The 57,096-nt window shown below is 67.5% G+C and carries 57 protein-coding genes (2 of these 57 cut by a window edge); 24 read left to right on the top strand and 33 right to left on the bottom strand.

Going from position 1 to position 57,096, the window contains the following annotated elements; all coding sequences use genetic code 11:
* Window positions 1–1,177, bottom strand: partial view of an amidohydrolase family protein gene (locus tag NM203_RS13800; protein ID WP_255060545.1) — the 5' portion only. The gene continues 116 nt to the left of window position 1, outside the view; the window shows 1,177 of its 1,293 coding nt (coding positions 1–1,177); the start codon lies at window positions 1,175–1,177; the stop codon falls past the left edge of the window.
* Between the two features lie 297 nt (window positions 1,178–1,474).
* On the opposite strand from NM203_RS13800, the gene NM203_RS13795 reads away from it, so the two are divergent.
* From NM203_RS13795 to NM203_RS13750, 10 genes are read left to right on the top strand one after another with little or no spacing between them, the layout of a single operon-like run.
* Window positions 1,475–2,017, top strand: coding sequence for a carboxymuconolactone decarboxylase family protein (locus NM203_RS13795; protein ID WP_255060544.1), 543 nt, complete (start codon window positions 1,475–1,477; stop codon window positions 2,015–2,017).
* 6 nt (window positions 2,018–2,023) lie between these two features.
* Window positions 2,024–3,355 (top strand): aromatic ring-hydroxylating oxygenase subunit alpha, encoded by a 1,332-nt coding sequence (locus tag NM203_RS13790; RefSeq protein WP_255060543.1) that lies wholly within the window; start codon window positions 2,024–2,026, stop codon window positions 3,353–3,355.
* Complete coding sequence (locus NM203_RS13785; protein WP_255060542.1) at window positions 3,345–3,701, top strand: hypothetical protein; 357 nt, start codon at window positions 3,345–3,347, stop codon at window positions 3,699–3,701. Before NM203_RS13790 ends, NM203_RS13785 begins: the two co-directional genes overlap by 11 nt.
* Window positions 3,702–3,703: 2 nt before the next feature.
* Entirely contained in the window at window positions 3,704–4,921 is a 1,218-nt protein-coding gene (locus NM203_RS13780; protein WP_255060541.1) for a metal-dependent hydrolase family protein, read from the top strand.
* Window positions 4,908–5,366 carry a nuclear transport factor 2 family protein gene (locus NM203_RS13775; RefSeq protein WP_255060540.1) on the top strand — a complete coding sequence of 153 codons (459 nt, stop codon included), beginning with the start codon at window positions 4,908–4,910 and terminating at the stop codon, window positions 5,364–5,366. The genes NM203_RS13780 and NM203_RS13775 overlap by 14 nt, the downstream gene beginning before the upstream one ends.
* Window positions 5,363–6,487 carry an acyl-CoA dehydrogenase family protein gene (locus NM203_RS13770; RefSeq protein WP_255060539.1) on the top strand — a complete coding sequence of 375 codons (1,125 nt, stop codon included), beginning with the start codon at window positions 5,363–5,365 and terminating at the stop codon, window positions 6,485–6,487. Before NM203_RS13775 ends, NM203_RS13770 begins: the two co-directional genes overlap by 4 nt.
* Before the next feature lie 47 nt (window positions 6,488–6,534).
* Window positions 6,535–7,314: an acyl-CoA dehydrogenase family protein gene (locus NM203_RS13765; protein WP_255060847.1), complete on the top strand. Its 780-nt coding sequence runs from the start codon at window positions 6,535–6,537 to the stop codon at window positions 7,312–7,314.
* 20 nt (window positions 7,315–7,334) lie between these two features.
* Window positions 7,335–7,967 (top strand): TetR/AcrR family transcriptional regulator, encoded by a 633-nt coding sequence (locus NM203_RS13760; protein WP_255060538.1) that lies wholly within the window; start codon window positions 7,335–7,337, stop codon window positions 7,965–7,967.
* Window positions 7,968–8,013: 46 nt separating this feature from the next.
* Window positions 8,014–9,042, top strand: coding sequence for a zinc-binding dehydrogenase (locus tag NM203_RS13755; protein WP_255060537.1), 1,029 nt, complete (start codon window positions 8,014–8,016; stop codon window positions 9,040–9,042).
* Between the two features lie 3 nt (window positions 9,043–9,045).
* Window positions 9,046–10,188, top strand: a complete 1,143-nt coding sequence (locus NM203_RS13750) for a sulfotransferase family protein (RefSeq protein ID WP_255060536.1) — start codon at window positions 9,046–9,048, stop codon at window positions 10,186–10,188.
* A gap of 48 nt (window positions 10,189–10,236) precedes the next feature.
* Here NM203_RS13750 and NM203_RS13745 read toward each other — a convergent pair whose 3' ends face one another.
* Window positions 10,237–11,418, bottom strand: coding sequence for an acyl-CoA dehydrogenase family protein (locus NM203_RS13745; RefSeq protein ID WP_255060535.1), 1,182 nt, complete (start codon window positions 11,416–11,418; stop codon window positions 10,237–10,239).
* A 230-nt stretch (window positions 11,419–11,648) separates the two neighbouring features.
* Here NM203_RS13745 and NM203_RS13740 point away from each other — a divergent pair, with 230 nt between their 5' ends.
* From NM203_RS13740 to fadD12, 5 genes are all read left to right on the top strand, one after another.
* Complete coding sequence (locus NM203_RS13740; protein WP_255060534.1) at window positions 11,649–12,299, top strand: TetR/AcrR family transcriptional regulator; 651 nt, start codon at window positions 11,649–11,651, stop codon at window positions 12,297–12,299.
* A 50-nt stretch (window positions 12,300–12,349) separates the two neighbouring features.
* On the top strand, window positions 12,350–13,150 hold the full coding sequence (locus NM203_RS13735) for an acyl-CoA thioesterase (protein WP_255060533.1): 801 nt from the start codon (window positions 12,350–12,352) through the stop codon (window positions 13,148–13,150).
* A 111-nt stretch (window positions 13,151–13,261) separates the two neighbouring features.
* Window positions 13,262–14,095: a mycofactocin-coupled SDR family oxidoreductase gene (locus tag NM203_RS13730; protein ID WP_255060532.1), complete on the top strand. Its 834-nt coding sequence runs from the start codon at window positions 13,262–13,264 to the stop codon at window positions 14,093–14,095.
* Window positions 14,096–14,130: 35 nt separating this feature from the next.
* A complete protein-coding gene (locus NM203_RS13725) occupies window positions 14,131–14,946 on the top strand; it encodes a lysophospholipid acyltransferase family protein (RefSeq protein WP_255060531.1) in 816 nt (271 codons plus the stop codon).
* Window positions 14,947–14,948: 2 nt separating this feature from the next.
* The gene (gene fadD12, locus NM203_RS13720) at window positions 14,949–16,592 is read left to right on the top strand and encodes an acyl-CoA ligase FadD12 (RefSeq protein ID WP_408633347.1); all 1,644 of its coding nucleotides are present in this window, start codon (window positions 14,949–14,951) and stop codon (window positions 16,590–16,592) included.
* Here fadD12 and NM203_RS13715 read toward each other — a convergent pair.
* The gene (locus NM203_RS13715) at window positions 16,589–18,022 is read right to left on the bottom strand and encodes a WS/DGAT/MGAT family O-acyltransferase (protein WP_255060530.1); all 1,434 of its coding nucleotides are present in this window, start codon (window positions 18,020–18,022) and stop codon (window positions 16,589–16,591) included. The genes fadD12 and NM203_RS13715 overlap by 4 nt on opposite strands.
* Window positions 18,023–18,205: 183 nt before the next feature.
* On the opposite strand from NM203_RS13715, the gene NM203_RS13710 reads away from it, so the two are divergent.
* The 4 genes from NM203_RS13710 to NM203_RS13695 all read left to right on the top strand — a co-directional run bounded on the left by NM203_RS13710 (window position 18,206) and on the right by NM203_RS13695 (window position 21,559).
* Window positions 18,206–19,153 (top strand): enoyl-CoA hydratase/isomerase family protein, encoded by a 948-nt coding sequence (locus tag NM203_RS13710; protein ID WP_255060845.1) that lies wholly within the window; start codon window positions 18,206–18,208, stop codon window positions 19,151–19,153.
* A 6-nt stretch (window positions 19,154–19,159) separates the two neighbouring features.
* Window positions 19,160–19,918 (top strand): SDR family NAD(P)-dependent oxidoreductase, encoded by a 759-nt coding sequence (locus NM203_RS13705; RefSeq protein WP_255060529.1) that lies wholly within the window; start codon window positions 19,160–19,162, stop codon window positions 19,916–19,918.
* A 2-nt stretch (window positions 19,919–19,920) separates the two neighbouring features.
* Window positions 19,921–21,201 carry a hypothetical protein gene (locus tag NM203_RS13700; protein WP_408633359.1) on the top strand — a complete coding sequence of 427 codons (1,281 nt, stop codon included), beginning with the start codon at window positions 19,921–19,923 and terminating at the stop codon, window positions 21,199–21,201.
* A gap of 130 nt (window positions 21,202–21,331) precedes the next feature.
* Window positions 21,332–21,559, top strand: coding sequence for a hypothetical protein (locus NM203_RS13695; RefSeq protein WP_255060527.1), 228 nt, complete (start codon window positions 21,332–21,334; stop codon window positions 21,557–21,559).
* A 136-nt stretch (window positions 21,560–21,695) separates the two neighbouring features.
* On the opposite strand, the gene NM203_RS13690 is transcribed toward NM203_RS13695, so the two are convergent.
* The 18 genes from NM203_RS13690 to NM203_RS13605 all read right to left on the bottom strand — a co-directional run bounded on the left by NM203_RS13690 (window position 21,696) and on the right by NM203_RS13605 (window position 41,591).
* Window positions 21,696–24,122 (bottom strand): CaiB/BaiF CoA transferase family protein, encoded by a 2,427-nt coding sequence (locus NM203_RS13690; protein WP_255060526.1) that lies wholly within the window; start codon window positions 24,120–24,122, stop codon window positions 21,696–21,698.
* Window positions 24,119–25,066, bottom strand: a complete 948-nt coding sequence (locus tag NM203_RS13685) for an enoyl-CoA hydratase/isomerase family protein (RefSeq protein ID WP_255060525.1) — start codon at window positions 25,064–25,066, stop codon at window positions 24,119–24,121. The genes NM203_RS13690 and NM203_RS13685 overlap by 4 nt, the downstream gene beginning before the upstream one ends.
* Before the next feature lie 4 nt (window positions 25,067–25,070).
* Window positions 25,071–26,201, bottom strand: coding sequence for a M24 family metallopeptidase (locus NM203_RS13680; RefSeq protein ID WP_255060524.1), 1,131 nt, complete (start codon window positions 26,199–26,201; stop codon window positions 25,071–25,073).
* Window positions 26,191–27,390 carry a M24 family metallopeptidase gene (locus NM203_RS13675; RefSeq protein WP_408633358.1) on the bottom strand — a complete coding sequence of 400 codons (1,200 nt, stop codon included), beginning with the start codon at window positions 27,388–27,390 and terminating at the stop codon, window positions 26,191–26,193. The genes NM203_RS13680 and NM203_RS13675 overlap by 11 nt, the downstream gene beginning before the upstream one ends.
* A gap of 71 nt (window positions 27,391–27,461) precedes the next feature.
* Complete coding sequence (locus NM203_RS13670; protein WP_255060522.1) at window positions 27,462–28,643, bottom strand: amidohydrolase family protein; 1,182 nt, start codon at window positions 28,641–28,643, stop codon at window positions 27,462–27,464.
* A 50-nt stretch (window positions 28,644–28,693) separates the two neighbouring features.
* Window positions 28,694–29,929: a cytochrome P450 gene (locus tag NM203_RS13665; protein WP_255060521.1), complete on the bottom strand. Its 1,236-nt coding sequence runs from the start codon at window positions 29,927–29,929 to the stop codon at window positions 28,694–28,696.
* Between the two features lie 11 nt (window positions 29,930–29,940).
* Complete coding sequence (locus NM203_RS13660; RefSeq protein WP_255060519.1) at window positions 29,941–30,135, bottom strand: ferredoxin; 195 nt, start codon at window positions 30,133–30,135, stop codon at window positions 29,941–29,943.
* Window positions 30,132–30,800: a TetR/AcrR family transcriptional regulator gene (locus NM203_RS13655; protein ID WP_408633346.1), complete on the bottom strand. Its 669-nt coding sequence runs from the start codon at window positions 30,798–30,800 to the stop codon at window positions 30,132–30,134. The genes NM203_RS13660 and NM203_RS13655 overlap by 4 nt, the downstream gene beginning before the upstream one ends.
* A 67-nt stretch (window positions 30,801–30,867) precedes the next feature.
* Complete coding sequence (locus NM203_RS13650; RefSeq protein ID WP_255060518.1) at window positions 30,868–31,677, bottom strand: SDR family NAD(P)-dependent oxidoreductase; 810 nt, start codon at window positions 31,675–31,677, stop codon at window positions 30,868–30,870.
* Window positions 31,670–32,500, bottom strand: coding sequence for an alpha/beta fold hydrolase (locus NM203_RS13645; protein ID WP_255060517.1), 831 nt, complete (start codon window positions 32,498–32,500; stop codon window positions 31,670–31,672). Before NM203_RS13645 ends, NM203_RS13650 begins: the two co-directional genes overlap by 8 nt.
* A gap of 193 nt (window positions 32,501–32,693) precedes the next feature.
* The gene (locus tag NM203_RS13640) at window positions 32,694–33,257 is read right to left on the bottom strand and encodes an NADPH-dependent FMN reductase (protein ID WP_255060516.1); all 564 of its coding nucleotides are present in this window, start codon (window positions 33,255–33,257) and stop codon (window positions 32,694–32,696) included.
* An 8-nt stretch (window positions 33,258–33,265) separates the two neighbouring features.
* Window positions 33,266–34,258 (bottom strand): cyclase family protein, encoded by a 993-nt coding sequence (locus tag NM203_RS13635; RefSeq protein WP_255060515.1) that lies wholly within the window; start codon window positions 34,256–34,258, stop codon window positions 33,266–33,268.
* Window positions 34,242–35,096 (bottom strand): coniferyl-alcohol dehydrogenase, encoded by an 855-nt coding sequence (locus NM203_RS13630; protein WP_255060514.1) that lies wholly within the window; start codon window positions 35,094–35,096, stop codon window positions 34,242–34,244. Before NM203_RS13630 ends, NM203_RS13635 begins: the two co-directional genes overlap by 17 nt.
* 5 nt (window positions 35,097–35,101) lie before the next feature.
* Complete coding sequence (locus tag NM203_RS13625) at window positions 35,102–36,424, bottom strand: LLM class flavin-dependent oxidoreductase (RefSeq protein WP_255060513.1); 1,323 nt, start codon at window positions 36,422–36,424, stop codon at window positions 35,102–35,104.
* Window positions 36,421–38,166, bottom strand: coding sequence for an FAD-binding protein (locus tag NM203_RS13620; RefSeq protein ID WP_255060512.1), 1,746 nt, complete (start codon window positions 38,164–38,166; stop codon window positions 36,421–36,423). Before NM203_RS13620 ends, NM203_RS13625 begins: the two co-directional genes overlap by 4 nt.
* Window positions 38,163–39,083, bottom strand: coding sequence for a 3-carboxyethylcatechol 2,3-dioxygenase (locus tag NM203_RS13615; protein ID WP_255060842.1), 921 nt, complete (start codon window positions 39,081–39,083; stop codon window positions 38,163–38,165). The genes NM203_RS13620 and NM203_RS13615 overlap by 4 nt, the downstream gene beginning before the upstream one ends.
* Window positions 39,031–40,734: a bifunctional 3-(3-hydroxy-phenyl)propionate/3-hydroxycinnamic acid hydroxylase gene (locus NM203_RS13610; protein WP_255060511.1), complete on the bottom strand. Its 1,704-nt coding sequence runs from the start codon at window positions 40,732–40,734 to the stop codon at window positions 39,031–39,033. The genes NM203_RS13615 and NM203_RS13610 overlap by 53 nt, the downstream gene beginning before the upstream one ends.
* Window positions 40,731–41,591, bottom strand: coding sequence for an alpha/beta fold hydrolase (locus NM203_RS13605; protein ID WP_255060510.1), 861 nt, complete (start codon window positions 41,589–41,591; stop codon window positions 40,731–40,733). Before NM203_RS13605 ends, NM203_RS13610 begins: the two co-directional genes overlap by 4 nt.
* Before the next feature lie 113 nt (window positions 41,592–41,704).
* On the opposite strand from NM203_RS13605, the gene NM203_RS13600 reads away from it, so the two are divergent.
* Both NM203_RS13600 and NM203_RS13595 read left to right on the top strand, forming a co-directional pair.
* Entirely contained in the window at window positions 41,705–42,406 is a 702-nt protein-coding gene (locus tag NM203_RS13600) for an IclR family transcriptional regulator (RefSeq protein ID WP_255060509.1), read from the top strand.
* 17 nt (window positions 42,407–42,423) lie between these two features.
* Window positions 42,424–44,025 (top strand): FAD-dependent oxidoreductase, encoded by a 1,602-nt coding sequence (locus tag NM203_RS13595; RefSeq protein WP_255060508.1) that lies wholly within the window; start codon window positions 42,424–42,426, stop codon window positions 44,023–44,025.
* A 75-nt stretch (window positions 44,026–44,100) separates the two neighbouring features.
* Here the strand turns inward: NM203_RS13595 and NM203_RS13590 are convergent, their stop codons facing one another.
* From NM203_RS13590 to NM203_RS13570, 5 genes are all read right to left on the bottom strand, one after another.
* On the bottom strand, window positions 44,101–44,997 hold the full coding sequence (locus tag NM203_RS13590) for an enoyl-CoA hydratase (protein WP_255060507.1): 897 nt from the start codon (window positions 44,995–44,997) through the stop codon (window positions 44,101–44,103).
* A gap of 46 nt (window positions 44,998–45,043) precedes the next feature.
* The gene (locus tag NM203_RS13585) at window positions 45,044–46,189 is read right to left on the bottom strand and encodes a thiolase family protein (RefSeq protein ID WP_255060506.1); all 1,146 of its coding nucleotides are present in this window, start codon (window positions 46,187–46,189) and stop codon (window positions 45,044–45,046) included.
* Window positions 46,190–46,200: 11 nt separating this feature from the next.
* Window positions 46,201–46,647, bottom strand: a complete 447-nt coding sequence (locus NM203_RS13580) for a Zn-ribbon domain-containing OB-fold protein (protein WP_255060505.1) — start codon at window positions 46,645–46,647, stop codon at window positions 46,201–46,203.
* A 64-nt stretch (window positions 46,648–46,711) separates the two neighbouring features.
* A complete protein-coding gene (meaB, locus tag NM203_RS13575; RefSeq protein WP_255060504.1) occupies window positions 46,712–47,608 on the bottom strand; it encodes a methylmalonyl Co-A mutase-associated GTPase MeaB in 897 nt (298 codons plus the stop codon).
* Window positions 47,609–47,623: 15 nt separating this feature from the next.
* Window positions 47,624–48,760 carry a thiolase family protein gene (locus NM203_RS13570; protein ID WP_255060503.1) on the bottom strand — a complete coding sequence of 379 codons (1,137 nt, stop codon included), beginning with the start codon at window positions 48,758–48,760 and terminating at the stop codon, window positions 47,624–47,626.
* Between the two features lie 78 nt (window positions 48,761–48,838).
* Here NM203_RS13570 and NM203_RS13565 point away from each other — a divergent pair, with 78 nt between their 5' ends.
* Both NM203_RS13565 and NM203_RS13560 read left to right on the top strand, forming a co-directional pair.
* Complete coding sequence (locus NM203_RS13565) at window positions 48,839–49,603, top strand: SDR family NAD(P)-dependent oxidoreductase (RefSeq protein ID WP_255060502.1); 765 nt, start codon at window positions 48,839–48,841, stop codon at window positions 49,601–49,603.
* Entirely contained in the window at window positions 49,600–50,340 is a 741-nt protein-coding gene (locus NM203_RS13560) for an SDR family NAD(P)-dependent oxidoreductase (protein ID WP_255060501.1), read from the top strand. Before NM203_RS13565 ends, NM203_RS13560 begins: the two co-directional genes overlap by 4 nt.
* A 73-nt stretch (window positions 50,341–50,413) precedes the next feature.
* Here the strand turns inward: NM203_RS13560 and NM203_RS13555 are convergent, their stop codons facing one another.
* From NM203_RS13555 to NM203_RS13540, 4 genes are read right to left on the bottom strand one after another with little or no spacing between them, the layout of a single operon-like run.
* On the bottom strand, window positions 50,414–51,181 hold the full coding sequence (locus NM203_RS13555; RefSeq protein ID WP_255060500.1) for an enoyl-CoA hydratase/isomerase family protein: 768 nt from the start codon (window positions 51,179–51,181) through the stop codon (window positions 50,414–50,416).
* Between the two features lie 40 nt (window positions 51,182–51,221).
* Window positions 51,222–52,307, bottom strand: a complete 1,086-nt coding sequence (locus NM203_RS13550) for an acyl-CoA dehydrogenase family protein (protein WP_255060499.1) — start codon at window positions 52,305–52,307, stop codon at window positions 51,222–51,224.
* A complete protein-coding gene (locus tag NM203_RS13545) occupies window positions 52,294–53,109 on the bottom strand; it encodes an acyl-CoA dehydrogenase family protein (protein ID WP_255060497.1) in 816 nt (271 codons plus the stop codon). Before NM203_RS13545 ends, NM203_RS13550 begins: the two co-directional genes overlap by 14 nt.
* Before the next feature lie 31 nt (window positions 53,110–53,140).
* On the bottom strand, window positions 53,141–54,556 hold the full coding sequence (locus tag NM203_RS13540; RefSeq protein WP_255060496.1) for a class I adenylate-forming enzyme family protein: 1,416 nt from the start codon (window positions 54,554–54,556) through the stop codon (window positions 53,141–53,143).
* A 138-nt stretch (window positions 54,557–54,694) separates the two neighbouring features.
* Between NM203_RS13540 and NM203_RS13535 the strand changes: the two genes are divergently transcribed.
* Window positions 54,695–55,003, top strand: a complete 309-nt coding sequence (locus NM203_RS13535; protein ID WP_255060495.1) for a 2Fe-2S iron-sulfur cluster-binding protein — start codon at window positions 54,695–54,697, stop codon at window positions 55,001–55,003.
* Here the strand turns inward: NM203_RS13535 and NM203_RS13530 are convergent.
* The 3 genes in view from NM203_RS13530 to NM203_RS13520 are tightly spaced (each overlapping or abutting the next) and all read right to left on the bottom strand, a layout consistent with a single transcriptional unit that may run on beyond the window.
* The gene (locus NM203_RS13530; protein WP_255060494.1) at window positions 54,987–56,042 is read right to left on the bottom strand and encodes a CaiB/BaiF CoA transferase family protein; all 1,056 of its coding nucleotides are present in this window, start codon (window positions 56,040–56,042) and stop codon (window positions 54,987–54,989) included. The genes NM203_RS13535 and NM203_RS13530 overlap by 17 nt on opposite strands.
* Window positions 56,039–56,995: an LLM class F420-dependent oxidoreductase gene (locus NM203_RS13525; RefSeq protein WP_255060493.1), complete on the bottom strand. Its 957-nt coding sequence runs from the start codon at window positions 56,993–56,995 to the stop codon at window positions 56,039–56,041. The genes NM203_RS13530 and NM203_RS13525 overlap by 4 nt, the downstream gene beginning before the upstream one ends.
* A protein-coding gene (locus tag NM203_RS13520; RefSeq protein WP_255060841.1) for a cobalamin B12-binding domain-containing protein crosses the window boundary here: on the bottom strand, window positions 56,992–57,096 show its final stretch. Its footprint extends 303 nt past the window's final position; the window shows 105 of its 408 coding nt (coding positions 304–408); its start codon lies beyond the right edge, outside the window — the gene reads right to left on this strand; the stop codon is at window positions 56,992–56,994. Before NM203_RS13520 ends, NM203_RS13525 begins: the two co-directional genes overlap by 4 nt.

Raw genomic sequence — 57,096 nt, 5'->3', positions numbered from 1 at the left:
TGCGCAGCGCGCCGATCGTCGCCTGCTCCTTGGAGATGTGCGTGAACGGGTCCCAGTGGTACCAGCGCATCGCGTTCTCGTAGGTCATCTTGTTGATCTCGTCGTCCGGCACGTTGTTCGCCCTGAGCACCTCGTCGAGTTGCTCCGGTGCGCTCGGCCACATCGAGTCGCTGTGCGGGTAGTCCGCTTCCCAGCAGATGTTGTCGATGCCGATCTGATTGCGCAGTTCGACCCCGACCGGGTCGGAGATGAAGCACGTCAGGAAGTGATCGCGGAACACCTCGCTGGGCTTCTGCTTGCCGAAGTCCTGACCGGTCCACGTCGAGTGCATCTCGTAGGTGCGATCCGCGCGATCGAGGAAGTACGGGATCCAACCGGTGCCGCCCTCGGACAGCGCGATCTTCAGATCCTTGTACTTCTTGATCGGCTTGGACCACAGCAGATCCGCGGCAGCCTGCACGATGTTCATCGGCTGCAGCGTGATCATCACGTCCATGGGGGCGTCGGCCGCGGTGATCGCCAGCCGGCCCGACGACCCGATGTGCACGTTGAGCACGGTGTCGGTGTCCACCAGGGCCTGCCAGACCGGATCCCAGTAGTCGTCGTGGAACGACGGGTAACCCATCGCGGCCGGGTTCTCGCTGAACGTCAGCGAGTGCACGCCGCGCTTGGCGTTGCGGCGGATCTCCTTGGCGCAGGCCTCGGCGTCCCAGATCACCGGCAGCGTCATCGGGATGAAGCGGGCCGGGTAGGCGCCGCACCACTCCTCGACGTGCCAGTCGTTGTAGGCCTGCACGAGCGCCAGCGAGAACTCCGGATCCTCGGTGGCGAACAGGCGGCCCGCGAAACCGGGGAAGCTCGGGAAGCACATCGAGCCGAGGATGCCGCCGGCGTTCATGTCCTTGACGCGCTCATCGACGTCGTAGCAGCCCTTACGGATCTCGTCGAGACCCTGCGGCTCCAGGCCGTACTCCTCCTTGGGCCGACCGGCAACCGCGTTGAGTGCGACGTTCGGGATGACGATGTCGCGGAACTGCCAGGTGTCCGACCCGTCGGGGTTGTGCACGAGCCTCGGTGCGTCGTCGATGTACTTCTTGGCCAGGTGATTCTTGAACATGTCAGGCGGTTCAACGATGTGATCGTCGACGCTGATCAGGATCATGTCGTCCTTGTTCACAGGCGGTCCTTTCCTATCCGTGGATGACACCCTTGGGAACCAGCGTAGTTCCGACCTTGTTCTCTGCTAAGGGAAACTATCCTCTCACCTTACGAGAATCAACGTCCACAAGCCAGTCATATGCACTTGAACCTGCGCGTTTGATCGCTGTGGACCGTCACAGACAGGTCAGAAGGACCTGCGAAGTGCGGACCTCCGTTGACGTTTCACAGAACTAGTGGAAATCTGTTGGTCAAATATGAGAATATGATTCTCGCAACGGAGAGACACCCCCACGAAGCAGGAGAGGAGGACCTCGTGAGAGTCGCGCCCCTACCGGCCGATCAGTGGGATGACGCCGTCCACGGCGCGCTGCGGATGATGCCCGAGGAACGCCGGAATCCGGTGGACGCCGGCAACGCCGTGGCGACGTTCGTCAACCACCCCGACCTCACCCGGTCCTATCTCACGTTCAGCTTCTACCTGCTGACGCGGTCCACACTGCCCGCCCGGCTTCGCGAACTGGCCGTCCTGCGGATCGCGCACCTCACCGAGTGCGCCTACGAGTGGGACGAGCACGTGCGGATCGGCAAGGACGCGGGACTCACCGACGACGACATCGCAGCGCTCGTCCGCGGCGAAGCGCCGGACGCCTTCGACCGGACGGTGCTCACCGCGGTCGACGAACTCGTCGGCAGCACGCGGATCTCGGACCCGACGTGGTCCGCGCTCGGAGAGCGGATGGACACGCGGCAACTCATGGACTTCGTCTTCACCATCGGCGGTTACCACATGCTGGCGATGGCCCTGAACACCTTCGGCGTCGAACCGGCTTCGGCTCAAACACAAGAGGAGAACTGAGGAACCATGGCCTTCTTCAAGAAGCCCGATGCGGGCAGCTGGACCGAGAACTGGCCGGAACTGGGCACGGCGCCGGTCGATTACACGGACTCGGTCGACCCGGAGCAGTGGCTGCTCGAGCAGCAGGCCATCTTCAAGAAGACGTGGCTGCAGATGGGGCGGGTGGAACTGATCCCCAAGAAGGGCAACTACGTCACCCGCGAGATGCCGTCGGTCGGGCCGGGCGTGTCGATCATCATCGTCAACGACGGTGAGGAGATCCGGTCCTTCTACAACTTCTGCCGCCACCGTGGCAACAAGCTCGTCTGGGCCGACTACCCCGGCGAGGAGGTGTCGGGCACCTGCCGCCAGTTCACCTGCAAGTACCACGCGTGGCGCTACTCGCTCAAGGGCGACTTGACCTTCATCCAGCAGGAGGGTGAGTTCTTCGACGTCGACAAGGCCGACTACGGACTGGTGCCCGTGCGCTGCGAGGTGTGGGAGGGCTTCATCTTCGTCAACTTCGACGACGACGCCGTGCCGCTGCGCGAGTACCTCGGCGAATTCGCCGAGGGGCTCGAGGGCTACCCGTTCCACGAGATGACCGAGCACTACAGCTATCGCTCCGAGGTGAACGCCAACTGGAAGCTCTTCATCGACGCGTTCACCGAGTTCTACCACGCGCCGATCCTGCACATGAAGCAGGCGGAGAAGGAGGAGGCCGAGAAGCTGGCCAAGTTCGGCTTCGAGGCGTTGGCCTACGACATCAAGGGCGACCACTCGATGGTGTCGTCGTGGGGCGGGATGTCTCCGCCGAAGGACCTCAGCATGGTGAAGCCGATCGAGCAGATCCTGCACAGCGGGCTGTTCGGTCCGTGGGATCGGCCCGACATCAAGGGCATCCTGCCCGATGAGCTGCCGCCGGCCATCAACCCCGGCCGCCACAAGACCTGGGGCACGGACTCGTTCGAGTTCTTCCCCAACTTCACGCTGCTGTTCTGGGCACCGGGGTGGTACCTCACGTACAACTACTGGCCGACTGCCGTCGACAAGCACATCTTCGAGGCCGACCTGTACTTCGTGCCGCCGAAGAACCTGCGTGAGCGGCTGTCTCAGGAACTGGCCGCGGTGACGTTCAAGGAGTACGCGTTCCAGGACGCGAACACGTTGGAGGCCACCCAGACTCAGATCGGCACCCGGGTCGTCAAGGACTTCCCGCTGTGCGATCAGGAGATCCTGCTGCGCCACCTGCACATGACCGCCCACCAGTACGTGGATCGGTACAAGGCGAGCCTGAACGGCTCGCCGAACGGCAAGCACGCCGCAAGCGACGAGAAGGATCACGCGAATGTCACCTAGCCCGTCCGATTCGACTACGTCGAAGTTGCCAGAGGAATTCGCCGACCTGGAGCGTTTCAGCGACTGGTGCCTGCCCACCGAGGAGGAGCGCTACCAGAAGCGGCTCAACTCGACCATGGCCGAGATGCAGGAGTTCTACGATGCCGGCATGGCGCGGCTCGAGGACATCATGGTCTACGTCGACGCGCGATTCCCGCTCGCCAGCATGCCGGATGACGCCAAGGCGCTGGTGCACCTGGGCCAGTCGATCGTCATGGTGAGCTTCCCCATCGAGGTGTGGAAGCAGCCGCGCGTGCTCGACAGCGGCGCTGCCTACATCCAACTGATCAAGGAGCCGGTGGTCTGAGCGTGTTAACCCTCAAGGCTGCGGGTTACGTCGACGTCGACAAGGGCGAGCTCGTCCGGCCGGCGGTCATCAAGGTCGAGGACGGCGTCATCGTCGGCCTGGGCGGCGACCCCGAAGGGGACGTGATCGATCTCGGTGACTCGATCCTGCTGCCCGGCCTGATGGACATGGAGGTCAACCTGTTCATGGGCGGGCGCGGCGAGAGCCCAGGCCTATCCCAGGTTCAGGACGACCCGCCGACCAGGACGATTCGCTCCATCGGCAACGCGCGGCGCACGCTGCGTGCCGGCTTCACGACGGTGCGCAACCTCGGGTTGTTCGTCAAGACGGGTGGTTACCTGCTGGACGTCGCGCTGTCCAAGGCGATCGATGCGGGCCTGGTCGACGGCCCCCGTTTCGTGCCCGCAGGTCACGCGATCACCCCGACGGGTGGGCACCTCGACCCCACGATGTTCGCCGCCTTCATGCCGGGCGCACTGGAGCTCACCATCGAGGAGGGCATCGCCAACGGCGTCGACGAGATCCGCAAGGCGGTGCGCTACCAGATCAAGCACGGCGCCCAGCTGATCAAGGTGTGCGTCTCCGGTGGCGTGATGTCGATGACGGGTGAGGCGGGCGCGCAACACTATTCGGATGAGGAGCTCCGGGCCATCGTCGACGAGGCGCATCGCCGCGGACTCCGCGTCGCCGCGCACACCCACGGCGCCGAAGCGGTGAAACACGCCGTCGCGTGCGGGATCGACTGCATCGAGCACGGCTTCCTGATGGACGACGAGGCCATCCAGATGCTCGTCGACAACGACCGCTTCCTGGTGACGACCCGTCGACTCGCCGAGGCGATGGACGTCTCGCGGGCGCCGAAGGAGTTGCAGGACAAGGCCGCCGAGATGTTCCCGAAGGCGAAGACCTCGATCAAGGCGGCCTATGAGGCGGGCGTCAAGATCGCCGTCGGCAGCGACGCGCCGGCCATCCCGCACGGCAAGAACGCCGACGAACTCGTCACGCTGGTGGACTGGGGAATGCCGCCGGCCGCGGTGCTTCGGGCCGCCACGGTGGTGGCCGCCGACCTGATCAACTCCACGGACCTGGGCCGCATCGCCGAGGGGTACCTGGCCGACATCATCGCGGTGCCCGGCGATCCACTGGTGGACATCACCGTTACACGGGACGTCAACTTTGTAATGAAGGGCGGTAAGGTCTACCGACATGACGCGAACTGACGATCTGGTCGAGATCCAGCAGCTGCTGGCCAAGTACGCCGTCACCATCACCCAGGGTGACGTCGAGGGCCTGGTGGAGGTGTTCACGCCGGACGGCACGTACAGCGCGTTCGGCTCGACCTACACGCTGGCACGCTTCCCCGAACTCGTCGCGGCAGCGCCCAGCGGCCTGTTCATGACCGGCACGCCGCTCGTCGAGTTCGACGACGACACCCCCGACTCTGCATCGGGCACTCAGCCGCTGTGCTTCATCGAGCACTCCAAGCACGACATGCGCATCGGCTACTACAAGGACACCTACCTGCGCACCGACGACGGCTGGCGGCTCAAGACCCGCGCGATGACGTTCATCCGACGCAACGGCGACCACGACTCCGGGCGCCCCCACGCGATCGGGAGGCCCGATGGCGATGTCGCCGCAGGGGCGGCTCCGGGAGCGCGATGAGCGAGCTCTTCGAACCCGCCGCGTTCCGCACGGCGTTGCAGGACTGGCTCGCCGAGAACGACCTCACCCCGCCGCCGGGCGACCACTCGCTCGACGCGCACCAGGCTCAGCACCTCCGCGCACTGAAGGCGCTGTACGCCGCGGGGTGGATGCGCTACGGCTGGCCGGAGTCGGCGGGCGGTCTCGGCGGCCCGGAGATCCTGCGGGCCATCGTCGGCGAGGAGATCGTCGGCCGCGGAATCGACCACCCCGGACCGTATTCCATGCTCGAGGTGCTGACCCCGACGATGATCGACTACGCCCGACCGGAGCTGGCAACCGAGATGGTGCCGAAGCTGCTCTCGGGCGAGGAGTCCTGGTGCCAGGGCTTCTCCGAACCCGGCTCGGGTAGTGACCTGGCGTCGCTGACCACGAGGGCGGTGCAGGACGGTGACACCTGGATCGTGAACGGCCAGAAGGTGTGGACGAGCTTCGCGCAGTACGCGTCGCGCTGTGTGCTGCTCACGCGCACCGGCGGCCCGGACACCCCGAACCACGACGCCATCACCGCGTTCTTCGTCGATCTGGACTCCCCCGGCGTCACCGTGCGCCCGTTGCGCACGATGCACGGCGTCGACGAGTTCTGCGAGGTCTACTTCGACGACGTCGTCGTGTCCGCGGACCGGATGCTGGGGCAGCCGGGCGACGGCTGGAAGCTCGCGATGGACCTGCTGCCGTACGAGCGGTCCACCTGCTTCTGGCAGCGCATCGCCTACCTGTACTCGCGCTTCGACGCACTGGTCGCCGAGGTTCGCGGCAGCGACAAGGCCGTCGACGTCGATCTGGGCGCGGCCTATCTGGCCCTGCACACGCTGCGCTGCCGCTCGCGCGCCACGCAGCAGCGGCTCGCCGACGGAGCGAAACTCGGCGCGGACACCTCGATCGACAAGGTGCTGCTCGCCGCCGCCGAGCAGCAGCTGTACGACACGGTCCGCGACCTGCTACCGGGCGTCATCGAACTCGACGGCGGCGAGTGGCGCACCGAGTACCTGTACTCGCGGGCCTCCTCCATTTACGGCGGCACTGCCGAAGTGCAGCGCAACATCATCGCCCGCCGCCTGCTCGATCTCGGGAAGGAGTGACCGTAGTGACGACATCGGACGGCCCGTTCGACTCGGTATCGCTCGCCATGCTCGAAGACGGGCTGCGCAAGACCATGCTGTCCGCGTCCGGCCCGGAGCTCGACGCCGCCCTGATGGAGCTGGGCTGGGCCGAAATGTTGGCCGACCACGCCGACCAGGCGGTTCCGCTGGTGTTCCGGCTGCTCGGCGAAACGGGTTCGCACGCATCGGTTCTCGTCGATGTCGTGTTGCACGCGACCGGCAACACCATCGGCGGCACGCTGGAGCTGCCACTGCCCTACATCGGGAACAGCTGGGTGGTGTGGGATCGGACCGCCGAGGGTGTCAACGTCGACACCCTCGGCGGGCTGCCGCTGCGCCGCGAGGAGGAGGGCTATCCGATCCGGCTGGCCGAAGCCCGCAGCGCGGTGAGCTGGTGGCTGATCGGCTCCGCTCGGGCGATGCTGGCACTCGCCCGCCAGCACGCGCTCGACCGGGTCCAGTTCGGCAAGCCGATCGCGGGCTTCCAGGCCGTCCGGCACCGGCTGGCGGAGACGCTGGTCGCGATCGAGGGCGCCGAGGCCACGCTGGACATCCCCGGTGACGACAGCCCCGACTTGACCGCGCTGCTCGCCAAGGCCGCCGCGGGCAAGGCCGCGCTGACCGCCGCCAAGCACTGCCAGCAGGTGCTGGGCGGCATCGGCTTCACCGAGGAGCACGCCCTGCACCACCACGTGAAACGCGTGCTGGTGCTGGACGGATTGCTCGGTAGCTCAAGAGAACTCACCCGCCGCGCCGGTGCGGGGCTCCGCGCCCGCGGCTCGGTCCCCCGCCTCGCCCAGCTCTAGCGCAACCTAGAATCCAGCGCGTGCCACCCGACGCGTCGAAGACCAGAGCCGGGTTACTCGACGCCGCGGCGCGCGCCTTCGCTCGCGACGGGGTGTTCTCGGCGTCGCTCATCGACATCACCCGGCAGGCTGGACAACGCAACCGGGCGGCGCTGCGCTACCACTTCGGCTCACGGGACGGCGTGCTGTGCGCGGTCATCGACCGGCACGCGGCGTTCCTCGCCCAGCGTGAGGGCGAACTACTCGAGGTCGCAGAAAACGAGTCGGGGCTCGAACCCGTCATCGAGGCACTGGTCCGGCCCGCCGCGGAACTCGCCGACAGCGGCTGGCGGGGGCGCTGCTGCCTCCTGATCATCGCCGAGCTCACGGGCGAGGACATGGCCCAGTACAGCGCCGAACTGCAGGAGGTCCTGGCCCGCACCGGCGGCAACGACGTTTTCGCACTGCTGACCGAACGCACCGGTCATCTCACGGACGAGCTTCGCACCGAACGCTTCTCGCTCATGGTCATGTTCATCCTGCGCGCCATCGCGGATCGCGCACGGCTGCTCGAGCGCCGGACACGGAGCGGTAGGCCGCAGCTCGAATCGGAGCCGTTCGTCGCGAACCTCGTCGCGATGGCCGCCGCCGCCATGGCCGCGCCCGCTCGTTGACATAAGCACACCTGCTTACTACGGTCTGACGCGGGAGGTCGATCGAGTGAAGGCAGTTCGCGTCGTCCAGCACGGCGACCCCGTGGATGCACTCGAGATCCGGGACGTTCCGATTCCCGAACCCGGTCCCGGCGAGGTCCGCATCGTGGTGAGCGCGGCCTCGGTAAACTTCGGCGACATCGCTCGCTGCCGTGGCACGGTGGCGAGCGTCATGGGTCAGGTGCCCTTCACCCTCGGCATGGACGTCTGCGGCGTGGTGGACGCGGCGGGTGAGGGCGCGGAGGACGCGGTGGGCCGTCGCGTCGTCGCGATGACCAACCAGTCGCTGGGCGGCATGGCCGAATACGCGCTCGCACCAGTTACCGGAACCTTCGACGCTCCCCCCGAACTCGACGACGTCGCGGCGGCGGCCTTCACGCTGCCGTTCCACGTCGGTTACCTCGCACTGCACCGACGAGCGCACCTCACTGCGGGTGAAACGCTGCTGGTGATCGGCGGCGCCAGCGCGGTCGGCACGGCGGTCATTCAACTCGGCGTGGCCGCCGGCGCGCACGTCATCGCTGTCGCGGGCGGACCCGAGAAGGGCCGACTCTGCGAGGAACTCGGGGCGTCGTTCATCGATCACACCTCGGCCGACCTGTTCGACGAGGTGAACGCGCGCACCGAGAACCGCGGCGCCGACGTCGCCGTCGACGTGACAGGCGGTGACGGCACCGAGGCGGTGTGGACCTGCCTGGCCCGCGAGGGACGCTACGTGCCAGTCGGTTTCAACGACGACCCCCAGTCGGGGCTGACGGGCAGGCCGCTGCGCAAGGTGTCGATGGGCAACATCTCGGTGCTCGGCGTCATCCTCGGCTACGGCGAACTGCCGGTCGACTTCCGCCGATTCGGCCTCAACATGTGGCCCGCCGACGTGGGTCGTGACGTGCACGGGGCGCTGCTGGATCTCGTCGCGTCCCAAGCGGTTCGGCCCGTCATCGGGCGCACCGTCACGATGGAGCAAGTGGGCGCGGCGCTCGACGATCACGCCAACCGCCGCACCGCGGGCCGCACCGTCGTGACGATCGCGAGCTAGTCCGTGAACGTCGACGAGGTGCTGGATGCGGCGGCCGAGGCCGCTGGGAGCGACGACTTCGGTCCCGATGACTTCAGGACGGGCCTCGCCGTGCTGTGCGAGTCGGTCGAGGCGGAGGCGCAGCTCAACGACATCGGCCGGTTCGCCATGCAGCAGAACGTGATCGGCAGCCTGGTCAACCGCCTGAAGGTCCACGACTGGATACGGGCCAATCCGTTCATCGCCGACGAGCGGATCGTCGCACCTCTCGTCGTCGTCGGGATGTTCCGGGCCGGGACGACGTTCCTCAGTCAACTGCTCGACCAGGATCCGCACAACCGCGCGCTGCTGCGCTGGGAGGCCTCCGACAGCGTCCCTCCCCCGACACCGCAGACCTATCGCGCCGGGCCCCGCGTCGACGCGGCCAACCAGGCGATCGACATGCTCGAATCGCTCAATCCTCAGATGCGCGTGGTCCACCACGAGGACGCCGAGGGACCGACGGAGTGCATCACGCTGCTCGGCCAGGACTTCAAGAGCCTGACGTGGGAGGCGTTGGCGAACGTGCCGACGTACAGCCAGTGGCTGCTCGAGGCCGACTACGCGTCGGCGTACGCCTATCACCGGCGCGCGCTGCAGGTGCTGCAGAGCGGTGGCCGGCGGGGCGCCTGGACGCTGAAGAGTCCCAACCACGCGATCGCCCTTCCGGCGCTGGCCGCCGAGTATCCCGACGCGAATCTGGTTCTGCTGCATCGTGACCCGACGGTACTGTGCGCGTCGGCGTGCAGTCTGATCTCGACGCTCACCGGTACGTTCAGCGACGCCGACCACACCGCGTACATCGCGACGCACTGGACCGACATGCTCGCCGAGTCCGTCGACCGCAGCGAGACGTTCCGGTCGACCCATCCCGAACGTCGGATCATCGACGTGCAGTACGCCGATCTGGTGTGCGATCCGCTCGGCACCGTCGAGCGCATCTACGCCGCATCCGACAGGGAGTTCGACGGGCCCGCACGCGACGCCGTGGCCGCGTTCGTCGCCGCCAATCCGAAGGGCCGGTTCGGCGCTCACGGTTACCGGCTCGAGGACTACGGGTTGGAGGCGGGCGCGATTGCCGAACGATTCGCGGAATACGTTGAGCAATACGACATCCCGCTAGAGTGATTCGGGCGCGATTTCCGGGGCTGAGCCCGGAAATGCGCGCCGAAATCACTAACCCCGCGGTAATCCGAGGACGCGCTGCGCGATGATGTTGCGCTGGATCTCCGAGGTGCCGCCGGCGATCGTGCCCGCGAACGACCGGCCGTAGCGATCGAACCAGCTACCCGCATAGCCGTCGTGGTTCATGTGTTGGTAGGGAGTCGAGTTCGCCGGGTGCGCCAGCGCGTCGACGCCAACGGACGCGAGGACGTGCTCGGACGCCGACTGACCCGCTTCGGCGCCCAGCAGTTTCAGCACCGCCATGCCCGGCACGTCCTCCTCGCCGCGCGCCGCGCGTGCCAATCCCGCGGAGCCGAGCAGGCGCAGCGCCTGGTTGTCCATCGCCAGCGTCGCATAGCGGTCGCGATCGATTTCGGTTGCGGGCGTGAAGTCCTCGAGCATGTCGCGCAACCGATCGGCGTAGCTGATCCACAGCATCGTCCGCTCGTGGCCCAGCGAGCCGTTCGCGACGCGCCAGCCGTCGCCCCGCGGGCCGACGAGATTCGCGGCAGGCACCCGCACATCGGTGAAGAACACCTCGTTGAAGTCGACGTCCTCGCGATCCCACGCCGACGCGAAGGGCCGACACGTCACACCGTCGAGATCGGTGGGGATCAGCAGCGCGCTGATCCCCCTGTGCTTCGGCGCATCGGGATCGGTGCGGACGAACGTCAGGATGACGTCGGAATCGTGGGCACCCGACGTCCAGACCTTCTGGCCGTTGACGACGAAGTGGTCGCCGTCCGAGACCAACTCGGCACGCGTGCGCAACGACGCGAGGTCGGAGCCCGCACCCGGCTCGCTCATCCCGAGCGCAGCGGTCTTGTCGGCACGCAGGATCGGCACCGCCCACGTCGACTTCTGCTCGTCGGAGCCGAACGTCAACAGGGACGCCGCGATGATGCCGACGCCCTGCTGGTTGAAGTTGTGCACGATGCGCCGCCTCGAGAGCTCCTCGAAGTAGACGAACTGCTCGAGGATCGACGCGTTGCGCCCGCCGAACTCCGGTGGATTGCCGGGCACCAGCCAGCCGCTGTCGAAGAGCAGCCGCTGCCACCGTCGCCCCCACGGCGGCACATCGGACGACGACCGCGACCGCTGCAGCGCGTCGGCGGCCGTCGGAACGTGCTCGTCGAGGAAGGCGACGAACTCGGCGCGGAACTCCTCGATGGCCGGATCGAACGTCAGTTGCACTGGCCCTCCGATGCTCGTGCACGTTCACCTGCGGGAAAGGAATGCAGACTTTCCAGGTAAGGCTTCTGAAAAGCTACGAATGAGAATACTATTCTCGCCATGAGAAAGTTACAATCTCAGACACGGTGGCCGGGAGGGGGGCTAGGACCACGATGCCCAGGCGTTCTCCGGTACAGTTCATGCATGTTCTCCCTGATCGGCCCGCATCTCAGACTGATTTCGGGGCACCGGTGACGAGTCCGAGCGAAGAACCCGCATGGAAGCAGCGCGCGGTCGAACGCTCGATCAAAACGGCCAAATTGCGCGCCGCCCAACGCGTACAGCGTTTTCTGGACGCGGCGCAGGCGATCATCATCGAAAAGGGCAGCACCGATTTCACGGTGCAGGAGGTCGTCGACCGCTCACGACAGTCGCTACGGAGTTTCTACCTGCAGTTCGACGGTAAGCACGAACTGCTGCTGGCCTTGTTCGAGGACGCGCTGAGCCGTTCGGCCGATCAGATCCGCGCCGCGACCGCCAGCCAGTCGGATCCCCTGGAGCGGCTCAAGGTCGCCATCCAACTGCTCTTCGAGTCGTCACGTCCTGATCCGACGGCCAAGCGACCCCTGTTCACCGACTTCGCACCGCGCCTGCTGGTGTCGCATCCGTCCGAGGTCAAGGTGGCTCACGCGCCACTCGTCGCCCTGCTCACGGAGCTGATGGAGCAGGCTTACGAGGCCGGCGCCCTGCGCTCCAGCATCAACCCGAAGCGCATGGCCGCGATGACCATGCAGACGGTGATGTTCGTCGCGCAGTCCAGCGGCAGCGACGACGCCACCATCAAGCCGATCTCGGCCGACGAGGTATGGGACTTCTGCTCCCACGGATTCGCCGCCGACTAGCCTGAGAATTACATTCTCACCGTCGTAGAACTTCGCTTACACTCGCGAGCGTGACCGACCTCTGGTCCGACCTCCTGGCGTGCCTCGACATGGCAACCACGCGGTCCGGGAACCACTTCACCGCCCGCAATCAGACGCTCGAGTACCACCGCGTGTTCGGTGGACAGCTGCTCGGCCAGTTCATCCGGGCCGCCGAACTGGTGTGCCCCGAGAAGTCGGTCAAGTCCCTCCACGCGCTGTTCCCGCGCGAAGGCCGTGCCGACGAGCCGGTCGTCTACGACGTCACCGTTCACCACGAGGGGCGGTCCTTTGCGACACTCTCGGTGCTCGCGGCACAGAGTAAGGGTCCGATCGGGACGGCGTCGATCTCAATGCACGTGACCGAGGACGGGCCGGCCCTGCAGACAGTCGAGCCCGTACCCGGCCTGCTCGGGCCCGAGTACGCCGTCGGCCTCGACCTCATCCCCTGGGACACCAGGGCCACAGCCGATCTCAATGCGCCTCACGTCGGTCCCCCCGAGTGCGAGATCTGGATGCGCACACCGGAAGTCGATCCGGCGCTCGCCCAGGCCCTCGCCGCCTACGCCACGGACCTCACGCTGATCGGCACCGCCGTGCGCCCACTCGACGGCCTGAGCCAGACCGGCAACGGCACCCAGTTCACGTCGGCGGTCACGAGCCACACCATCTGGTTCCACCGCCCGTTCCGCACCGACGGCTGGCTGCTGCTTCGACAGCACAGTCCGATCGTCGCCCACGGCCGGTCCTTCGGCCGTGGCGACCTGCTGACCGACGACGGCACCCTCGTCGCGTCCTATGCGCAGGAAGCCCTGCTCCGGATCGCGATCTAAGCGCTGTCTACAAACGGCTCGACGGCCTCTCGTCGTTGACACAATGGGACCAGAATGTAAGAGTGCTGAGCATGTGCACAGCACACCGCCGTGGAACCAGAGGAGCATGAAGTGGGTCGTGTAGAGGGCAAGGTCGCGTTCGTCAGCGGCGCGGCGCGGGGTCAGGGCCGGGCGCACGCGGTTCGGCTGGCCGAAGAGGGCGCCGACATCATCGCGGTCGACATCTGCAAGCAGATCGACAGCGTTCAGATTCCACTGTCGACGCCCGAGGACCTCGCCGAGACCGCGGACCTGGTGAAGAACGCCGGCGGCCGCATCCACACCGCTGAGGTCGACACACGCGATTTCGACGCGCTCAAGGCGGCGGTCGACGCGGGCGTCGAGGAGTTCGGCAAGCTCGACATCATCGTCGCCAACGCGGGCATCGGCAACGGCGGCCAGACGCTGGACAAGACCAGCGAGGGCGACTGGGACGACATGATCGCCGTCAACCTGTCCGGCGTGTGGAAGACCGTCAAAGCCGGTGTGCCCCATATCCTCGCGGGCGGTAAGGGCGGCTCGATCATCCTCACCAGCTCGGTCGGCGGCCTGAAGGCCTACCCGCACACCGGCCACTACGTCGCCGCCAAACACGGCGTCATCGGCCTGATGCGCACGTTCGCCGTCGAACTCGGCGCGCAGAACGTCCGCGTCAACAGCGTCTGCCCCACCAACGTGAACACACCGCTGTTCATGAACGACGGCACGATGAAGCTGTTCCGCCCCGACCTGGAGAATCCGGGTCCGGACGACATGAAGATCGTCGGCCAGCTCATGCACACGCTGCCGATCGGCTGGGTCGAGCCGGAGGACGTCGCGAACGCGGTGCTGTTCCTCGCCTCCGACGAGGCCCGCTACATCACCGGCGTCGCCCTTCCGGTCGACGGCGGCAGCTGCCTCAAGTAGCCGCGGGGCGCTCGCGGGCCTGACAGACTCGATCGATGAGCGACGATGAGGTCGCGGAGGGCACCATCGGCGGACTCGACCAGTTCAGCCCCTCCGTCACGAGGACCGTGGTCGAGCGGGTCGGGCCGCTTCTGCGACGCTACTTCCGCGCCGAACTGCACGGGCTCGACGCATTCCCCGCCGAGGGCGGCGCGCTGGTGGTGTCCAACCACTCCGGCGGAATGCTGACACCCGATGTGCTGCTGTTCGGTTCGGCGTTCTACAAGCGCTTCGGGTACGACCGGCCCCTTATCACGCTCGCCCACTACGGCGTGGTGATGGGCCCCCTCGGCGACGTCATGCCCAAGGTCGGGGTCATCGAGGCGAGCCGCGAGAACGCCTCGGCCGCACTGGCTTTCGGCGGTGTCGTGCTGGTGTTTCCCGGCGGCGACTACGACTCCTACCGGCCCACCTTCGAGGACACGACAATCGACTTCGCCGGGCGCACCGGCTACGTGCGCACCGCCATCGCGGCGGGAGTGCCGATCGTGCCCGCGGTGTCGATCGGTGGACAGGAGAGCCAGCTCTTCCTGACCCGCGGCAACACGTTGGCGAAGCTGCTGGGTTTGACCAAGGCGCGCATGGAGATCCTGCCGGTGACGTTCGGGTTCCCCTTCGGCTTCAGCGTGATCGTGCCGCCCAACCTGCCGTTGCCCACCAAGATCGTCACGCAGGTGCTGGAGCCCATCGACGTCGTCGAGCGCTTCGGCCCCGACCCCGATGTCGACGAGGTCGACGTGTACGTCCGGTCCGCCATGCAGTCCGCACTCAACGAGCTGAAGCGCAAGCGCCGCTTCCCTATCCTGGGCTGACCGTGGACGCACGCTCACTGCAATCGGGGTTCGGCGGTGTCGCCGCGACGCTGGGTACCTTCGTCCGGGCGGGTGTGCTAGCGCCGCTACGGCCCGACAGGTACCTCCGGATGGCCGCCGCTGCGCGCGGAGGCGGTTCGGTGACAATGGGTTTCGCGATCGCCGCGCAACGCTGCCCGGACCGGCCGGGACTGATCGACGAACTCGGCACCCTGACCTGGAAACAGCTCGACCAGCGGGCAGCGGCGCTCGCGGCGGGGCTGCAGACGCTGCCCGGCACGCTGCGCACCGTCGGGATCATGTGCCGCAACCACCGCGGATTCGTCGCGGCGCTGATCGCCGCCGACCGGCTCGGGGTCGACGTGCTGCTACTGAACACCTCGTTCGCCGGGCCCGCACTCGCTGAGGTCGTGACGCGTGAGGATGTCGACGCCGTCGTGTACGACGACGAGTTCGCCGACATCGTCGGGCGCGCACTGACGGACCGGCCCGACACGGCGCGAGTGCTGGCGTGGACCGAATCCACCGCCAGTGCTGGCGATCTGACCGTCGACTCGCTCATCGCGGCCCATCACGGCTCGAAGCCCACCTCGACGGGACGCAAGAGCAAGGTGGTGCTGCTGACCTCGGGCACGACCGGCACTCCGAAGGGCGCGCGGTCGACGTCGGGTGGCGGCGCCGCAGAGCTAAAGGGCATCCTCGATCGCATTCCCTGGCGCGCGGAGGAGGTCACGGTGATCGCCGCTCCGATGTTCCACGCCTGGGGCTACTCGCAGCTGATCTTCGCCGCGTTCATGGCGACGACGATCGCGACGCGTCGCCGGTTCGATCCCGAGGCGACACTGGAGTTGGTCGACCGCACCGGCGCGACCGGACTCGTCGTCGTGCCCGTGATGCTGGACCGGATCATGGATCTGCCGCCCGCCGTCCGGCGGCGCTATCCGTGCCGATCGCTGCGGTTCGTCACCGCGTCCGGCTCGCGAATGCGGCCCGACGTCGTGACGGCGTTCATGGACGAGTTCGGCGACGTGGTCTACAACAACTACAACGCGACCGAGGCGGGCATGATCGCGACCGCCACCCCCGCCGATCTGCGGGCTGCACCGGACACCGCGGGCAGACCGGCCGCGGGCACCGAGGTGCGCATCCTGGACGGCGACCACCGCGAGGTGCCCGCTGGCGACACCGGGCAGATATTCGTTCGCAGCGGAACGCTTTTCGACGGCTACACGGGAGGTTCGCCGGGCACGGCCAAGCACTTCCACGACGGGTTCATGGCGTCCGGCGATATGGGCTACGTCGACTCGGCCGGCCGGCTGTTCGTCGTCGGCCGCGACGACGAGATGATCGTCTCCGGCGGGGAGAACGTCTACCCCATCGAGGTCGAGAAGACGCTGACGACGCATCCCGAGGTCGCCGAGGCGAGCGTCGTCGGGGTGTCCGACGAGCAGTACGGTCAACGGCTCGTCGCCTTCGTCGTGCTGACGCCGGGTGCCTCGTCGTCAACCGACGACCTGCGCGCGTTCGTCCGCGACAATCTCGCCAACTACAAGGTGCCGCGCGAGATCAGGGTGCTCGACGAACTCCCCCGCAACGCCACCGGAAAGATCCTGCGGGCCGAGCTGCGCGCCAGCGCCGAGGACTAGCGGTCGGCCGAGACTGCGGGCAACGCGGCATCGACGACCGCCAGTTGGCCGGAAAGCCCTGCTGCGGAGTGGATCTCGGCGAAGGAGCGGACCAGGGCATCCGTCGCCTCGTGTACGTCGCCGAACGTCCGATCGTCGGTGAGCACCGCGATGCCCATCTGGTCGACGTAGCTCCACACCGTGATGTTCACCGCCGCCCCGAGGGACAGCACGCCCGTCGAGTAGATCTCGCTGACGGGTGCGCCCGCGAAGTGGCCGCGCATCCGTGGTCCCGGCACGTTGGACACCGCGACGTTCATCATCTTGTTGCGGCCGTCCCGCCTGGACAGCCAGGTGAACGCCGCCGGGGCGACCGCCGTCGGAAGATACGTCATCAGGCGGCAGTACAACTCGGGGCCGATGAGTTCGTGGTCCTCCTTCGCCCGGCCCGTCGCGACCGCCACCAGGCGGACGCGTTCGAGCGGGTCGGCGATGTGCACGGGCAGCGATATCGACAGCCCGCTGATCTCGTTGCCGGTCACCCGATCCGGGGACCTGTTGGTCGCGGTCGGGACCGACGCGATGATCGGCTCGTCGGCTCCGCCGTCGTAGCGCTGGAGCAACTCGCGCAGCGCGCCCGCCGCCGTGGCCAGGACGACGTCGTTGAGGCTGACGTTCAGCGCCTTCGCCGTCGCCTTGACGTCGGCGAGCGCCACCGCCGCACTGCCGAATCGCCGCGCCGGCGACACCTGGTGGTTCAGGAACGTCGCGGGCGCGCTGAAGTTGTCCGCGAGGTCGGGGTGATCACCGCGTTCCCTCGCGCGGTGACGCACTCGCGTGAAGCCCTTGACCGCGTCCTTCAGCAGTCCGGGCAACTCGCCGATCTGCTTGACGTGGTCGCGCCCCGCCTCGGCGAGCAACTCGGAGGCGCTCGGCACCGCGCCGCCGTCGCCGGGGTCGCTTTCGTCGACGTCGCCGCCGACGATGTCCATCGCGCGCGCGAGCAGGTTGACGGACGCGACGCCGTCGGCGAGCGCGTGATGCACCTTTCCGATCAGCGCGTAGCGCCGGCCCGCCAGTCCTTCGGCGAAGTGGAACTCCCACAGCGGCCTGCCGCGGTCCAGCGGGGTCGACGCGATTCGCGAGATGACGTCGTCCAGTTCGCGCCGACCACCGGGAGCCGGTACCCGAACCCGGCGCAGGTGGTAGTCGAGGTCGACGTCGCAGTCCTCCAGCCACATCGGGTGGTGCATGCGCCACGGGATCTCCACCAGCCGGTACCGAAGCGGCTCCAGCAGATGCAGTCGGCGAGCGAAGTGAGTGCGGAACTGCTCGAAGCCGAAGTCCTCGATGCCTCCGGCGTCGACGATCGCCACCTTGAGGGTGTGCGAATGCAGGTTCGGGGTTTCGGTGTAGAGCAGGTAGGCGTCCATGCCGTTGAGTCGCCTCATACCCCACCTCGCCGTCGACACCCGCCCAGCCTCATGAAACCACCGATGTCCACCCGGCCGGGCGGATTCGCGACACCGAGCCATTAAGCAAAGCGTCCAAACGACCCGCGGCCACGTCGGCACTGCGAAACTGGCGGGGTGAGCGCTGAGGACACGAGCAAGCCCCGATTCGACTACGAGGAGATGAAGAGGGAAGCCGAGCAGTTCATCCGGTTCGAGAAGGACCGCACTAACCGCATCGCCTACATCACCTTCGATCGGCCCGAGGCGCAGAACTCCACCACGCTCGGCATGCGGCAGCTCTACGCCGACCTGATCCACAAGTGCAATGTCGACGACGACGTCAAGGTGGTCGTGATCCGCGGCGAGGGCGAGGATTTCGGAAGCGGCGGTGATCTCCCCGAGCAGCGCGACATGCTCGAGAACCCCGGCATGCCGCTGAACCACGAGTTGGCGATCAACGACGACGACGTGACGTACCCGCCCGGTGGCTCGTACCGCTATCTGTCGACGGTGACCGACTTCTACGCCAAGGCGCGCGCGGGAAACCGGCCGCTGCAGGAACTGCGCAAGATCAGCATCATCGAAGCCAAGGGGTACTGCTACGGCTGGCACTTCTACCAGGCCGGCGACGCGGACCTGGTCATCTCCTCGGACGACGCGCTGTTCGGCCATCCGGCGTTCCGCTACGTCGGCTGGGGTCCGCGGCTGTGGTGGTGGGCTGAGACCATGGGGTTGCGCAAGTTCTCCGAAATGCTCTTCACCGGACGGCCGTTCACCGCCGCCGAGATGAACGACTGCGGATTCCTCAACAGCGTCGTGCCCCGCGCGGACCTCGAGAAGGAGACCGAGAAGTACGCGCTGGCGTGTTCCAAGACGCGCCCGACCGACACCGTCGCCGTCCAGAAGACGTTCCTCGAGCTGTACAAGCAGCACAAGGGCGAGTACTTCGGCAGCCTGCTCACCGGGATGGTCGAGGGCATGCTGCCGTTGATTCAGAACGACCAGCAGAACGACGTCGATCTCACCGACGGCACCTTCGAGAAGGGGCTCAACAACGTCGTCAAGGACAACGACATGAACTTCCCGCCCGAGTGGCGGCTGAGCCGGTCCGGTCGCAGGAAGCCCTGAGCCGCGGTGACGCTCACGGGCACCGTCGCCCTGGTGACCGGTGCGAGCAGCGGAATCGGCGCGGCGACGGCGAAAGCCCTTGCCGGACAGGGCGCGTCGATCGCCCTGCTGGCTCGGCGGGCCGACCGACTGGCGGCCGTCGCCGCCGAGATCGAGGCGGCGGGTGGTACGGCCCTGGTCGTGCCCGCCGACGTGACCCACGCCGGGCAGGTGTCGGCAGCCATCACGCGGACGGTCGACACGCTGGGCCGGCTGGACATCCTGGTCAGCAACGCCGGGCTGCTCCGGATGGGCGAGGCCGACCAAGCGCCCCTTCAGGAGTGGGACGACCTCGTCGCGGTGAACGTGCAGGGCGTCCTCTACGTCACCCACGCGGCACTGCCCCACCTCATCGCCGCGGCAGCCGACGGTCCACGGCACGTTGCGGACGTCGTCGCGATCAGCTCGACGGGAGGACGTGTGGCGAGGCCGGGTACCGCCGTGTACTCGCTGACCAAGTTCGGCGTCGGGGCGTTCTGCGAGGGCATCCGGCAGGAGCTGATCCCGAAGCGGGTCCGCGTCGGTCTCGTCGAACCGGGCACGGTCCGGACCGAGATCATCGATCACCTGTCCCCGGCGGCGCTCGCGGCGCAGCAGTCCAGGACGGCGGGCAAGCTCCCACTCGAACCGGAGGACGTCGCGGACGCGGTCGCCTACATGGTGACGCGCAGCCGCCGAGTGGCCGTCAACGAGATGCTGGTGCGCTCCGCGGAGCAGACCTGGTAAGCATTGACATCGTGGACTTCGCCGGTGACGACTACGGCTTGCCGCTACCCGGGACGCCCGAGGATCTGCGCGCCGCCGGGCCGGCCTTCCTGACGCGCGCGTTTCAGGCCTCGGGCACTCTCCGCGCGCACAATCGCGTATCGCGGGTGACGGAGTTGACGGAGGTGTCCGGGGGCAGCACCGGCCGCAAGGCGCTGCTCCGAGTGGAGTACGCCGACCCCGCACCGCACCTGCGCACCGACCTGTTCGTCAAGTTCTCCCGCGATCTGCTGGACCCCGCCCGCGACGTCGGACGGACGCAGATGGAGCAGGAGATTCGGCTGGCGGAACTGTCGCGGCATCCGGACTTCCCGATCGTCGTGCCGGAGACGCTGTTCGCCGACTACCACCGCGAATCGGGCACCGGCATCCTGATCACCGAGCGAATCACGTTCGGCGCCAACGGTATCGAACCGCAGTATCACAAGTGCCTGGACTATCGCATGCCCGACCAACTCGAGCACTACCGCGCGCTGATCACCGCGCTGGCCCGGCTGGCCGGAACCCAGCGCGCAGGCCGCTTCCCGACCGACCTGATCGCCCGGTTCCCGGTGGATCTGCAGGCCGCCGCGGTCGGTGAGCGGGTGAAAGTCGACCCGGAGTCCCTGGCACGCAAACTCGTTCGGCTGGCCGACTTCGTGTCCGCGCAGCCGGGATTGTTCCGACCGTTCGTCCGCGCTGAGAGCTTCCTCGCGGCGCTGCCCGAGACCGGGGCAGCGATCGCGGCGCACGAAACCGAGGTCTGGCGACTCATGGAAGCCGACGCCGACTACCTCGCGCTGTGCCACTGGAACGCCAACGTCGACAACGCGTGGTTCTTCCGCGACATCCGCGAGGATCTGGCGTGCGGGCTGCTCGACTGGGGCTGCGTGAGTCGGATGCACGTCGCCATGGCGCTGTGGGGCGCGCTGTCCGGCGCCGAGGCCACGCTGTGGGATCGCCACCTCGACGAACTGCTGGCACTCTTCGTCGCGGAGTACAGCGCGGCGGGTGGCCCGGACCTCGAGGTGGAGCACCTGCGCACCAGGCTGTTTCACTACGTCGCCGTCATGGGTGTCGCGTGGCTGCTGGACGTTCCGGCGCTGCTGCGCGCCCGCCTCGGCGACTCTCTGGCCGGGCTCACCCGCGCGGACGCGCGAATCGCGGACGACGAGGCACTTCGCGCTCCGCTGCAGATGCTGACGAACGTGCTGGACCTGTGGCAGCGCTACGACTTCCGTGCGTTGTTCGCCGACCTCTCGTAGCACTCCTGCCCGCGGCCGTTTATTTGTGGCACATGTGAATTCCTGGCGTTCCCGTAGCGCCCGAATACATTGGAGTTCGTCACCGAAACGGAGTCCCGGATATCGGCACTCGTAAAACTAGGAGAACATCATGAAGTTCCGCCACCTCGCCTCGATCGCGGTCGCCGGCGCGGCCGCCGCCGCGATCGCCGCCGCCCCCGCCGCCGTCGCCGTCCCCATCGCCGAACCCGCCCCTGCCGGCGCGACGATCACACAACGCAATGGTCACGTGGCTATCGACGCGACGCCCGACAAGGTTTCGGAGCCGCGCAGCTACGGCCAGTGGTCGTCGCCGGCGCCGTTCCTGTTCTGGGATTGATCACACGACACGACTCCGCGGAATCGACTGAATTGGTCGGTTCCGCGGTGTCGTGCATTCATGTGAAATGCACATATTTGAGTTTCACATGAATGTCGCAATTGCCGGAATCGAATTGCCGAATGGAATTGCGCTGTTACCGCGCGGCCTTACGGCGTCCCGTTGCGGGGGCATCGCCGATGACACCGTCGTCGTAGAGCGACGCGAGCTCGTCGTCGGTCACACCGATCCCCCGAAGGACCTCGGCGTTGTGCTCGCCCAGCAGCGGCGCGGGTTGCCGATGGAACGACGCCGGCCCGTTGGCGAGCCGCGCGGGCAGCGTGCTGTGGGACGCCGACGTGTTCACCGGATGACCGAGTTGCTCGAAGAACCCCCGGTGGGCCAGCTGCTCGATCTCCGTCTGGCGGTGTGGCTGCAGCACCTTGCCGACCGGCACCCCCGCCGGCCACAGCGTCGCGACGACCTCGTCACCGGTCCGGTCCCGACACCACGCGGCCAGCGCCGCGTCGATATCGTCGTGCCTGGCGCGGCGCCCGGCTTCGACGTCGAGATCGGCCGCCATCGCCCAGTCGGGCGAGCCGAGAGCCTCCCGCAACGCCCGCCACTGCGCGTCCGAGCCGACGGCGAGGGCCACCCAGCAGTCATCGCGGCCGAACTCGTCGATTCCGCTCACCTGGTAGATGTTCTGCGGTGCCGCGGCAGGACCGCGGTTACCCGCCCGCTCCAGCAGTGCTCCGTACGCGGTGTACTCGATCACCTGCTCGGCGGCGATGTGCAGCGCGGCGTCCGCCATGGCCGCTTCGACGAGGACCCCCTCGCCGGTGCGGCGTCGGTGCTCGAGCGCCAGTTGGACGGCGTTGAGGGCGTGGATCCCCGCGTTCGGGTCGCCGATCGAGTACGGCTCGTACGGATTGCGGTCGGGATAGCCGGTGAGCCAACTCAATCCGGTGGCGTCCTCGATGATGTACGCGAACGCGGGATTGTCCCGCCACGGACCGTCCAGCCCGAAACCCGGCATCCGCAGCATGATGATGTCCTCGCGCAGGGCGCGTACCGAGTCGAAGTCGAGTCCCAGCTGGTCGATCACCCGAGGCGTGAAGTTCTCGACCACGACGTCGCACGTCGCGATGAGCCGGCGGAGCAGATCGAGTCCACGCTCGGTTTGGAAGTCCAGCGTCACGCCGAGCTTGTTGGAGTTGAGCGCCGAGAAGATCGGCGACTGCTCCCACCACTGCGGCACCGTCGCCGGGATACCCGCGATGAGCCGAGTGCCGTCGGGCCGGCGCGTGGACTCGAGGTGGATGACTTCGGCGCCGAGCAGCGCCATCGCGTGCGTGCACGACGGACCCGCCCAGAAGGTCGTCATGTCGAGTACGCGAAGGCCGCTCAGCGGCAACGGGTCCCGCGTGGACGCCGGTGCGGTCCGCACCGGGGGCACCGCGGCGCGATGCGCATCGGTGTGCTCGCCGAGGCGCGGCGCCGGGCGCGGAGGTGCCAGGGCGACACCGCCGAGTCGATACGGGTGACCGGGTTGAGTGAACCCGCCGTGCGGATTGGCCACGAAGGAGCCGCGCTCGATGTAGTGGTCCATGTCGGTGACGTTCGCTCCGTTAGCCACCGGCGAATTGGGGATGCGGAAAGCCGACGCGAGATCGCGAACGTCGTCGACGTTCTGACCGCGTAGCCACTCGTAGAGTTCCTCGGCGTGCAGGTTCGCCTGCTCGGTGATGGTCAGCGACGACTCCTCGTCGATCCACTCGTCGTGACCGGACATCGCGCACAGGTCGAACCACTGCTGCGCCGTCCCGCATCCGAGGGCGACGAGCCCGTCCGCCGCCTGTGCGACCCCCGGCACCGTCGGCTTGCGCTCGGTGCGCCACGGCCTGCCGAGCATCTCGAAGTAGGTCACCGGATAGTAGGTGAGACAGAGGATCTGGGCCTCCAGCATCGACAGGTCGATCAGCTCTCCGTGGCCGTCGCGCAATGCGCGGGCGCGGAACGCGAGCGTCAGCGCCGAGGCGTAGGCGCCGCAGACCCAGTCCCCGGCCCGGCCCCCCACGTGCACCGGGGCGCGGTCCTGGGAACCGCGACCGATGCCGATCGCCCCACCGGACCACGCCTGAAGAGTGAACTCGGTCGCGGGCTGATCGCGCCACGGTCCGTCGAGGCCGAACGGGGTGATCGATGTGACGACGAGATGGGGATGCCGGTCGTGAACCGCCTGCGGCGCGAGCGCGGGCAGATCGGCGATCCGCGAACCACGGGACCAGACCACGGCGTCGGCGGATGCCAGCAGCGCCTCGACCATCGCCACGTCGGCGGCGTTGTCCGGGTCCGCGACGACGCCCTGCTTACCGCCCGCGAGGAAGGTGAACAGCGCGCCGTCCCCGGACAGCTCCGCCCCGGAGGCCGACCACACCCGCAGCGGATCCCCCTCCGGCGCCTCGATCTTCACGACGTCGGCGCCGGCGTCGGCGAGGAGCCTGGTGCAGTACGCTCCGGCGATCCCACTGGACAGGTCGACGATCGTGTAGCCGCCCAGCGGCGGCGCTGCTGTGGTCACTCTGGCTGTTCTCTCCTGGACTTGCTCAACCGGAACTCGGGCGGGAACTTCGCGTCGTTGTCGTTCACCGCGTCGGCGAGACCGACGTCGATCGCGTCGCCGAGCATGAAGCTCCCGGCATCGGGGCGGGCGGCACCGCCCAGTGACTCGAAGACGCCGGACAGCAGGCTGCCGAGGTACTCGCCCTGGAACTGCTTGACCACCTCGAAGAACATCTTCTGCTGAAAGATGCTGTCAGTCGGCCGATTACGGGCACACGCCAGCGCGTACTTCTCGACTTCGGCCTCGAGCTGATCGCGCGCGACTACCCGGTTCAGGAAGTTGCAGTCCTTCATCTCCTGCGCGGTGAACGGGCGGCCGGTGAACACCATCTCCTGAAAGGGCCGCAGCCCCATCGTCAACACCCACGTCCACATCCGCGGGCCCCAGCCGAAGTACCGGAACGACGGATGCCCGAACAGCGCCTCCTCACTGGAGATCACGATGTCTGCGTCGGCGCATTGGTAGAAGTGCCAGCCGTAGCAGTAGCCCTTCGCCTCCACGATGCTGATCTTCTTGAACTCCTGCAGCGCCCGGTTGCCCGCCGCTGCGTTGGCGTACCACGCCCCCATCGTGGCGCCGTGCCGGAACGACTCCTTCGGCGGGTGCACGACGTCCGAGTCCTCGACGCGGAGTTCCGCGAGCCGGTCGGCGTCGGTACCCGACATGAAGTCCGGCAGATCCGCGCCGCTGCCGAGATCGTCACCGGCACCGCGGATTACGACGACCTTGACCTCGTCGTCCACACTGGCGCCGCGCAGCAGATCGGCGTAACGCAACCGGGCCGCCGAGGTCGGCGCGTTGAGCAAGTCCGGCCGATCGAACGTGATCGTCGCGATCTTGGTCTCGGGGTCCTTCTCGTAGCGGACGATCTCCTCAGGCGGCGGTGCCTGTCCGGATGGCATGGGCTCAGGAACTGACGGACTGCGCCCACGACGGGCTGGAGGTCAGTACCTCCGGGCCGTCCTCGCCGATGAGCACTGCGTCCCGGTGGAACACCGCGCCGACTCCCGGTTCCCAGACGTACGCCGTGACGGCGAGCACCGAACCGGGATCGAGCCGCTCGTCGGCCGATGTCCGCGGCAGGTCCGGTGAGATCACCGGCGGGTCGAAACCGAGGCCGAGTCCGTGGGCAACGGGTATCGGTGGCAGCGCTTCGCCTGCGGCGCCGTAGGCCGCCAGCAGGTCACCGGCCGGCGCTCCCGGTCGGCACGCGTCGACGAGCCTCTCCCAGAGGTCGTTCGACCGGGCGAACAACGCGTCGGCGCCCGGCACGTCACCCACCGGCCACGTCCGGCCGACCTCGCCGACGTACCCGTCGGCGAGCGCGCCGGCGGCGAACGCCACCAGATCACCCTCGGCGATCCGACCGTCTCGACGCCCGACCCGCCAGGAGTGCTCACGGGACGTGATCCACGCCCCGTCCTGAGTGGCGGACGTGCTGTACCCGCCCGCGGCCATGGCCTCCATGAGCACGCCGTTCAGCGCCTGCTCGGTGGTACCGACGGCGAGTGCGGACACCGCAGCCGAGAGTCCGCGCTCGGCGACGGCGAGCGCACCGCGGAGCACGCCGATCTCGTCGGGCGTCTTGGTGCGCCGCGCGGCCTTCATCGCCACCTCGGCGTCGACGAGCTCCGCGTTGGGGAAGGCGATCGGAAGCATCGTCGCGAACGACGGCGACATCGCATCGGTGCCGACGCGCTTCGCCTCGGCTGCTCCCGCGATGTTCTTGAGCTTCTCGATGATCGTCATGGGATTCCACGCCAGCCCGTAGAGGTGATCGTGATCGATCTCCTCGGGGATGCCCTCGTCCCAGCTGCTGTTCAGGTGTATCTCGCCGGTGGCGCGGACCAGCACGCAGATCGGTGCGAACGGCCGCGTGCCCGCGACCCAGAGTTGCGGTGCCCCGGTCACGTAACGGACGTTGGCCTGACGGCCCAGCACCAGGACGTCGAGGTCGTCGGCCGCCATCCGAGCCAGCACACGCGCGCGCCGACCGGTGCGCAACTCGAAGCCATCGGACTGGATTTCAGTTGGCATGGGCGTGGCCGATCAGTTCGGTGCCGTACGGCGCGTAGGGGTAATCGGTGATCGACTGGTAGCCGTCCTCGGTGATGATCACGATCTCCTCACCGCGGTAGCCACCGGTACCGTCCTCCCAGACGACGGGCTCGAGCACCAACAGCATGCCCGCGGGGAACACGAAGTTGTCATCGAAGTCACTCCCGAGATCGGTTCCGATCATGGGCATTTCGGCGGCATTCGTGCCGATGCCGTGACCCAGGTAGAAGTGCGGCAACCACGGCTTACTGCCGCCGTTGGCCGCGATCGCCGCACGCGCGAGGTCACCACTGGTGGCTCCAGCCCTGGTCACGGCAAGCACGGCGTCCAGAATCGCCCGCCACTTGGCGAAGTTCGCCTGTTGCGCGGGTGTGGGGTCCTCCCCCACCACCCAGGTGCGTCCCCAGTCCGAGCAGTACCCCTCGAACGTGATGCTGATGTCGGTCCACAGCACGTCGCCCTTGGCCAACGGCTTCTCCGTCGGCAGCAGCGGAAGCGCCAGGTCACCGGTCGTGGTCCAGACGGCGCCGCTGCTGCGCGTCGTCGGCATCACCTGCCAAATGGCCTCGATCATGTTCGTGGTGGCGCCGAGTTCGAATGCACGCCGGACGAATTGAGCCGACAGATCCATCTGGCGCACCCCAGGTGCTACCGACGCCTGCACGTCGACGAGCGCCTGCTCGGTGATGCGGCAGGCCTGTCGGACGGCCGAGATCTGGTCGACGGTCTTCACCAGTTTGGCCGGACCGATCACCAGTGCGGCATCGGATGGCGGACCCGCGGGGAACAGTCGGCCTGCGACGCGGCGCATCGCCCCGGTGAGCTCATCGACCGCGACCGTTGCGCCCACCGGGACCAGCCCCGCCAGCACGGTCGCGAAGTGCTCCACGCCCTCGTCGAATTCGAGGTAGAGCGGACCGTGGAGGTGGTCGGCGGGAACCTCGGTGTCGAACGCGCTGCCTTCGGCGAACGGCATGAAGAGGTGCGGGTGCTCGTCGTCGACAAGCACGATGGCCACCGGGCGTTCGACGTGCGACAGCCCGGCATCGAGCAGCGGCCAACTCGCCCCCGTCGCGTAGACCACGTTGCCGTTGCCCAGCAGCACGAGGGCGTCGACGCCCTTCTCCCGCATCGACGCCCGCAGGCGTGCTCCGCATTCGCGGTACATCCTGGCGCGGTCGGGGAGTTCCGGGATGTCGAGTAGTGCCAGACCCGCTGACGACGGTGCCGACACGGCTGTCACGAGATCCCCAGGAACTGCTTGATGTTGGTGCTGACGATCTTGGTGGCCGCGTCGGGGCCCACGGCGTCGACGACGGTCTTCAGCGACTTCTCCGAGTACCCGAAGGTCGACTCGTTGTGCGGGTAGTCGCTCGACCACATCACGTTGTCGACCCCGATCTTGTCGATGAGTTCCAGGCCGAGCGGATCGACCATGAACGACGCGGCCATGTGGTGGCTCCAGTAGTGCCGGACGTCGTGCTGCAGCTCGTGGTTGAACATGTGCCGGTAGGAGGCGAGCATGTGCTCGGCATCCTGGAGAGCGGTTGGCACCCAGGCGATTCCACCCTCGAACCAACCGACCTTGAGCGCCGGGTGGCGATCGAGGATCCCGGAGAACACGTACTTGGCGAACTGCTCGCGGAACGAGTCGACGTTCACCATCATGCCGACGACGACGCTGTTGTTCTGGCACGGCGTCTTCGGCGGGGTCTCGCCGATGTGATGGCTGACCGGGATTCCCGAGGCCTCGATCTCGTCCCAGACGGCATCCATGTCGGTGCTGCCGTAGTCGTAGATGTTGCCTTCGTCGTCCTTACCGGGATTCAGCGGCAGCAGAAAGGTCTTGAGCCCCAGGCTCTTGAGCTCTGCCAGCGTGTCGCGCGTGCCCTTGGGATCCCACCAGTTGATGAGCCCAACACCGTAGAAGTGCCCGTTGCTGCGCTCCTGCAGGTCGGCGATGTGCTCGTTGTAGATGCGGAACACGCGCTCGCGCAGACTCTTATCGGGGTAGTGGAACAGCGCGAGCACGGCGTTCGGGAACGCCAGCTCCTTGTCGATGCCGTCCTCTTTGAGCTCGCGGATGCGCGCCTCGATGTTGTTCGACGCGGCGCCGGCGAGATCGTCGTACTGCATCAGCACCCGACCGAAGTCGCCGCCGGTCCAGGCTTTGCCCTTCATGCCGACCATGTAGGCGCCGTCCTCGTACCAGATGCGCGGCGCGGCTCCCTTCAGCTCCTCGGGGAAGCGCTCGTAGAAGATGTCCTCCGCGACCGAGATGTGGTTGTCGGCCGAGAAGATCTCGGTGCCTTGTGGCAGCCCGACAACACTGCCGGTGGCGTGCCCGTGTCGGTTCTTCGGCGCACCGAAGCCTTCGGGGGGATACAGGCTGGGCGGTGGCGTCACTGTTGGTGTTGACATCGTTGGAACTCCAATCGAACTGCGGGGCTTGTCTTTCGAAAATCAGCGCGCTACCAGGTGACCGGGAGCTCGTACACGCCATAGGCCAACCGGTCGTGTTTGAACGGGACGTCGTCGAACGGGATCGCGAGCTTCATCGTCGGAATGCGGCGCAGCAGCGTCTGAAACACGATCTGCAGTTCGGCGCGGGCCAACTGCTGCCCCACACACTGGTGCCTGCCGTAGCCGAAACCGAGTTCCTGGCCGGCGTCCCTGGTGAAGTCCAGCCGATCCGGATTCGGATAGGCGGCCGCGTCCCAGTTGGCGGGCGCCAGATCGATGATGATGCCCTCGCCGGCCTTGATCGTCTCGCCGCCGATCTCGATGTCCTCGATGGCCACCCGGCGCTGGCCGTTCTGGATGATCGAGAGGTACCGCATCAGCTCTTCGGCGGCGTTGGCGATGAACTTGGGATCGTCCGAATCCCGCAGCAGCGCCGCCTGTTCGGGGTTCTCCAACAGGGCGAGAACACCGATGCCGATCATGTTGGCCGTTGTCTCGTGGCCGGCGATCAGCAGACCGGTGCCGAGTTGTGCGGCCTCCTTGACGCTGATCTCCCCGGCGGTGACGCGCTCGGCGAGATCGGACACGGCGTCCTCGGACGGCTCCGCCATCTTCTTCTCGACGAGGTTGATCAAGTACTTGTGCAGGCTCATCGCGCCCTTCTGGCCGTCCTCGGCCGAGGCGTAGCGAGCCAGTCCGACGTTCGCGTGATGCTGGAAGAACTCGTGGTCCTCGTACGGCACGCCGAGCATGTCGCTGATCACGCGAGTGGGCACCGGAAGCGCCAGCTTGGTGACGATGTCGGCGGGTTGCGGCCCCGCCAGGATCTCGTCGATGCATTCGTCGGTGACCTGCTGGATCACCGGACGCAGACCCTCGACGCGCTTGAACGTGAAGGGCTTCGACAGCATCCGGCGAAACCGGGTGTGCTCCTCGGCGTCGGAGGTGAACACCGAACGCGGCCGCTTGTCGACGGTCGAGAGCATGTGCTCGTTCCAGTGCGGGAAGCCCTCGCGCCGGTCGTCGACGCTCACCCGCGAGTCGGCGAACAGCGCCCTGGCCACCTCGTGTCCGATGATGAGCCACGGCGTGGTGCCGTTCCAGATGCGCACCCGCGAGAGCGGCTTGACCTTCCCCATCTCGAGCATTAGCGACGGTGGCGCGAACGGGCACCGCGCCGCGCGCTCCATCGGGTACTCGGGGATGTCGGCCGAAACCTCCTGGGTGGCAATTGTCTCCGTCATACGGGTCTCCGTCATTCCTCGATCTGAATGGCCAGCGCGGGGCAGGCGGCCGCGGCCTTGCGGGTTTCCGCCGCGTACTCGGGTCCCGGTTCGGGCACGAGCAGGACGACCACCCCGTCGTCGTCTCTCTGGTCGAACACCTCGGCGGCGTTCATCACGCACATGCCGGACGACACGCACTTGTCCTGGTCGACGGTGACCTTCACGCGTCACCGGCCACGGGTTTGGTGACGGGTGCCAGCCACATGCCGACGATCGCGTCGATGAGCCCGGAACCCGCAGCCCGCCACGACGTCCGCGACGCCACCGAAGTGCCCTTGGCCAGTGCGCGCTCGCGGTCGGCGCAGCTGTGCATCAACAGGTTTCGAGCCATGATGTTGCGCTCGAACCGGACGTCGAGCGGAAGGTCGGGCAGGCAGCGGTTGATGCCGTCGACGACCTGAACCAGCGACGGCGAGCTCAGCGCGTCCTTGACGACGAAGCCGTGGTAGGCGGGATCGGTCATGGCTTGCGCTGCGAACCGGGCGTACCAGGTCGGATTGCCGAGGTCTTCGAGATGGTCGGTCAGGGGCCGCACCAGACAGGTCACCCAACCCCGCATGTCGGTGGTCGCGTCGGTCTGATCGACCATCCGCTCGCGGTGCGCCTCGATGGGCGCACGGTGACGTTCCTCAATGGCGCGAACGAGATCGGTCTTGGTGCCGAAGTGGTAGCCGACGGCGGCGTTGTTGCCCTGTCCCGCAGCCTCACTCACCTGCCTGTTGGACACGGCGTACACGCCGTGCTCGGCGTACAGGCGTTCGGCGGCGGTCAGAATCGCCTCGCGCGTGGTACTGGCGCGATCAGTGCGCAATGGCCGGGCAGCGGTCACGAGCTCAGTCAACCCCGACTGACGGTTTAAGTCAAGCGATTGATTTAAAGGCCGCAATATCCGCAGTTCAGGACTTCGACTTACGCGTGATGACCTTTCCCGCCACCGTGCCGCCATCGACCGGCAGCACGGTTCCGGTGACGTAGCGCGATCGGTCGGTGCCGAAGTAGAGCACCGCTTCGGCGACGTCGTCGGCGGTCCCCTCGCGCTTCAACGGGCGGTCGTCGCGCATCGTCTGTCGGATCCGCGCCTCGAACGCCTCCAGCTTCTCGCGATCCTCCTCAGTCGCCGCCGATCGCAGGATCGGCGTCGGGATGTTGCCCGGCGCGATGCAGTTGACCCGGATGTCGTAGTGCGCCAACTCGATCGCCGCGGCCTTGGAGAACTGGATGACCGCGGCCTTCGACGCGCGGTAGGTGGCCACGCCGCCGCCGGCGAGGATGCCGCCGATCGACGAGATGTTGATGATGGACCCGCCCCCGTGTTCCGCCATGTGCCTCGCCGCGTCGCGGGTACCGGCCATGACGCCGAGCAGGTTGACGCGCATGACGCTGTCGAACTCGGAGAAGTCCTCGTCGAAGAGGCTCCTCTTCAACGGACTCGACCTACCCGCGTTGTTGACCATGACGTGCAGGCCGCCGAACCGCTCAACCGCCGCCGCGATCAGGGCGGCGATCTGATCCTGGTCACCGACGTCGGTGTGGTGGAACAGCGCATCGGTGCCGGCCGCCGCGGCGAGCTTCGCACCGAGATCGTCTTGGACGTCGGCGATCACGACCTTGGCACCCTCGGCGAGCGATCTCTCCACGATGCCCTTGCCGAGGCCGGACGCGCCGCCGGTGACGACCACGACCTTGTCCTTGAGTTCCCTACTCACGGGCGGTCCCTTCCAGAAATTCGAGCAGCAGTTCGGTCGCGGCATCGGGCCGCTCCAGCTGCGGACAGTGGCCCGCACCGTCGATCACCGTCGACCTGGCACCCGATATCCGGCCGGCGATGTCGGCGGCCCAGCCGGCTGGCAGCAACTTGTCACCGCCGCCCTCGATCACCAGGGTCGGTACCGAGATCCGTTCGTACACGCGGTCCGTCGACGGCGTGGCCGGAGGAGTCACGCCCGGCCTGCGGAAGCGTGCCGATGCGATGGCCTCCCAGGCCCCCGGAGCGATGCTGGATTCGTGACGACGCCGTACGTAGTCGTCGTCGGCCGGGTAGGCGGGGTCGTGGAAGAGCGCGGTGACGATACGACGCATCCCCTCGACGCTGCCGTCGTAGTCGTAGAGGGCGTCGGCGTGCTCGTTGCGCTGGATCGCACCGCCGCCGCACACCAGGGCGAGTCGGTTGACGGGTAGCGCCGGCGACTCCGACGTGAGGTCGGTCAGCAGGTTGATCGCACCCATCGAGTTGCCGACGAAGGCCGCCGATTCGACGCCCACGACGTCGCAGAACCGGGCGATGTGGCGGATGCGCATGCCGCGCCCGTCGACGAAGTCGACGACCTTCGCGGAACGGCCGTAGCCCAGCATGTCCGGCGCGAGTACGCGGTACCGCTCGCCGAGCGCGCCGATGGTCCGCTCCCAACCGAGCTCGGCGGTCGCACCGAACTCCCCGCCGTGCAGCAGCACCACGGGGTCGCCACTACCGGCCTCCAGGTAACCGGTGACGAGACCGTCGACGACGACGGACTTCCGCTCGAACTCCACGACGGTCACGATACTGGCACTTCGGGTCCAGGAGAACCTGGTTCCGCTAAGCATCGCGGTGACCAAAGTGCTTAATTCGCAACGGGCCTCGGCCGAGTCGGCATACGGTGCGCCTCCTGACCCGCCGAACGTTGGTTACCGTCACGCGTTCGCGCGCTGGACCGTGACGGTACGCAACGTTCGCGCGCTGAGGTCAGGCGGCGCGAGCCGCGCCTGCCACGAGTTGCATCGCGAGCATGTCGAGTTGCCCGCTCACCGCATCGTCGATGAGCGTGCCGCCCTCATCCCAGATCGGGTCGGCGGAGTTGATCGCAACGCCGAGCGGCGTGGGCCAGGCACGCAACGCGTGTCCGATGACGCGCAGCTGCCCCAGCGTCCCGACCGCGGCCTGCCAGCCGTAGGCGCAGCTGATGCAGCCCCACGGCGTGTTGTCGAGGTAGACGCGCGAATCGCCCCGCAGGTCCTCGATGTAGTCGAGTGCGTTCTTCACCAGACCCGATACGCCACCGTGGTAGCCGGGCGATCCGACCACGACCGCGTCGGCGTCACGCAGTGCGGCGACCAGCGCGGCCGCCTTGTCGGTGCGGGTCTCGTCGTGCGGGTTGTACATCGGCAGGTCGATGTCGTCGCCCACGAAGAGCAGGGTACGGCCGCCCCGACGCTCCACCGCCGAGAGGCATTGTCGCAGTGCGCGTTCCGTCGACGAGTTCGAGCGCAGCGTGCCGCCGAGACCGACGACGAGGGGTTGTCTTGACATGGCATAACTCACTTGATCGCGATGGGGTTGATCGGGGAACCGACGCCGCCGGTGACGCTCAACGGCGGTGCCACCAACTGAAATTCGTACCTACCGTCGGCGGCGCAGTCCTCGGCGAGCGCGGTGAGGTCCCAGTACTCGCCGAACATCATTCCCATATCGCGCAGACAGAGCATGTGCATCGGCAGGATGGTCCCGTCCACGCCCGATACCGGGTTCTCGACCATCAGGTTGTCGGCTGCGACCGCGGCCACCTCATGGTCGTGCAGCCAGGACGCACAGGTCCAGTCCAGCCCCGCGCCCGGCTCGGCGCCGTCACCGTTCTCGAGGAACCGCGCCCACCACCCGGTCCGCACCAGCACGATGTCACCGGGCTGGACCTCGACGCCCTGCGCGCGGGCGGCCTCGTCGAGCTCGGCGGGCGTGATCGGCTGTTCGACGTCGGCGCAATAGGTTTCGACGCCGCGCAGCGTCACCAGGTCGAGCAGCACGCCGCGCGACGTGATGCCCTTCACGTCGACCTTGTCGATGCCGAGGTAGTACGCGCCGAGGCTCGTCACCGATGAGGCGGGGAAGCCGTTGTACAGCCTGTCCTCGTAGTAGACGTGGGACAACGCGTCCCACTGCGTCGCGGCCTGCAGCGGCATGATGATCATGTCGTCGTTGAAGCGCATCGGGCCCGCTTCCGAGTAGCCGCTCAGTTGCACGGCACTCGGATTGCTCAGCCACTTGGGTCCGAACTCGCGAAGCGTCTTCTCGTCGCCGCCGTCGATCGTCATGACGTGCACCGGGTTCTGGCGGTAGTGGAACGCACCCTGTGGGCCCGACGAACCGAAGTCGACGCCCAGCGCGAACACCTTGCCGGCGGTGACAAGGCTGGCCGCCTGCGCGATCTTCTCGGCGGTGATGAAGTTCAGCGTGCCGAGTTCGTCGTCGTCACCCCAGCGACCCCAGTTGCGAACGTCGTCGGCTACGCGCCGGAAGTCACCCATGTCCGCCATGCGCAGCCCCTCCTGTCGCCAGCTGACGCGCGTCCGCCAGATCGTCGTACACGTTTTCGGCGATCGTGCCACCGTCCACCCAGATCACCTGGCCCGTGATGTAACTGGCCGCATCGCTGTTGAGGAAGATGAGCACCCCGGCCTGCTCTCCGGGCCCGGCGACCCGGCCCAGCGGCGTGCGGAACGCGTCCAGGAACTCCTGGCCGTACGCGCCGCGCAGTTGGTCGAGGATCGGCGTGTCGGTGACCCCCGGTGCCGTGCAGTTGATGCGAATGCCCTTGGCCCCGAGTACCGATACGTTGGCCATCCCGTACAGGATGATCGCCTCCTTCGACAGCCGGTAGCCGCCGTCGGCGAGCGCGTCGGGATTGTCCCGACACCACGTGATGCCCTCGGCCATCGACGTGGTCTCCAACAACCCGAGGGTGACCTCCGAGTTCTCCCGGTACTGCGACGCCGCGAGCGACGACACGTTCGCGATCGCCGCCCCGGTGGGCATGGCCGGGATCAGCGCCTCGGTGAGGTGCCGCGTGCCGAGGAAGTTGATCGTGGCCACGCGCAGCGGATCCCGAATGCCCGACGACACCCCCGCCACGTTGAACAGCCGGTGCACCGGGCCGTCGATCGCGGCGACCGCTGTGTCGATCGACGCGGGATCGGACAGGTCGACCCGATGGAACTCCGCGGGAGCCGCATCCGGTTCGCGTACGTCGAGCCCGACCACCTCGGCGCCCAGTTCGGTGAGCGGTCCTACCAGCGCGGCACCTATGCCCGACGCACAGCCGGTCACCACGACTCGGCAGCCCGTGTAGTCGAACCGGTCGGCGAAATGCGTCACCGCCGTTATGCTCCGGCCTTGGCCTCGGCCTCCCGCTGCTCCTTCTCCAGCTGCGCCGCCTTCACCCGGCCCTCGTTGATCTCCGCCATCGCCTCGGGGATCTCGCCTGCGGTGAACTTGCCGCCGCGGCCTGTCGGCAGCCCGCCGAAGGAGTAGGTCTCGTCGAACATCGGGGCGTCGGACGGCTGACGGCGCGCTTCGACCCTCTCGATCACCGGTTCCAGGCGCTTGGCCTTGGCGGCCACCGCCTTTGCGTCACGCTCGATGAACTCGGGCAGGATCTCGTTGCCCATGATCTCGATGGACTCCATGGTGCCCTCGTGGCTGCGCGGGTTGAGCAGCAGGATGATCTCGTCGACCCCGCTGGCCTCGTAGCCGCGCAGGAACTCCCGCACCGTGTCGGGCGAGCCGATGGCGCCGCGGCCCGGACCGTAGGCCAGCGTCGGGTCCTCCTTGACAGCCTGCTCGTAGAGCTCCCAGACGCCGGTGCGTGCAGGAGTGTGCATGCCCGTCAGGTAGTAGTGCATGATGCCGAACGAGAAGAAGCCGCCGCCGATCCCGAGCCGCTTGAGGGCCTCCTCCTCGGTTCGGGCGACCATCATCGACAGATCACCGCCGATGGCCAGGATGTTGGGATTGATCGCCGGTGTGACGGGTGCGCCCTTCTCCTCGAACTCCTTGTAGTAACCGTCGACCCTGTCCTTCAGCGCCTCCGGTCCGGTGTAGGCGAAACTCAGCGCGCCGATGGCTTTCTGCGCCGCCATCTGAACCGAGGACGGGCGGGTGCAGGCCACCCAGACCGGCGGGTGCGGGCTCTGAAGCGGCTTGGGGATCACGTTGCGGGCGGGCATCTCGACGTGCTCGCCCTTGAAGCCGCTGAACGGCGCCTCGGTCATGCAGCGGATGGAAACCTCGAGGGCCTCTTCCCACATGGTGCGCTTGTCAGCCGGGTCGATGTCGAAGCCGCCCAGCTCGGCAACCGACGAGCCCTCGCCCGTGCCGAATTCGACGCGGCCATTGGACAGGTGATCCAAAGTGGCAACGCGCTCGGCGATCCGTGCCGGATGGTTGATCGGCGGCGGCAGGTGCATCACGCCGAAGCCGAGCCGGATGTCCTTGGTGCGCTGGCTGGCGGCGGCCAGGAACATCTCCGGCGCGGTCGCGTGACAGTACTCCTCGAGGAAGTGGTGCTCGGTGAGCCACACGGTCGAGAAGCCGGCCTTGTCCGCGGCTTCGACCTCGTCCAATCCGTCCTGGAACATCTGGTGCTCGTCGTCATCCGACCACGGCCGTGGCAGCGCGAACTCGTAGAACAGTGAGATCTTCATCGTGTTACCTCCGTGGTGTTGTGAGTCGGTTCGTGGGTTGTCGGTTGTTGCGCTATGTGTTTGGCGGCCACGTAGCCGAACGTCATGGCGGGCCCGATCGTCGCCCCGGCGCCCGCGTAGCTTCGTCCCATCACCGCCGAGGACACGTTGCCGGTGGCGTACAGGCCCGCGATCGCAGAGTCGTCGTCGCGCAGCACCCTCGCGAACTCATCGGTGCGCAGACCGCCCGACGTGCCCAGATCGCCGAGGATGATCTGGAAGGCGAGGTACGGCCCGTCGCTCAGCGGATGCAGGTTCGGGTTGGACAGCGTGGGATCGCCGTAGTAGTTGTCGTACGCGCTGTCACCACGGTTGAAGTCGTCGTCGTGCCCAGCGCGAGCCAGGGCGTTGAACCGATCGGCGGTGCGGCGCAACTCGGCGGGGGGCACGTCGATCTCAGTGGCCAACTCCTCGAACGTCGCCCCCTGCTTGACGATCCCCGACTCGAGCCACGCCTTGGGCAGCTTGAAGCCCGTGGGGACGGGCGCGAAGGGGATCTTGGGAATCGGCAGGTGTCCGCCGACGACGTAGCGGTGAAACGAGCGGAGATCGGTGATCAGCCAGCACGGGATGTGCTCCACACCCGTGCGCTGGCCCTCGATCATCGCGTGCGCGAAGTCCATGTAGGGCGCGGCCTCGTTGATGAACCGCCGGCCTGCTCCGTTGACGACGAACTGCGACGGCATCATCCGTTCGTTGAGCATGAACTGCAGTCGCCCGTCGGGCCAGCACATCGCGGGGAACCACCACGCCTCGTCGAGCAGGTCGGTCGATCCGCCGACCTTCTCACCCGCCCGGATGCCGTCGCCCATCGCGGCGGGATTGCCGAAACTCCAGTCCTTCTCGAGTTCGGGGAGGTGCTGCCGACGCCACTCCATGTCGTGGTCGAACCCGCCGCTGGCGAGCACGACCCCGCGACGGGCCCCGACCCGCTGGGCCTTGCCGTTGCGCTCGACGACCGCGCCGACCACGTTGCCGTCGAGATCGGTCACCAGTTCGGTCATCGGCGCGCTGAGCCACAGCGGGATGCCGTGGTCGCGCAGCGCCAGCCGCATCCGGGCCATCAGCGACTGGCCGATCGCGGCCATCCGCTCGCCGAACACGCGGGCCTTGACCATCCGCCAGATCAGCTTGAGCAGCACGGCCTTCCCGCGCCAGTTCTGTCGCACCTGATAGAACAGCCGAAGATCCTTGGGCGCGAACCAGATCCCGCGCGGTGCGAGCGCCAGCGGCGTCAGCAGATTGCGCTCCTCGTCACCCAGCTTGCGCAGGTCGATCGCCGGGACGTTGATCGTGCTGCCGCGCTCGGAGCCACCGGGCAGCTCCGGGTAGTAGTCGGCGTAGCCGGGCTTCCAGACGAATTCGAACCAGGGGCTGCACTTCTCGAGGAAATCCATCATCTCGGGTGCCTCGTCGACGTATGCGCGTAGGCGCGCGTCGCTGACCAACCCACCCGTGATCCGCTTGAGGTAGTCGAAGACGCCGTCGGGTGCGGGGGTGTAACCGGCCCTGCGCTGCGACGGCGCACCGGGAACCCAGATACCGCCACCCGACAGCGCGGTGGATCCACCGAACTGGGGCGACTTCTCGACGATCAGGGTGTCCAATCCGTCGGCCTTCGCCTTCAGTGCTGCGGTCATCCCGCCGCCGCCGGAGCCGACGACCAGAACGTCGACCTCGTGGTCGAAATCAGATGCCGTCATCGCGTGACCACCGCCGTCCTGACCGCGAATCCCGCGATCAACTCCGGCGCCGCGCGGTAGTAGCGCAGCTCCGTCTCGTAGCTCCCCTGTGTGGCCAACACACCGAAAGCCGCTATCCACGTGCGAATCTCATGAGCCGAGTTACCGGCTTCTGCGGCGATCCACTCGTTGGACCAGGCGTCGACCTCGGCCACCCGGTTGGTGTCGATGAGTTCGAGCAGCGCGTGATCCCAGTCCGGATTCAACGGTCGCAGCGGGCTCTGCCCGTGCGCGAAATCGTGAGCCGCCGCCATGACCGCGGTCTGCCGTGCCGCGCGCTGCTCGGTGCTCATCGGCTCGCCGTGCACGATGCGGCCGAGCGCGGCCGGCGGGGCGGTGGCGAGCGTCGGAACAGGCGGATCGTGCGACAGGCCACCGGAACCGACGATGAGGACGCGCTTGCCCACCGTCGCCAGGAAATCGCCCACCGCGGCACCGAGCGCCCTGGCTCGTGAGAGCGGTCCGAGCGGCGTCGCCACGGAGTTGATGAACACGGGGATGACGGGCACCGCGGCGGCGTTCCCGAACAGCGTTTCGAGCGGCTGCACCGTGCCGTGGTCGACGTCCATGCTGGCCGAGATGGCCACGTCCACACCGGCGTTCATCACCGCCTGCGCGCAGGCGGTCGCGAGGTCCGCTGGGACGTCGAGCGGTCCCCTGTGCGAGCCGTAGTCACCGACGCCCTGCGCCGCGGTGCCGATGCAGAACGGAGGCATGGTGCGGTAGAAGAATCCGTTGTAGTGGTCCGGCGAGAAGACGACGACGAGTTCAGGCGCATAGGAGCGGACGAAGTCGCGCGCCTGTGCCAGCACCGAGTCGATGTCGTCAAGGAGTTCTGCTGCCGGTCCCGGCAGATTCAGCAGTGGGCTGTGCGACATGCAGCACAGCGCCATGCTGGACGCTGGTGTGTTGGTCACGGGATCCATCACCTCCCTCCACCGCGTGGAGGACGTCGAACAGCGCTGCGCTCAACTCGGGTGCGAGTTGCGCGATGCACGCCCCGGCGATGCACCGGTCGGGCCGCAGGAACAGCACCGACTCGGCGTGTCCGTCGAACCACGCCTTGAGGGCGCCCGTGCGATCGCCGACGACGACCACTTCGGGATCGTCGTGGCCTGGCCACTTCAACTGCGTCATTGGGCGCAGCGCGATGAACGTCGCCCCGAGCGCCTTCCACCGTTGAAAGGCGATATCGCCCAGTAGTTTCCGCGGATTGTTGTTCCAGCTGAGCACCGCGAAACCCGGCCCGATGACGTCGTCGAGCAGCACGTTCTGGACATCACGGGTGTCGACTCGCGGCTGGATGAACAGGGTTCCGGTCGGGGATGTCGCGCTGCGCGGTTCGAGGTGCGCGATCGCGCCCTGCTCGTAGCGCGGCATCGGCTTGAACCGCATCTCCAGGATGTAGCGCTTGAGCGTCGGAACGATCGACGCGCCGCGGATCACCCTGTCCCGCAGCGCCGCAACCCTGCGGTTCGTCGGTGAGATGACCCGGCCGACGAGAGTGGACAGGTCGATCATGGCGCGGGCGTGCTTGCGTCGCTCGACGTCGTAGGTGTCGAGCAAACCGTCGCCCGCCCTGCCGGTGACCACGGCCGCGAGTTTCCAGCCGAGGTTGGCCGAGTCGCGGATGCCGCTGTTGTAGCCCTGGCCCTGCCACACCGGCATCAGGTGCGCGGCGTCACCCGCCAGGAACACGCGACCCTTCCGGAACGCGCCCGCGATTCGCGAGTGGTGGGTGTAGACGCGGTGCCGGATGATTTCGACGCGCTCGGGGTACGGGACGAACGGCGTGAGCACGCGGTGGATGAACTCGGGTGTCTCGACCTGCTCGTCGGTTTCGTCCGCGTGAATCATGAACTCGAAGCGGCGGATTCCGTGCGCGATGGAGATCGACGCGTACGGCCGCGCGGGATCGGCGCCGACCTCGCTGTTCGGGTGACCCAGCGGATCCGTGGCGACGTCGATCACCAGCCAGCGGGTGGCCGCCGTCGTCCCCTCGAACGTCACGTCCAGCAACCGTCGGGTGGCGCTGCGGCCGCCGTCGCATCCCACGACGTAGCGCGCGGCGATGGACTCGGCACCCGTCGGACCGACGATGTCCACCCTCACCGCGTCACCCGTCTCGGTGCAGCCCTCCATCCGGCTGCTCCAGAGGATCTCGACGCACTCGAAACGCTCGAGCCCCCTGCACAGTTCCGCGTCGACCATCGGCTGCACGAAGCCGTTGCGCTTGGGCCAGCCGAATCGTGCGTCGGGAGGGGCCATTTCGGCGAGTAGCCGTCGGTTGCCGTCGTAGAACCGGAGAATCTGATTGGGCACGGTGTGCGGGAGCACGTCGTCGACGACGCCGATCGACTGAAAGGTCCGGAGCGCCTCGTCGTCGAGACCGACGCCGCGCGGATAGTCGATGAGAGTGTCGCGTTCCTCGACGATCAGCGTCCGCACACCGTGAGCGCCGAGAACGTTGGCCAGCGTCAGGCCGACCGGGCCCGCGCCGACGATGAGCACATCGGTATCGCGACTCATGCGCGACCCAGCAGGAAGTCGATGTGCAGTGCGTTGAACGTCTTGGCATCCTCGTACTGCGGCCAGTGCCCGCAGTCGGGCATCACCTCGAAGCGAGCGCCGGGGATCATCTCGGAGATGCGTCGGCCTTCGCTGACGTCGGCGGTCGGGTCGTCACTCGTCCACAGCACCAGGGTCGGTGCCGTGATGGCGCCGTACTCCTCGGGTCCCAGCAGGTTCCGCGCTCGGATCTCCGGGTCCTGCAGCGCCATGATGTCGCTCATCGCGGACACGAACCCGGGCTGCTGGTATATGCGCTGGCGGCTCGCCACAATGTCGTCGTGACCCTTGGCCTTGTCGGCCATCAGCCACTTGATGCGCGCCTGCACGGTCTCCCACGACGGGTTCTCGGCGGCGGCCATCGACAGCGTGATGATCCGCTTCATGACCTCGGGATCGGCCTGCGAACCGCCCGCGGTGTTGAGCACTAGGCGATCGATGCGGTCCGGATGGTCGGATGCGGCGCGCGCCGCCACCCATCCGCCCAGCGACTCACCCGACAGGTGGACCCGATCCGCACCGATGGCGTCGAAGAACCCGAGCAGGTGGTCGACGTAGTGGGCGACCTCCAGCGGATGGCCCGGCTTGTCGGTGTAGCCGTGCCCGAGCATGTCGATCGACCAGGTGGAGAAGTGTTCGGCGTGACTCTCCAGATTGCGCACGTAGGCCTCGGCGTGCCCGCCCGAACCGTGCAGCAGCACGAGTGTCGGCAGGGAATCCGCACCGGCGTGGAGGTAGCGCGTGCGCACTCCACCGACGTCGAGGTACCCCTGTGAGAACGAAACCCCCTGGAGGTCGCTCCAGACGCTTTCGAACACTCGAACCCCTCTCCGCCAACAACTATGGCGTAAATCTCATTCTCTTCGCCGGCGAATCATGTGTGCTAATATCGCACACTAATGTGCACTATGTATAGAGCATCACTCTCGCGATGACGTCTGTCAAGCAGGATCAGGGCGAGCGCACGGCCGCGGGTTCACAGACGCTGGCCAGGGGGTTGTCGGCGCTGCAAACCGTGGCCGGTTCCCCAGCCGGGGTCACCGCACAGCAGGTCGCCGACCACGTGGGCGTGCATCGCACCATCGCCTACCGCCTGCTCAGCACCCTCGCCCAGGGCCGCTACATCGTGAAGGGCGAGGACGGCAAGTACCGGCCGGCCGCCGCACTCGCGGTACTCGGCGCGTCGTTCGACAACAACCTGCGGGCGCTGGCGGTGCCGACCCTACGCACACTGGCCGACGACCTGGGCGCGACGGTGTCGATGCTCGTCGCCGAGGGTGACCAGCAGGTCGCCGTCGCCGTCATCGTGCCGACGCTCGTCTTCTATCAACTGTCGTTCCACGAGGGGAGCCGGTACCCGCTGGAGCGTGGCGCCGCCGGTATCGCACTGCTCGCGAGCATGCCGCCGCGGCCCGGTGAGCGGGACCTGGTGCCGCTCACCCGCGAGCAGGGCTGGGTGATCACCCACGGCGAGATCGAGCCCGACACGTACGGCCTCGCCGTGCCGGTACGGCGCAGCCCGCCGTCACCACCCACGTGCATCAACCTCATCTCGCACCGCCAGGACGTGCTACTCAGTGGCCGTGACGCGGTGATCGGGGCGGCACAGAAACTCTCCACCATCCTTGGATAACGAAAGGCCTTGGCAACGTGTCTGATTGGGACCAGGAACTCGACGTCGTCGTCCTCGGAACGGGCGGCGCGGGGCTGACCGCAGCGCTCGCCGCAGCGGTCGAGGGCGCATCCGTCGGGGTCTACGAGAAGGCCGCGACCGTGGGCGGCACCACGGCGGTGTCCGGCGGGATCGTGTGGATTCCGGCGCACCACCGCTCCCCCGACGGCGAACTGACCGTCGACGACGCCCTGCGCTACCTCGAGGCGCAGTCGCTCGGCGCCATGGACACCGAACTGGTCGAGACGTTCGTGCGCACCGGCCCCGAGATGCTCGACTTCGTCGAGAAGAACAGCGAACTGCAGTTCGAGGTCGCGGCGGGTTTCCCTGATTACAAACCGGAGTTGCCGGGGGGCAGGCCCACGGGTGGCCGCTCGCACAACGCGAAGCCGTTCGATCTCGCCAGGCTCGGCGAGTGGAGCGATCGCATCACGGCGTTCCCCGTGGACTTCAGCAATGTCGGCATCGATGCGGAGACCCGCGCCAGGATCCACGCGAACGTCGACGACTCGCTCGTCGAGCCCTGCGTCGCGGGCACCGCGCTGATCGCCGGGTTGCTCAAGGGCCTGCTCGACCGTGGCGTCGAACCCGTCACCGATGCCCGCGCGGTCGAGCTGATCGCATCGCAAGGTCGCATCGCCGGAGTTCGAATCAATCTCTCCGGCAGCGATATCCGGGTGCGGGCGCGGCGCGGTGTGATCCTGGGTACCGGCGGCTTCGAGTGGGATCCGAGGCTCGTCGAGGCGTATCTGCGCGGCCCGATGCACGGTCCCGTGTCACCGCCCGGCAACACCGGCGACGGCCTGCGCATGGCCATGGCGCACGGCGCGGACCTCGCGAACATGGGCGAGGCGTGGTGGGTGCCGGTCATTCAGATTCCGGGCGACACCATCGACGGTCACCAGCGCAGCCGCAGCGTGCGACTCGAGCGCACCCGCCCGCGCAGCATCATCGTCAACCGGGCGGGAAAGCGATTCCTCAACGAGGCCGGCGAATACAACTCGATGGCCGGCCCGTTCCACCACCTCGACCCGCGGCACGGTTACCTCAACGATCCGGCGTGGATCGTGTTCGACTCGCTGCACCTGAAGAAGTACGGCTTCCTCGCGGTGGAGCCCGACGGCGTCGTCCCCGACTGGTATCTGAAGTCGGCCGACCTCGCCGAGCTCGCGGAGAAGACCGGTATCGACGCCGCCGGGCTGACTCGAACCATCCAGGAGTGGAATCGCAACGTCGCCGACGAGGTCGACCCCGACTTCGACCGCGGTGCAAGCGCTTACGACGGTTACTGGGGCGACAACTCAGCCGCCACCCCGGCGCTGCAGACCCTCGGGCCCATCGACACCGCTCCCTATTACGCGGTGCCGGTGGCCGTCGGAGCCATGGGCACCAAGGGGGGCCCGCGCACCGACGGCGACGCGCGCGTGCTTCACGTCTCCGGAGATCCGATTCCGGGGCTCTATGCCGTGGGTAACGCGATGGCGGGCGTCACCGGCAAGGCGTACGGCGGTGCCGGCGGGACACTGGGCCCAGCAATGGTTTTCGGCTACCGCGCGGGCCTGGCGGTCAGCCGCGGCTAACATTCGTCGAGATTGAACTGACGAAGGGGACTACTCGCACTTTCTCTGCGTCACATCAATCTCGGTGACGAACGCCTACGGCTCGGTCTTGACGTGGTTCTGCACCGGCGGGGCCTCGCGCCAGTTCGGCAGGCCGTCGGTCTCGTTCGCCACGGGAAAACCACCCTCGTGCTTCCACGCCCAGTGGCTGTGGTTCAGCTGGTGCAACGTGAAGCAGGCGTTCAGCGAGTTGTAGAAGCCCTGGTTGTCCTGCGTCTGGTTGACGCCCTCCTTGATGAGCAGCGCGGCCATGGTCGGGACCTTGGCGATGCGCCGGGCGAACTCCAGCGTCTTGTCGGAGAGCTCGTCGGACGGGAACACCTTCGACACCATGCCCAGCGCGTACGCCTCGTCGACCGACATCGAATCGCCGGTGAGCATGAGCTCCTTGGTCTTTCGCGCGCCGAACTCCCACGGGTGGGCGAAGTACTCGACGCCGCACATGCCCAACCGGGTGCCGACGACGTCGGCGAAGCGGGTGTTCTCGGCGGCCACGATCAGGTCGCACGCCCACATGAGCATGAGTGCCGCGGCGTACACGTCACCGTGCACCTGCGCGACGGTGATCTTGCGCAGATTCCGCCAGCGCCTGGTGTTCTCGAAGAAGTAGTGCCACTCCTGCAGCAGCAGCTTCTCGGCGGCCTCGCGCGTCGCCCCGTTCTGGGTGAAGCTCGGGTGTTGATCCGGACCCGGCTGGTACTCGGACATCATGACCTTCGACCCGAGATCGTGGCCCGACGAGAACATCGGCCCGTTGCCGCCGAGGATGACGACGCGCACGTTGTCGTCGGCCTCCGCCTCGAGGAACGCCTCGTTGAGTTCGACGAGCAGCCCGCGCTGCTGTGCGTTGCGCGCGTCGGGCCGGTTCAGCATGATCCGGGCGATGGTGCCCTCGTCGAGGAGTTCGTAGGTCACATAGCGGTAGTCAGCCATGATTCGCACTCTATTCCTATGAGAACGGCGTTACCGCAGGGGGTCGTTACAGCGACAGAATGGTCGCCGACGCCGTGCCCGGTGCGCCGTAGACCTGCGCCAACCCGACGCGCGGACTGCCGGGAACCTGACGCTCGCCCGCCTCGCCGCGGAGCTGGCGAACCAGCTCGTGCATCTGCCGCAGCCCCGACGCGCCGATCGGTTCGCCGTTGGCGATCAGGCCGCCGTCGGTGTTGATCGGCAGCTCGCCGCCGATCTCCGTTGCGCCGTCGGCCACCAGCTTCTCCTGATCGCCGTCGGCGCACAGCCCGGTCTCCGCCATGTGGATGACCTCGGCTCCCGCGTCGGTGTCCTGCAGCTGCGCGATGTCGACGTCCTCGGGACCGATGCCCGCCGCCTCGTAGGCGGCCTTCGCGGCGTAGACCGTCGGCGAGACGTCCTCGTCCAGCGGCGCGGACGTCCCGTGCACCTCGTACGCACCGAAGCGACGGGTGCGAATCTCGCTGGCGCGCACGTAGACCGGCTTGTCGGTGTACTTGTGTGCGAGGTCCGCGCGGCACATGATGACCGCCGCGGCACCTTCGTCGGGCGCACAGAACATGTACTGCCGCAACGGGTAGTTCAACACCGGCGACGCCATGATGTCCTCCACCGAGATTTCCTTGCGCCGGAACGCATTCGGATTCTTGACACCGTTGCGGAAGTTCTTGTTGGCCACCCGCGCCAGCGTCTCCTCTGAGATGCCGTGGTCGTGGATGTAGCGATTGGCCTTGATACCGAAGAACTTGGTGGTGACGAACTGTCCGTTCTCGGCGTACCACTGCGGCAGCGCGAGTTTCGCGGGGTCGTCGGTGAAGGCGCCGCGCGGGTGCTTGTCCAAGCCGATCGCGATGCCGATGTCGTACTTTCCGAGGCGGATGGTGTCGGCGGTCTGCTGGATGGCACTCGCCGACGTCGCGCAGGCGTTGAACACGTTGGTGAACGTGATGCCGGTGAGCCCGACGAGTCGCGTGACGGAGTCCGGGTTGGACACCTCGTAACTACCGCCGAACCCGAATTGAATTTCCTCCCAACCCAATCCGGCATCGTCCAGCGCGAGATGGATCGCGTCGGCACCCATTTCGACGGCCGACTTCTCGAAGCGGCCGAACGGGTGCAGTCCGACACCGATGATCGCTACGTCATTGCTCATTGGTTAACTCCCTAGACCGTTTGCTCTTCGCGCGAGCGCTCATCGCCGACCGGCTGGAATGCGAAGGTGACGATCTCGTTGCCTTCGGCGTCGGTGGTGAACGGGATCATCGTCAGTTCGACGTCCATGCCGAACTTCAGCTTCGCCGGATCGTTCTCGGTGAGCCGGCCCTCGACGCGCACGACGTCACCGAGTTGCACCAGCCCGACTCCGAACGGGACGAAGTCCTTGCCCGTCGGACCGGCGTAGGGCGCTCCCGGCGGGAAACCCTGCGTGGTCCAGGCGATCACCGTGCCGCGGCGCGGCAACAGCACGTCGGCCATGTCGGGCTTGCTGCACTTGGGGCAGTGCGACTGACGCGGGAACACCGTCGCGCCGCAGGCCCCGCATCCGCTGCCGATCAGCTGCGGATTCTCCTCGGGCCACGTGGAGATGTCGGGGTCGATCGCCTTCTGCATGGCAGCTCCTAGCCGGTCGAGAAGAATGCGCTGAAGAATACGTTCACGGAATCGTACAACATCATTACTGCAAAGTGGAAAGCGGATTCTCATTCACGTTTGCGCTGGTGAACAGCGATGCCGCGGCCGTGTAGACGTCCACTTCGCCGTCGGCGACAGCGGTCGCCAGCGCGTCGAGGTCGGGTCGCGTGCGGACAGCGCTGAGGGCCAGCGACAGGATCTGGCTGCGAGCGCGGGCGGCCCGTCGCTCCGGGGTGTCGGCTCGGTGATGCGCGTCGATCGCGTCGACGAGTTCGACGATGCCCTCGCCGCGCGACGCGACGATCTTGAGGATCGGCGCATCGGTCTCGGCGTGCAGATCACGCACGGTCTGATCAGCGCCGTCGCGGTCGGCCTTGTTGATCGCGACGATGTCCGCGACTTCCAGGAGACCGGCCTTCGCCGCCTGGATCGCGTCACCGGCACCCGGATTGAGGACGACGACGGTGGGGTCGGCGACCGCGGCGATCTCGATCTCGGACTGCCCGACCCCCACCGTCTCGATGATGACGACGTCGTAGGACAGGGCGGCCAACACGTTGATCGCCGCGGGCACGGCCTCGGCCAGACCGCCCAGGTGACCGCGCGTCGCGACGGAGCGAATCAGCACGTCGGCGTCGTTGATGTGAGCGGCCATCCGGATCCGGTCGCCCAGCAGCGCACCCCCGCTGTACGGCGACGACGGGTCGACCGCCAGCACCGCAACGCGCAGCCCGCGTTCCCGATACGCGGCGACGAGCACCGCGATGGTGGTCGACTTCCCGGCTCCCGGCGGCCCGGTGATGCCGATGACGCGGGCGACGTGCCGGCCCAGCGCTGTCAACACCTCGGTACGGCGCGGACTTTCGACCAGGCTGAGCAGTCGGCCTGCCGCCCTGGTCGACCCGTTGCGCGCTGCGGCGATGAGCTCTTCGATGGTCATCAGGTGCGGCTGAGCTTACGCGGGGACCTCGATGACGGTTGCCGATCCCATTCCGCCACCCGCGCACATCGCGGCCACCCCGATACCGCCTCCGCGGCGGCGCAGTTCGTGCACCAGCGTGACGAGCATCCGGGCTCCAGTGGCGGCGACGGGGTGACCCAGCGAGCAGCCACTGCCGCTGACGTTCACCGTCTCCGGGTCGAGTTCGAGCAGCTTGATGGTCGCCACGCACATCGACGCGAACGCCTCGTTGATCTCGAAGAGGTCGACATCGGCCACCGAGAGCCCGGCTCGCTGGAGCGCCTTGGGAATCGCGTCAACGGGCGCCAAGCCGGTGAACTTGGGGTCGACGCCGACCGATGCCCACGACCGCACGGTTCCGAGCGCGGGAAGCCCGAGTCCGTCGCTTGCGATGGCGAGCGCGGCGGCACCGTCGTTGGCACCGCAGGCGTTACCCGCGGTGATGGAGAAGCCCTCGATCTCGGGATGCAGCACCTTCAGCGAGGCCAGCTTCTCCAGCGACGTCTCCCGACGCGGGTGCTCGTCGGTGTGGAACAGACCGTGCGGCGTCTCGATCGGGACGATCTCGTCGGCGAACCTGCCCTCGTCGATCGCGGCGATGGCCTTGCGATGCGAGTGGTAGGCCCACTCGTCCATCTCCTCGCGGGTGACGCCGGCCTTCACCGCGGCGTTCCACCCCACCGTGATCGACATGTCCATGTTCGGGGCGTCGGGGCGGTCGGGATGTGTCGGTGGGAACCACGGCTGCTGCTCGCCGCCGACCGCGCGGGTGAAGCGCGGCGACGTCGACGCGGAGTTGACACCACCGGCGATGATCAGCTGGTCCATCCCCGCCCGGATGCTCGACGCCGCGATCTGGACGGCGGATTGTCCTGCGGCACAGTGCCGGTTGACGGCCAGCCCCGGTACGCCCTGCAGCCCGGCGGTGATCGCGGCGTGGCGGGCGACGACGCCGCCGCCGTAGAGGCCTTCGCCGAGCACCACGTCGTCGATGCGGTCGCGGTCGAGGTCCGCGGCGGCCGCGCCGACGACGTGGTCGGCCAGTGTGTAGGCGTCGGTATCGCGCAGTGTTCCCTTCATCGCGGTACCGATGGGCGTGCGCAGGGCGGAGACGATGACGGCTTCAGGCATGGACGAACCCCGATTCAGACAGGTGTGAGAATGTTATTCTCTCAGCTAGAGAGCGTCAGTTGCAAGAAGGGGAACAGCATGCAAATCGCGGGTAGCTCGGCGATCGTCGTCGGTGGTGCGGGTGGTCTGGGTGAAGCGACGGTCCGCCGCCTGCACGCCGCGGGCGCGAAGGTCGTCGTCGCCGACCTGGCCGACGAGAAGGGGAAGGCACTCGAGAGCGAGCTCGGCGTGCGCTACGTCCCGACCGATGCCACGTCGGAGGAGTCGGTCAACGCCGCCATCGCCGCGGCGGTCGAACTGGCGCCGCTGCGGATCTCGGTCGACACCCACGGCGGTCCCGCCAGCGGCGGTCGCCTGATCGGCAAGGACGGCTCGCCGCTGGACCTCGACGGCTTCAAGAAGACGATCGAGTTCTACCTGACGGCGGTGTTCAACGTGCTGCGGCTCGCGGCGGCCGCGATCGCGAAATCCGATCCGCTCGACGAGGGCGCACGGGGCGTCATCGTCAACACCGCGTCGATCGCGGGCTACGAGGGCCAGATCGGCCAGCTGCCCTACGCGGCGGCCAAGGGCGGCGTTCTCGGCATGACACTCGTTGCCGCGCGCGACCTTTCGCCGCTGGGTATCCGCGTCGTCACCATCGCGCCGGGCACCATCAACACGCCCGCCTACGGCAAGGCCGCCGATCAACTCGAGCAGTACTGGTCGCCCCAGGTGCCGTTCCCCAAGCGGATGGGCCGCTCGACGGAGTACGCGCAGCTGGCACAGAGCATCATCGAGAACGACTACCTCAACGGCGAGATCATCCGCCTGGACGGTGCGCTGCGGTTCCCGCCCAAATGAGCCTGTCCGGCAAGGTGGCGTTCGTCGCGGGCGCCAGCCGGGGAATCGGCGCCACGATCGCCAAAGCGCTTGCCGCGCAGGGGGCTAGCGTGGCAGTGGCGGCACGCTCCGAGGAGCGGGGCAAGCTGCCCGGCACCATCGGATCGGTCGCCGACGCCATCGTGTCGGCGGGCGGTCGCGCGCTACCCGTGTCCTGCGACGTCACCAGCGAGGAGTCGGTCACCGCCGCCGTCGACGCCACCGTGGCCGAATTCGGCGGCATCGACGTCCTCGTCGCCAATGCGGGCGTGCTGTGGCTCGGCCCCATCGAATCCACGCCGCTGAAGCGCTGGCAGCTGTGCCTCGACGTCAACCTCACCGGGGTCTTCCTCGTCACCAAGGCCGTCATCCCCCACGTGCGGGCCCGCGGCGGCGGGTCCATGCTCGCGATCACCACCACCGGTGTGGGCATGGTCGATTCGGGCGCGAACGCCTACTGGGTCTCGAAGGCCGCCGCCGAGCGGTTGTACCTCGGCCTCGCGGCGGATCTCAAGGTCGACAACATCGCGGTGAACTGCCTGAGCCCGTCGCGCGTCGTGCTCACCGAGGGGTGGCAGGCCGGCGGCGGGGGCGTCGAGATCCCGCCCGAGATGGTCGAGCCGCCCGAGGCGATGGCCAACGCTGCGGTGCTGCTCGCGCAGCAGGACGCCGGCGGCACTACCGGCACGATCCAGCGCTCCGAGGAACTCACCCTCTGACTCCGCCGGAATAGTATTCCTGGCTGCCAAGCTCGCGTCTGGACAGCCAGGAATACTATTCCGGCGGAGGGGGTTACGTGCTCTTGGCGATCAGGCCGTCGACGATCTTGTTGAACTCCGGGGTGCCGAACGACACGTACTCGGCGAGGTTGGCGTAGTCCAGCGACGCCATCACCGACTTCTCGAGCTGGATGTTCATCAGCCGCTTGGTGGCCTCGACGGCCTGCTGCGGCAACTCGAGCAGCTTCTTCGCGCAGGCGATCGCCTCGGCGACCGGGTCCTCGACGACGTGGTTGGCGAGCCCGAGTTCGACGGCCCGCTGCGCCTTGATCCGCACACCGGTGAGCGCGAACTCCTTGGCCTGCAACAAGCTGATCTGCGAACCCCACACCAGCGGCCCGCCGTCGGCGGCGACGAGCCCGATCGACACGTGCGGATCGGCGAAGAACGCGGTCTCGGCGATGTAGACGACGTCGGACAGCGCCGCCAGGCTGCAGCCCAGCCCGACCGCCGGGCCGTTCACCGCGGCGACCACCGGAATCCGGCAGCGCACCATGCCGATCACCAGGTCGCGGCCGTGCTTGATCGTCTTCTGCCGCAGCGCTTCGTCGTTGCGCAGCTCGTCGAGGTAGTAGAAGTCGCCACCCGCCGAGAACGCCCGGCCCGCGCCGGTGATGACGGCAGCGCGCGCACCGACGTCCTCGTTGAGCGCCTCCCAGATCTTGGCGAGCCCGACGTGCAGGTTGTCGTTCACCGCGTTCAGGTCGTCGGGGCGGTTGAGGGTGATGATGCGCAGCGCGCCGTCGGCCTCGACCTTGATTTCGTCTGGCATTCCGTACATTTCAGCTCCTACCGTGTCCGATGGCTCTTCGCGCCAGCACTCATCGCAAACCGAGGATTCGCTGCGCGATGATGTTCTTCTGAATCTGACTCGTACCGCCCATGACGCTCTGCGCCCGGCTGTACATGTAGGCACCGAACTGCTCGGCGTCGCCGGTTCCGACGGTCGCCAGCGCGGCGTGGCCCACCGACTGCTCAACCCACGTCATCAGGAGCTTGTCCAGCGACCCCTGCGGACCGTGCGTCATCCCGTCGAGCTGCTCGGAGAGCCGGCGTCGGACGTGCAGTCGCAGCATCTCGGTCTGCACCCAGGCCCACGACAACTCCTCGGGCGGGGTGCCGTCGACGCCCTTGGCCAACTGGCGCACGGTCTTTCCGTATCTCGCCGAGAAGCCCAACGTGGACGGCTCGCGCTCGTGGCTCACCACCGTCATCGCCAGCTTCCAGCCGTCGCCGAGTTCGCCGATCAGGTTGTCGGCGGACACGCGGGCGCCGTCGAACTCGACCTGGCCGAATTCCTTGGTCACGCCGCTGATCATCTTCAGCGGACGCTGGACGATCCCCGGCTGATGCATCGGCACGATGAACGCCGAGATGCCCTTGTGCTTGGGCACCTCCTTGTCGGTGCGCGCGAGCACCAGACACCAGTCGGCGACGTCCGAGTAGCTCGTCCAGATCTTGTGGCCGTGGATGACGTACTCGTCGCCGTCCCGAGTCGCGGTCGTCGTCAGCGACGCGAGGTCCGACCCCGCGCCGGGCTCGCTGAATCCCTGGCACCAGCGTTCGGTGCCGTTGATCATGCCGGGCAGAAAGCGTTGCCGCAGTTCCTCGTTGCCGTGGTGGCTCAGTCCGACGACCAGATAACCCAGGCTCGGCCGCGCGGGCGCACCGACCTTCGCGATCTCCTCGTCCACGATGACGTCGTACACCGGCGGCAGTTCCTGGCCGCCGTACGCCTTGGGCCACGACGTCCCGAAGAAGCCCGCCGCGTAGAGCGCCTGATGCCACTCCCCCGCCTTGGCCCAGTACTCGTCACCGGACGTCGGGAACCTGCCCTTCTGCTCGAGCAGCCAGCCGTGCAGCCTCTCGCGGAAAGCGGCCTCGTCGGGCGAATCACGAAAGTCCAATGGTCAACTCCTCCAACTTCACCGGCCACGCCTCAGTCGCGGCCAGCGCCCTGCGCAGGTACACGTGAGCCAGGCACTCCCAGGTGTTGCCGATCCCGCCGTGCACCTGAATCGACGTCTCACACACCGTGAGCGCCGAACGCGCACAGTAGATCTTGGCGACGCGGGCGGCTTCGACCGCCTCGTCGACGGGTAGCTCGTCGACGGCCCAGGCCGCATGGCGCAGCACGCTGACGCAGCCCTCGATCAACGCCAGGCTCTCGGCCAACAGATGGCCGACGGCCTGATACGAGCCGATGGTCGCTCCGTACTGCTCACGCACCTTGGCGTAGTCGGTGGCCAGGGCCAGCGTGCCGCGCGCTGACCCCACGATGTCGGCCGTCGTCGCGGTGAGCGCGAGTGCGTACCAGCGTCGGGCGTCGTCGTCCGGAAGATCGGCGAGCTCAGCGGGCGATTCCACCACGCCGGCGAGGCTCCGCGTGAGATCGACCGATTCGGGCTGCGCCTCGGGCACCGCCACTGCACGGCCGAGCCGCCGCGAGAGGTCGTCGGCGAGCAGCGGACCAAGGAACGGGACGTCGACCAGTCCCCTGCCGAACTCCTCGGCGACGATGGCCACCTCGACCCCCGAGGCCTCATCGGACCGCAGCGAGCGGAATCCGGTTCCCTCGACGGCGTTCTCGAGGCGCGTGCGCCGTGCCCCGTCGTCGAGGTCGGCGACCGATCCGGGGCCCAGGTCGTCGGCCAGCTTCGCGGCGGCCTCCCGCAGTTCCCGCTGTTCCGCGGTCAGTCTGACGTCCATCAGAGCTCTCTGTCCTTCGCGCAAGCGCTCATCAGAGTTCTCTGTTCTTCGCGCAAGCGCTCATCACTCGCTCCTTCAACACTCTCCGCAACACCTTTCCGGAGGGAAGTCGAGGAATCTCCTCGACGAACACGACCCGTCGGGGCCGCTTGTACGACGCCAACCTGTCGCCGATCAGCGTGATCAGTTCCGACTCCTCGACCGCACCGGTCCGCGCCACCGCGGCGACGATGGCCTCGCCGTCAGCCGGATCGGGCACGCCGAACACCGCGCAGTCCCCGACGGCGGAGTGTCCGTGCAGCACGGACTCGACTTCGGCTGGCGCCACCTGGAAGCCGCGAACCTTGATCATCTCCTTGGCGCGATCGGTGATGCGCAGATAGCCGTCGGCATCGAGATTCCCGATGTCACCCGTGCGATACCACCCGTCGGCGAACGCCGACGCGGTCGCGTCCTCCGGTAGGTAACCCGCCATGACCGACGCCGACCGCACCTGGATCTCACCGTCCTGCCCGGTCCCCAGCACCGCACCGTCGTCGACCGACACGATCCGCATCTCGACCCCCGGCACGGGCCTGCCCACGGTGTCGAGCCGCGCGTCGTCCAGCGGGTTAGACGAGATGACGGGGAATTCGGTTGCGCCGTAAGCGGTGATCCAGCGGATACCCACGCGCGCCGTCACCTCGTCGGCCACGCTCTTCGTCACCGGCGTGGCACACCACATGACGTAACGCAGCGAGGACAGGTCGTAGGACTCGATCCGCGGGTGCGCCGCGAACGCCAGAGCGATGGGGGCGACGGCCATCTCGACGGTGATGCGATCGGACTGGATGTGCGCCAGCATCGTGTCGACGTCGAAGCGGGGGTGCAGCCGGATCCAGGCGCCTGCATCCAGTGCCGTGGCGATGTTGAGCAGACCGAGGATGTGCGACGGCGGCGTCATGATCTGCATCCGGTCGTCGGGCCCGAGTCCGAGCGCCGCCCGCCAGTGGGTGATCGCGACGGCGAACGCCCGGTGGGTGTGCCGCGCGGCCTTCGGCAATCCCGTGGTGCCGGAGCTGAACACGAACAGCGCGTCCGTGTCCGGATCGAGCGCCGGGAAGGTGCGGTCGCTCGGCGCGACGGCCTCGTCGAGGTGCAGCATCGGCAGCGCTTCGGCGAGCACGGGATGGTCGCCGACCGCGTGCTTCGCCCCGGTGACCGCGAGGGCGTGGTCCACTTCGGCGCGCTTCCACGCCGGGCTGAGCAGTACGACGGACGCTCCGAGGGCCCATGCGCCGCGAAGGGCGAAGACGAACTCGGGTCGATTGGACGACATCAGCGCGACGCGGTCACCGGCCCGCACGCCACGGCTCTCGAGGACCTCGGCCGTGCCGTTGGTGAGACACTCCAGGTCGGTCGTCGTGAACTCGCGATCGGCGTAGGCGAGGCAGACGCGATCAGTCACGTGTCGACCCCTCCTGGCTGGTCATACGATCGTCTCGATGCCGAAGAACAGAGTTGAGAATAGCCTATCATTTATGGAGAATAGTATTCTCATGTGGACAGAACGTTCATATCCGAGCGCGAGCCCAGGAGTAGCCCGATGACCGCAGACCCCGTACCGTCCGGCGACGCCGCGGGCGAGGTGAAGATCATCCTCGACCGCAAGACCGCGACGGTCTCGATGAAGGCCGGCGAGACACTGCTCGAGTCCGCCCGGCGGGCCGGCATGGGCCCGCCGTTCTCCTGCGAGGCGGGCAACTGCGGCACCTGCATGGCCAAGATCATCGACGGGCACGCCACCATGCGGGTCAACGACGCCCTCGACGAGGACGAGGTCGAGGAGGGGTACGTGCTGACCTGCCAGGCGATCCCCGACACCACCGACATCGAGGTCAGCTACGACGAGTGAGCCCGGCCGAGTACTCGTCGAGCACCGGCGCGGGCCGGTACTCCGGCACGTAACCCGCGACCTTGATCGGGCTGCCGATGAGCTTCTGATCGCCCGCCGTGACGACGACCTCCGGGGTCTCCTCCAGCGCCTCGGGTAGCGAGCGCACCGCTGCCGCCGGGATACCGAGCGGACGCAGCCGGGCCTCCCAGTTCTTGGCGGTGTCGGTGGCGAGCACGGCGGTCACCAGGTTCAGCACCTCATCGCGTCGCTCCGCGCGCTCGGCCATCTTCTCGAACCCGCCGATACCCGCCTCGCCGGAGAACGACTTCCAGAAGCCGTCGTGCGTGATGAACAGCGCGAGGTAGCCGTCGGCAGTCGGAAACAGCTGCGCCGGAACGTAGTACGAATGCGCGCCGAACGGGTAGCGCTGCGGTGCGGCGCCGTCGTTGAGATAGGCCGACGCCCGGTAGTTGAGCTGAGACAACATCACGTCCCGCAGCGATACGTCGACCTGGCCGCCACGGCCCGACACGATCTGGGCCAGCAGCCCGAGAGCCGCCGTGAGCCCGGTCGAGTTGTCCGCGGAGCTGTAACCCGGCAGCGTCGGTGGGCCGGCGGGGTCACCGGTCATGGCGGCGACCCCCGTCGCGGCCTGCACGACGTAGTCGAACGCCGGGTCGTCGCCGCCGTCGAGGCCGTAGCCGGTCAACGCGACGCACACGATCTTCTCGTTGAAGCGCCGCAGATTCTCGTAGGTCAGGCCCAGCTTGCGGATCACCGACGGCTTCATGTTGACGAGCAGCGCATGGGAATCCGCGGCGAGCTCACCGAGACGGCGGCTCCCCTCGTCGGAGCTCAGGTCCAGCCGAACGCTGCGCTTGTTGCGGTTCAGGCTCGCGAAGTAACTGTCGCTGACCTGGCGGGAGATCTCCCCAGCCGGCGGTTCGATCTTGATGACCTCGGCGCCGAGGTCCGCGAGCAGCATGGTCGCGTAGGGCCCGGCGAGCATGACGCCGACCTCGAGAATGCGGATCCCCGCCAGGGGGCCCTCGGTCACTGCACCTGCTTGGCGAGTTCGGCGATCACCTCACGCGTCCGGTACTTCGACGCGATCAACTCGTCACGGGTGTCGCCGATCGGCAGCAGTCGGACCGACAGGTCGGTGACGCCCGCGTCGGCGAACTGCTTGAAGCGCTTGAGAATCGACTCCTCGTCGCCGGCTGCACACAGGTCACCCACGCTGCGCGCGTCGCCGCGATCGAGCAGCTTCTGGTAGTTGGGCGACGTCTCGGCCTCGGCGAGAATGCGATTCGCCCGGTCCTTCGCCGCGTCGATCTCCGAATTGGCGCACAGGCACACCGGGATTCCCGCGACGATCCGCGGTGCCGCCCGGCCCGCCTCGGCGGCGGCCCTGTTGATCTTCGGCGCGATGTGGTCGCCGATCGCCTTCTCATCGGCCATCCACAGCACGGTGCCGTCCGCGTGGGCACCGGCGATCTGCAGCATCACCGGACCGAGCGCCGCCACCAGCACCGGCATCGGCGTCTGCGCCGCGAGCGCGGTCGGGTTGTGGACGGTGAACGAGTCGTTGACCACGTCCACCGGACCCGGTCCCGCGATCGCCGCGTTCAGCACCTCGAGGTAGTCGCGGGTGTACGCGGCCGGTTTGTCGTACGGCAGGCCGAGCATGTCCCGCACGATCCAGTGGTGCGACGGACCGACACCGAGCGCGAGCCGCCCCTCGGCCATCGCGTGCACCGACAGTGCCTGTCGCGCAAGGGCGATCGGATGTTGGGCCTGAAGGGGGACGACGGCGGTGCCCAACTCGATGCGCGAGGTGCGGGCGGCCATCAGCGCCACCATGGTCAGGCAGTCGAAGTCGTCTGGTACCTGAGGCATCCACGCGGTGTCGAGCCCCGCGCCCTCGGCCCATTCGATGTCGGACACCAGCTTGGCGACCTTGCGCGTCATGTCACCGCGTTCGGCCCCGATCATCACGCCAAGTCTCACGAGGCGGACTCCTCTGCGTTCTCGGTCAAGGCCCGGACGTCCTTCACCAGCGTGTCCAGCGAGGTGCCCGTCGGGAACACCGCGGCCGCACCGGCGTCGAG

The sequence above is a fragment of the Mycolicibacterium arenosum genome (assembly GCF_024320865.1).
Classification (GTDB): Bacteria; Actinomycetota; Actinomycetes; order Mycobacteriales; family Mycobacteriaceae; genus Mycobacterium; species Mycobacterium arenosum.
The sequence above is the reverse complement of the archived record's forward strand: the minus strand, read 5'-3'. Positions and strand labels throughout refer to the sequence as shown.

Excerpts from the sequence above, each read along its gene's own strand:
- NM203_RS13790 (WP_255060543.1), top strand. The coding sequence starts at position 2,024 with ATGGCCTTCTTCAAGAAGCCCGATGCGGGCAGCTGGACCGAGAACTGG.
- NM203_RS13785 (WP_255060542.1), top strand. The coding sequence starts at position 3,345 with ATGTCACCTAGCCCGTCCGATTCGACTACGTCGAAGTTGCCAGAGGAA.
- NM203_RS13775 (WP_255060540.1), top strand. The coding sequence starts at position 4,908 with ATGACGCGAACTGACGATCTGGTCGAGATCCAGCAGCTGCTGGCCAAG.
- NM203_RS13770 (WP_255060539.1), top strand. The coding sequence starts at position 5,363 with ATGAGCGAGCTCTTCGAACCCGCCGCGTTCCGCACGGCGTTGCAGGAC.
- NM203_RS13765 (WP_255060847.1), top strand. The coding sequence starts at position 6,535 with ATGCTCGAAGACGGGCTGCGCAAGACCATGCTGTCCGCGTCCGGCCCG.
- NM203_RS13725 (WP_255060531.1), top strand. The coding sequence starts at position 14,131 with ATGAGCGACGATGAGGTCGCGGAGGGCACCATCGGCGGACTCGACCAG.
- NM203_RS13715 (WP_255060530.1), bottom strand. The coding sequence starts at position 18,022 with ATGAGGCGACTCAACGGCATGGACGCCTACCTGCTCTACACCGAAACC.
- NM203_RS13710 (WP_255060845.1), top strand. The coding sequence starts at position 18,206 with ATGAAGAGGGAAGCCGAGCAGTTCATCCGGTTCGAGAAGGACCGCACT.
- NM203_RS13695 (WP_255060527.1), top strand. The coding sequence starts at position 21,332 with ATGAAGTTCCGCCACCTCGCCTCGATCGCGGTCGCCGGCGCGGCCGCC.
- NM203_RS13685 (WP_255060525.1), bottom strand. The coding sequence starts at position 25,066 with ATGCCATCCGGACAGGCACCGCCGCCTGAGGAGATCGTCCGCTACGAG.
- NM203_RS13680 (WP_255060524.1), bottom strand. The coding sequence starts at position 26,201 with ATGCCAACTGAAATCCAGTCCGATGGCTTCGAGTTGCGCACCGGTCGG.
- NM203_RS13675 (WP_408633358.1), bottom strand. The coding sequence starts at position 27,390 with ATGTACCGCGAATGCGGAGCACGCCTGCGGGCGTCGATGCGGGAGAAG.
- NM203_RS13670 (WP_255060522.1), bottom strand. The coding sequence starts at position 28,643 with ATGTCAACACCAACAGTGACGCCACCGCCCAGCCTGTATCCCCCCGAA.
- NM203_RS13665 (WP_255060521.1), bottom strand. The coding sequence starts at position 29,929 with ATGACGGAGACAATTGCCACCCAGGAGGTTTCGGCCGACATCCCCGAG.
- NM203_RS13640 (WP_255060516.1), bottom strand. The coding sequence starts at position 33,257 with ATGTCAAGACAACCCCTCGTCGTCGGTCTCGGCGGCACGCTGCGCTCG.
- NM203_RS13635 (WP_255060515.1), bottom strand. The coding sequence starts at position 34,258 with ATGGCGGACATGGGTGACTTCCGGCGCGTAGCCGACGACGTTCGCAAC.
- NM203_RS13625 (WP_255060513.1), bottom strand. The coding sequence starts at position 36,424 with ATGAAGATCTCACTGTTCTACGAGTTCGCGCTGCCACGGCCGTGGTCG.
- NM203_RS13620 (WP_255060512.1), bottom strand. The coding sequence starts at position 38,166 with ATGACGGCATCTGATTTCGACCACGAGGTCGACGTTCTGGTCGTCGGC.
- NM203_RS13615 (WP_255060842.1), bottom strand. The coding sequence starts at position 39,083 with ATGTCGCACAGCCCACTGCTGAATCTGCCGGGACCGGCAGCAGAACTC.
- NM203_RS13610 (WP_255060511.1), bottom strand. The coding sequence starts at position 40,734 with ATGAGTCGCGATACCGATGTGCTCATCGTCGGCGCGGGCCCGGTCGGC.
- NM203_RS13600 (WP_255060509.1), top strand. The coding sequence starts at position 41,705 with ATGACGTCTGTCAAGCAGGATCAGGGCGAGCGCACGGCCGCGGGTTCA.
- NM203_RS13590 (WP_255060507.1), bottom strand. The coding sequence starts at position 44,997 with ATGGCTGACTACCGCTATGTGACCTACGAACTCCTCGACGAGGGCACC.
- NM203_RS13585 (WP_255060506.1), bottom strand. The coding sequence starts at position 46,189 with ATGAGCAATGACGTAGCGATCATCGGTGTCGGACTGCACCCGTTCGGC.
- NM203_RS13580 (WP_255060505.1), bottom strand. The coding sequence starts at position 46,647 with ATGCAGAAGGCGATCGACCCCGACATCTCCACGTGGCCCGAGGAGAAT.
- meaB (WP_255060504.1), bottom strand. The coding sequence starts at position 47,608 with ATGACCATCGAAGAGCTCATCGCCGCAGCGCGCAACGGGTCGACCAGG.
- NM203_RS13570 (WP_255060503.1), bottom strand. The coding sequence starts at position 48,760 with ATGCCTGAAGCCGTCATCGTCTCCGCCCTGCGCACGCCCATCGGTACC.
- NM203_RS13565 (WP_255060502.1), top strand. The coding sequence starts at position 48,839 with ATGCAAATCGCGGGTAGCTCGGCGATCGTCGTCGGTGGTGCGGGTGGT.
- NM203_RS13560 (WP_255060501.1), top strand. The coding sequence starts at position 49,600 with ATGAGCCTGTCCGGCAAGGTGGCGTTCGTCGCGGGCGCCAGCCGGGGA.
- NM203_RS13555 (WP_255060500.1), bottom strand. The coding sequence starts at position 51,181 with ATGTACGGAATGCCAGACGAAATCAAGGTCGAGGCCGACGGCGCGCTG.
- NM203_RS13545 (WP_255060497.1), bottom strand. The coding sequence starts at position 53,109 with ATGGACGTCAGACTGACCGCGGAACAGCGGGAACTGCGGGAGGCCGCC.
- NM203_RS13535 (WP_255060495.1), top strand. The coding sequence starts at position 54,695 with ATGACCGCAGACCCCGTACCGTCCGGCGACGCCGCGGGCGAGGTGAAG.